This window comes from Parasphingorhabdus sp. (genome assembly GCF_036964565.1).
Taxonomy (GTDB): Bacteria; Pseudomonadota; Alphaproteobacteria; order Sphingomonadales; family Sphingomonadaceae; genus Parasphingorhabdus.
The window spans coordinates 279,620-334,466 of record NZ_JBALTN010000004.1 but is presented as its reverse complement, the minus strand read 5'-3'; the positions used below and the strand labels follow the sequence as shown (position 1 = coordinate 334,466).

The 54,847-nt window shown below is 63.0% G+C and carries 60 protein-coding genes (2 of these 60 cut by a window edge); 33 read left to right on the top strand and 27 right to left on the bottom strand.

The window, feature by feature from the left end:
- On the bottom strand, positions 1-729 hold the 5' portion of the coding sequence (locus tag V7650_RS07650; RefSeq protein ID WP_335655662.1) for a PhzF family phenazine biosynthesis protein. 66 nt of this gene lie to the left of the window's left edge; the window shows 729 of its 795 coding nt (coding positions 1-729); the start codon lies at positions 727-729; the stop codon falls past the left edge of the window.
- Entirely contained in the window at positions 726-1,301 is a 576-nt protein-coding gene (gene pdxH / locus V7650_RS07645) for a pyridoxamine 5'-phosphate oxidase (protein WP_335655661.1), read from the bottom strand. The genes V7650_RS07650 and pdxH overlap by 4 nt, the downstream gene beginning before the upstream one ends.
- Before the next feature lie 99 nt (positions 1,302-1,400).
- Between pdxH and V7650_RS07640 the strand changes: the two genes are divergently transcribed.
- The 7 genes from V7650_RS07640 (at position 1,401) to V7650_RS07610 (ending at position 9,001) form a co-directional block, all read left to right on the top strand.
- On the top strand, positions 1,401-1,862 hold the full coding sequence (locus tag V7650_RS07640; protein WP_335655660.1) for an ABA4-like family protein: 462 nt from the start codon (positions 1,401-1,403) through the stop codon (positions 1,860-1,862).
- A gap of 69 nt (positions 1,863-1,931) precedes the next feature.
- Positions 1,932-2,855, top strand: coding sequence for a J domain-containing protein (locus tag V7650_RS07635; protein WP_335655659.1), 924 nt, complete (start codon positions 1,932-1,934; stop codon positions 2,853-2,855).
- A 2-nt stretch (positions 2,856-2,857) separates the two neighbouring features.
- Entirely contained in the window at positions 2,858-3,808 is a 951-nt protein-coding gene (locus V7650_RS07630; RefSeq protein WP_335655658.1) for a YihY/virulence factor BrkB family protein, read from the top strand.
- Positions 3,809-3,874: 66 nt separating this feature from the next.
- Positions 3,875-4,678: an enoyl-ACP reductase FabI gene (gene fabI / locus V7650_RS07625; protein WP_335655657.1), complete on the top strand. Its 804-nt coding sequence runs from the start codon at positions 3,875-3,877 to the stop codon at positions 4,676-4,678.
- A gap of 70 nt (positions 4,679-4,748) precedes the next feature.
- A complete protein-coding gene (aroC, locus tag V7650_RS07620) occupies positions 4,749-5,816 on the top strand; it encodes a chorismate synthase (protein WP_335655656.1) in 1,068 nt (355 codons plus the stop codon).
- A gap of 73 nt (positions 5,817-5,889) precedes the next feature.
- Positions 5,890-7,689: an SLC13 family permease gene (locus tag V7650_RS07615; protein ID WP_335655655.1), complete on the top strand. Its 1,800-nt coding sequence runs from the start codon at positions 5,890-5,892 to the stop codon at positions 7,687-7,689.
- A 73-nt stretch (positions 7,690-7,762) separates the two neighbouring features.
- Positions 7,763-9,001, top strand: coding sequence for a dicarboxylate/amino acid:cation symporter (locus V7650_RS07610; protein WP_335655654.1), 1,239 nt, complete (start codon positions 7,763-7,765; stop codon positions 8,999-9,001).
- Between the two features lie 6 nt (positions 9,002-9,007).
- Here the strand turns inward: V7650_RS07610 and V7650_RS07605 are convergent, their stop codons facing one another.
- From V7650_RS07605 to V7650_RS07580, 6 genes are all read right to left on the bottom strand, one after another.
- A complete protein-coding gene (locus tag V7650_RS07605) occupies positions 9,008-9,592 on the bottom strand; it encodes an NADPH-dependent FMN reductase (protein WP_335655653.1) in 585 nt (194 codons plus the stop codon).
- An 18-nt stretch (positions 9,593-9,610) separates the two neighbouring features.
- Positions 9,611-10,900, bottom strand: coding sequence for an adenylosuccinate synthase (locus V7650_RS07600; RefSeq protein ID WP_335655652.1), 1,290 nt, complete (start codon positions 10,898-10,900; stop codon positions 9,611-9,613).
- Positions 10,901-10,913: 13 nt separating this feature from the next.
- Positions 10,914-12,029, bottom strand: coding sequence for an ATP phosphoribosyltransferase regulatory subunit (locus tag V7650_RS07595; protein ID WP_335655651.1), 1,116 nt, complete (start codon positions 12,027-12,029; stop codon positions 10,914-10,916).
- Positions 12,030-12,094: 65 nt separating this feature from the next.
- On the bottom strand, positions 12,095-13,678 hold the full coding sequence (gene serA / locus V7650_RS07590; RefSeq protein ID WP_335655650.1) for a phosphoglycerate dehydrogenase: 1,584 nt from the start codon (positions 13,676-13,678) through the stop codon (positions 12,095-12,097).
- Between the two features lie 102 nt (positions 13,679-13,780).
- A complete protein-coding gene (locus V7650_RS07585; protein WP_335655649.1) occupies positions 13,781-14,953 on the bottom strand; it encodes a phosphoserine transaminase in 1,173 nt (390 codons plus the stop codon).
- Between the two features lie 114 nt (positions 14,954-15,067).
- A complete protein-coding gene (locus tag V7650_RS07580; protein ID WP_335655648.1) occupies positions 15,068-15,379 on the bottom strand; it encodes a PepSY domain-containing protein in 312 nt (103 codons plus the stop codon).
- Between the two features lie 287 nt (positions 15,380-15,666).
- Between V7650_RS07580 and V7650_RS07575 the strand changes: the two genes are divergently transcribed.
- Positions 15,667-16,323: an extensin-like domain-containing protein gene (locus V7650_RS07575; RefSeq protein WP_335655647.1), complete on the top strand. Its 657-nt coding sequence runs from the start codon at positions 15,667-15,669 to the stop codon at positions 16,321-16,323.
- A gap of 50 nt (positions 16,324-16,373) precedes the next feature.
- The gene (locus V7650_RS07570; RefSeq protein ID WP_335655646.1) at positions 16,374-17,243 is read left to right on the top strand and encodes a TIGR00730 family Rossman fold protein; all 870 of its coding nucleotides are present in this window, start codon (positions 16,374-16,376) and stop codon (positions 17,241-17,243) included.
- Positions 17,244-17,257: 14 nt separating this feature from the next.
- Here V7650_RS07570 and V7650_RS07565 read toward each other — a convergent pair whose 3' ends face one another.
- On the bottom strand, positions 17,258-17,893 hold the full coding sequence (locus tag V7650_RS07565) for a c-type cytochrome (protein ID WP_335655645.1): 636 nt from the start codon (positions 17,891-17,893) through the stop codon (positions 17,258-17,260).
- A 223-nt stretch (positions 17,894-18,116) separates the two neighbouring features.
- Between V7650_RS07565 and V7650_RS07560 the strand changes: the two genes are divergently transcribed.
- On the top strand, positions 18,117-19,016 hold the full coding sequence (locus tag V7650_RS07560; protein ID WP_335655644.1) for a prephenate dehydratase: 900 nt from the start codon (positions 18,117-18,119) through the stop codon (positions 19,014-19,016).
- 192 nt (positions 19,017-19,208) lie between these two features.
- Here V7650_RS07560 and V7650_RS07555 read toward each other — a convergent pair whose 3' ends face one another.
- Together V7650_RS07555 and V7650_RS07550 are read right to left on the bottom strand one after the other, a co-directional pair.
- Positions 19,209-20,081: a hypothetical protein gene (locus V7650_RS07555; protein WP_335655643.1), complete on the bottom strand. Its 873-nt coding sequence runs from the start codon at positions 20,079-20,081 to the stop codon at positions 19,209-19,211.
- Between the two features lie 72 nt (positions 20,082-20,153).
- Positions 20,154-20,558, bottom strand: a complete 405-nt coding sequence (locus V7650_RS07550) for a winged helix-turn-helix transcriptional regulator (RefSeq protein ID WP_335655642.1) — start codon at positions 20,556-20,558, stop codon at positions 20,154-20,156.
- Positions 20,559-20,661: 103 nt separating this feature from the next.
- On the opposite strand from V7650_RS07550, the gene V7650_RS07545 reads away from it, so the two are divergent.
- The gene (locus V7650_RS07545) at positions 20,662-20,991 is read left to right on the top strand and encodes a nuclear transport factor 2 family protein (protein WP_335655641.1); all 330 of its coding nucleotides are present in this window, start codon (positions 20,662-20,664) and stop codon (positions 20,989-20,991) included.
- Positions 20,988-21,770 (top strand): SDR family oxidoreductase, encoded by a 783-nt coding sequence (locus V7650_RS07540; protein ID WP_335655640.1) that lies wholly within the window; start codon positions 20,988-20,990, stop codon positions 21,768-21,770. Before V7650_RS07545 ends, V7650_RS07540 begins: the two co-directional genes overlap by 4 nt.
- A gap of 229 nt (positions 21,771-21,999) precedes the next feature.
- Here the strand turns inward: V7650_RS07540 and V7650_RS07535 are convergent, their stop codons facing one another.
- Positions 22,000-22,320: a DUF6481 family protein gene (locus V7650_RS07535; RefSeq protein WP_335655639.1), complete on the bottom strand. Its 321-nt coding sequence runs from the start codon at positions 22,318-22,320 to the stop codon at positions 22,000-22,002.
- A 278-nt stretch (positions 22,321-22,598) separates the two neighbouring features.
- Here V7650_RS07535 and V7650_RS07530 point away from each other — a divergent pair, with 278 nt between their 5' ends.
- The 3 genes from V7650_RS07530 to V7650_RS07520 are packed head-to-tail and all read left to right on the top strand — an operon-like array spanning position 22,599 to position 26,298.
- Positions 22,599-23,108 carry a 2Fe-2S iron-sulfur cluster-binding protein gene (locus V7650_RS07530; RefSeq protein ID WP_335655638.1) on the top strand — a complete coding sequence of 170 codons (510 nt, stop codon included), beginning with the start codon at positions 22,599-22,601 and terminating at the stop codon, positions 23,106-23,108.
- Positions 23,105-24,094, top strand: coding sequence for an FAD binding domain-containing protein (locus tag V7650_RS07525; protein WP_335655637.1), 990 nt, complete (start codon positions 23,105-23,107; stop codon positions 24,092-24,094). Before V7650_RS07530 ends, V7650_RS07525 begins: the two co-directional genes overlap by 4 nt.
- Positions 24,091-26,298 (top strand): xanthine dehydrogenase family protein molybdopterin-binding subunit, encoded by a 2,208-nt coding sequence (locus tag V7650_RS07520; RefSeq protein ID WP_335655636.1) that lies wholly within the window; start codon positions 24,091-24,093, stop codon positions 26,296-26,298. The genes V7650_RS07525 and V7650_RS07520 overlap by 4 nt, the downstream gene beginning before the upstream one ends.
- A 15-nt stretch (positions 26,299-26,313) precedes the next feature.
- On the opposite strand, the gene V7650_RS07515 is transcribed toward V7650_RS07520, so the two are convergent.
- Entirely contained in the window at positions 26,314-27,060 is a 747-nt protein-coding gene (locus V7650_RS07515; RefSeq protein ID WP_335655635.1) for a LytR/AlgR family response regulator transcription factor, read from the bottom strand.
- On the bottom strand, positions 27,057-28,190 hold the full coding sequence (locus V7650_RS07510) for a sensor histidine kinase (protein WP_335655634.1): 1,134 nt from the start codon (positions 28,188-28,190) through the stop codon (positions 27,057-27,059). The genes V7650_RS07515 and V7650_RS07510 overlap by 4 nt, the downstream gene beginning before the upstream one ends.
- Positions 28,191-28,424: 234 nt before the next feature.
- Between V7650_RS07510 and V7650_RS07505 the strand changes: the two genes are divergently transcribed.
- Positions 28,425-28,976 (top strand): hypothetical protein, encoded by a 552-nt coding sequence (locus V7650_RS07505; protein WP_335655633.1) that lies wholly within the window; start codon positions 28,425-28,427, stop codon positions 28,974-28,976.
- A gap of 23 nt (positions 28,977-28,999) precedes the next feature.
- Here the strand turns inward: V7650_RS07505 and V7650_RS07500 are convergent, their stop codons facing one another.
- On the bottom strand, positions 29,000-29,899 hold the full coding sequence (locus V7650_RS07500; protein ID WP_335655632.1) for a metal-dependent hydrolase: 900 nt from the start codon (positions 29,897-29,899) through the stop codon (positions 29,000-29,002).
- Between the two features lie 67 nt (positions 29,900-29,966).
- Between V7650_RS07500 and V7650_RS07495 the strand changes: the two genes are divergently transcribed.
- Complete coding sequence (locus V7650_RS07495; RefSeq protein WP_335655631.1) at positions 29,967-30,563, top strand: TetR/AcrR family transcriptional regulator; 597 nt, start codon at positions 29,967-29,969, stop codon at positions 30,561-30,563.
- A gap of 221 nt (positions 30,564-30,784) precedes the next feature.
- On the opposite strand, the gene V7650_RS07490 is transcribed toward V7650_RS07495, so the two are convergent.
- Together V7650_RS07490 and V7650_RS07485 are read right to left on the bottom strand one after the other, a co-directional pair.
- Positions 30,785-31,225 (bottom strand): VOC family protein, encoded by a 441-nt coding sequence (locus V7650_RS07490; RefSeq protein WP_335655630.1) that lies wholly within the window; start codon positions 31,223-31,225, stop codon positions 30,785-30,787.
- Positions 31,215-31,904, bottom strand: coding sequence for a hypothetical protein (locus tag V7650_RS07485; RefSeq protein WP_335655629.1), 690 nt, complete (start codon positions 31,902-31,904; stop codon positions 31,215-31,217). The genes V7650_RS07490 and V7650_RS07485 overlap by 11 nt, the downstream gene beginning before the upstream one ends.
- A gap of 87 nt (positions 31,905-31,991) precedes the next feature.
- Between V7650_RS07485 and lnt the strand changes: the two genes are divergently transcribed.
- The 4 genes from lnt to V7650_RS07465 all read left to right on the top strand — a co-directional run bounded on the left by lnt (position 31,992) and on the right by V7650_RS07465 (position 36,670).
- Positions 31,992-33,530: an apolipoprotein N-acyltransferase gene (gene lnt / locus V7650_RS07480; RefSeq protein WP_335655698.1), complete on the top strand. Its 1,539-nt coding sequence runs from the start codon at positions 31,992-31,994 to the stop codon at positions 33,528-33,530.
- Positions 33,531-33,597: 67 nt separating this feature from the next.
- Positions 33,598-34,809, top strand: a complete 1,212-nt coding sequence (gene metK, locus V7650_RS07475) for a methionine adenosyltransferase (protein WP_335655628.1) — start codon at positions 33,598-33,600, stop codon at positions 34,807-34,809.
- A 30-nt stretch (positions 34,810-34,839) separates the two neighbouring features.
- Positions 34,840-35,535 (top strand): tRNA (guanine(46)-N(7))-methyltransferase TrmB, encoded by a 696-nt coding sequence (gene trmB / locus V7650_RS07470; protein ID WP_335655627.1) that lies wholly within the window; start codon positions 34,840-34,842, stop codon positions 35,533-35,535.
- A 157-nt stretch (positions 35,536-35,692) separates the two neighbouring features.
- Positions 35,693-36,670 carry a metal-dependent hydrolase gene (locus V7650_RS07465; protein WP_335655626.1) on the top strand — a complete coding sequence of 326 codons (978 nt, stop codon included), beginning with the start codon at positions 35,693-35,695 and terminating at the stop codon, positions 36,668-36,670.
- Here V7650_RS07465 and V7650_RS07460 read toward each other — a convergent pair whose 3' ends face one another.
- From V7650_RS07460 to rplU, 3 genes are all read right to left on the bottom strand, one after another.
- The gene (locus tag V7650_RS07460; protein ID WP_335655625.1) at positions 36,671-37,222 is read right to left on the bottom strand and encodes a GNAT family N-acetyltransferase; all 552 of its coding nucleotides are present in this window, start codon (positions 37,220-37,222) and stop codon (positions 36,671-36,673) included.
- Between the two features lie 194 nt (positions 37,223-37,416).
- On the bottom strand, positions 37,417-37,686 hold the full coding sequence (gene rpmA / locus V7650_RS07455) for a 50S ribosomal protein L27 (RefSeq protein ID WP_335655624.1): 270 nt from the start codon (positions 37,684-37,686) through the stop codon (positions 37,417-37,419).
- A gap of 3 nt (positions 37,687-37,689) precedes the next feature.
- A complete protein-coding gene (gene rplU, locus V7650_RS07450) occupies positions 37,690-38,205 on the bottom strand; it encodes a 50S ribosomal protein L21 (protein ID WP_335655623.1) in 516 nt (171 codons plus the stop codon).
- A 219-nt stretch (positions 38,206-38,424) separates the two neighbouring features.
- Here rplU and V7650_RS07445 point away from each other — a divergent pair, with 219 nt between their 5' ends.
- Both V7650_RS07445 and V7650_RS07440 read left to right on the top strand, forming a co-directional pair.
- Positions 38,425-38,937: a hypothetical protein gene (locus tag V7650_RS07445; protein WP_335655622.1), complete on the top strand. Its 513-nt coding sequence runs from the start codon at positions 38,425-38,427 to the stop codon at positions 38,935-38,937.
- Positions 38,938-39,031: 94 nt separating this feature from the next.
- Entirely contained in the window at positions 39,032-39,346 is a 315-nt protein-coding gene (locus tag V7650_RS07440; RefSeq protein ID WP_335655621.1) for a PilZ domain-containing protein, read from the top strand.
- Positions 39,347-39,356: 10 nt separating this feature from the next.
- Here V7650_RS07440 and V7650_RS07435 read toward each other — a convergent pair whose 3' ends face one another.
- The 4 genes from V7650_RS07435 to V7650_RS07420 are packed head-to-tail and all read right to left on the bottom strand — an operon-like array spanning position 39,357 to position 43,102.
- On the bottom strand, positions 39,357-39,914 hold the full coding sequence (locus V7650_RS07435; protein ID WP_335655620.1) for a gamma carbonic anhydrase family protein: 558 nt from the start codon (positions 39,912-39,914) through the stop codon (positions 39,357-39,359).
- On the bottom strand, positions 39,911-40,480 hold the full coding sequence (locus V7650_RS07430; protein ID WP_335655619.1) for a GNAT family N-acetyltransferase: 570 nt from the start codon (positions 40,478-40,480) through the stop codon (positions 39,911-39,913). Before V7650_RS07430 ends, V7650_RS07435 begins: the two co-directional genes overlap by 4 nt.
- Entirely contained in the window at positions 40,473-41,474 is a 1,002-nt protein-coding gene (gene hemB / locus V7650_RS07425; protein WP_335655618.1) for a porphobilinogen synthase, read from the bottom strand. Before hemB ends, V7650_RS07430 begins: the two co-directional genes overlap by 8 nt.
- Before the next feature lie 59 nt (positions 41,475-41,533).
- A complete protein-coding gene (locus V7650_RS07420; RefSeq protein ID WP_335655617.1) occupies positions 41,534-43,102 on the bottom strand; it encodes a M23 family metallopeptidase in 1,569 nt (522 codons plus the stop codon).
- 207 nt (positions 43,103-43,309) lie between these two features.
- Here V7650_RS07420 and V7650_RS07415 point away from each other — a divergent pair, with 207 nt between their 5' ends.
- The 7 genes from V7650_RS07415 to V7650_RS07385 all read left to right on the top strand — a co-directional run bounded on the left by V7650_RS07415 (position 43,310) and on the right by V7650_RS07385 (position 50,210).
- Entirely contained in the window at positions 43,310-46,111 is a 2,802-nt protein-coding gene (locus V7650_RS07415) for a helicase-related protein (protein ID WP_335655616.1), read from the top strand.
- A gap of 9 nt (positions 46,112-46,120) precedes the next feature.
- The gene (locus V7650_RS07410; protein ID WP_335655615.1) at positions 46,121-46,423 is read left to right on the top strand and encodes an RNA-binding S4 domain-containing protein; all 303 of its coding nucleotides are present in this window, start codon (positions 46,121-46,123) and stop codon (positions 46,421-46,423) included.
- Positions 46,424-46,525: 102 nt separating this feature from the next.
- Positions 46,526-46,864, top strand: coding sequence for a ferredoxin FdxA (fdxA, locus tag V7650_RS07405; RefSeq protein ID WP_335655614.1), 339 nt, complete (start codon positions 46,526-46,528; stop codon positions 46,862-46,864).
- 251 nt (positions 46,865-47,115) lie between these two features.
- Positions 47,116-47,646, top strand: a complete 531-nt coding sequence (locus V7650_RS07400) for a CarD family transcriptional regulator (protein WP_335655613.1) — start codon at positions 47,116-47,118, stop codon at positions 47,644-47,646.
- A 155-nt stretch (positions 47,647-47,801) separates the two neighbouring features.
- Positions 47,802-48,545, top strand: coding sequence for a head GIN domain-containing protein (locus V7650_RS07395; protein ID WP_335655612.1), 744 nt, complete (start codon positions 47,802-47,804; stop codon positions 48,543-48,545).
- Between the two features lie 319 nt (positions 48,546-48,864).
- Positions 48,865-49,488 carry a class I SAM-dependent methyltransferase gene (locus V7650_RS07390; protein ID WP_335655611.1) on the top strand — a complete coding sequence of 208 codons (624 nt, stop codon included), beginning with the start codon at positions 48,865-48,867 and terminating at the stop codon, positions 49,486-49,488.
- The gene (locus V7650_RS07385) at positions 49,485-50,210 is read left to right on the top strand and encodes a GIN domain-containing protein (protein WP_335655610.1); all 726 of its coding nucleotides are present in this window, start codon (positions 49,485-49,487) and stop codon (positions 50,208-50,210) included. The genes V7650_RS07390 and V7650_RS07385 overlap by 4 nt, the downstream gene beginning before the upstream one ends.
- Before the next feature lie 13 nt (positions 50,211-50,223).
- Here V7650_RS07385 and V7650_RS07380 read toward each other — a convergent pair whose 3' ends face one another.
- Positions 50,224-50,433: a hypothetical protein gene (locus tag V7650_RS07380; RefSeq protein WP_335655609.1), complete on the bottom strand. Its 210-nt coding sequence runs from the start codon at positions 50,431-50,433 to the stop codon at positions 50,224-50,226.
- A gap of 163 nt (positions 50,434-50,596) precedes the next feature.
- On the opposite strand from V7650_RS07380, the gene V7650_RS07375 reads away from it, so the two are divergent.
- Positions 50,597-50,800, top strand: a complete 204-nt coding sequence (locus tag V7650_RS07375; protein ID WP_335655608.1) for a hypothetical protein — start codon at positions 50,597-50,599, stop codon at positions 50,798-50,800.
- 51 nt (positions 50,801-50,851) lie between these two features.
- Positions 50,852-52,204 (top strand): PQQ-dependent sugar dehydrogenase, encoded by a 1,353-nt coding sequence (locus V7650_RS07370; RefSeq protein WP_335655607.1) that lies wholly within the window; start codon positions 50,852-50,854, stop codon positions 52,202-52,204.
- Position 52,205: 1 nt separating this feature from the next.
- Here the strand turns inward: V7650_RS07370 and V7650_RS07365 are convergent, their stop codons facing one another.
- Positions 52,206-53,036, bottom strand: coding sequence for an ATP-binding protein (locus V7650_RS07365; protein ID WP_335655606.1), 831 nt, complete (start codon positions 53,034-53,036; stop codon positions 52,206-52,208).
- Between the two features lie 2 nt (positions 53,037-53,038).
- The gene (locus V7650_RS07360; protein WP_335655605.1) at positions 53,039-54,790 is read right to left on the bottom strand and encodes an acyl-CoA dehydrogenase; all 1,752 of its coding nucleotides are present in this window, start codon (positions 54,788-54,790) and stop codon (positions 53,039-53,041) included.
- A 52-nt stretch (positions 54,791-54,842) separates the two neighbouring features.
- Between V7650_RS07360 and V7650_RS07355 the strand changes: the two genes are divergently transcribed.
- Positions 54,843-54,847 carry the 5' portion of an L-threonylcarbamoyladenylate synthase gene (locus V7650_RS07355; RefSeq protein WP_335655604.1) on the top strand. The gene runs 955 nt beyond the window's last position, so the window shows 5 of its 960 coding nt (coding positions 1-5); its start codon is at positions 54,843-54,845; its stop codon lies beyond the right edge, outside the window.

Below are 54,847 nucleotides of genomic sequence, written 5' to 3'. Positions count from 1 at the left end.
CAGCCGGCAATTGACATAGCCTCCGCGCTGGCTCGCCTGGTAGGCGGTGAAACTGTCGCGGCCCAGCTGACCGGCCCAATAGGGGGTCAGTACGGCATGGGCCGAGCCGGTGACGCTGTCCTCGTCGACCCCGCCCCCGGGTACGAACACCCGGCTCATCACATCGCTGTCCTTGCCCGGCGCGGTACAGATAAATTGTGCATTGCCAAGCGCAGCCAGCGCTTTCAGGTCGGGCTTGAGCGCAGCTACATCATCGGCATGATTATAACTCAGGACATGATAATCGCCGTTGTACGACAGGGTTTCCGCAGGACTGCCACCGACCAGCGCGACAATGTCGGGCATCGCCCGCGGTGCCGGCGGATAAGCGGGCAGGCCCAAGGCATATCCATCGCCGTCACGTATCACAGTCAAAATACTTGCTTTGCGCGTATGAAAGGTGACCTGCTGCCGTTCGGGCTGTTGCGACAAGACTATATGCCCACTGGCGAGCGTGGCATGACCGCAAAGCGCGACCTCTTCGGTCGGCGTGAACCAGCGCAATTCGTAGTCCGCATCGGCACCGGCATCGGGAAGATAGAAGGCGGTCTCGGCAAAATTATTTTCTTCGGCGATGGCCTGCAGAACATCGTCGTCCAGCCAGGATTCGAGCGGCATGACCGCTGCCTGATTGCCGGTGAACGGGCGATCGGCGAAAGCATCCACATGATAATAAGGCAGATTTGTCATGGGTAGAGCAGTCCTTCCGTCCAGTCATTGCCGTTGCGGACAAAGGCGCGCCGTTCGTGCAGCCGGTGTTCCCGATCCTGCCAGAATTCAAACCGGGCGGGCACCAGGCGATAGCCCGACCAGTGCGGCGGGCGCGGCACATCGCCGCCGGCGAACCGCTTCGTCATTTCCTCGAACCGGGCCTCGAACGTCTCCCGGCTGTCGAGCGGCCGGGACTGGTCGGAGGCCCAGGCGCCCAGCTGCGAATCCCGGCTGCGCGTCGCAAAATAGGCATCCGCCATGCTGTCCGGAACCGGCGAAAGGCTGCCCTCGATCCGGATCTGGCGGCGCAGGCTTTTCCAGTGAAACAATATCGCGGCCTGCGGATTTTCGGCGATGTCGCCAGCCTTGCGGCTTTCCTGGTTGGTGTAGAAAACAAATCCGTCGGGACCATGACCCTTGAGCAGAACCATGCGGGCCGCCGGCTGCCCGCTGGCGTCGGCGGTGGCGATGGTCATGGCGTTGCTGTCATTGATCTCGCTCGCGCGGGCCTCGGCATACCATTCGTCGAACAGGGCAAAAGGATCGGTCATCATCCGTCCTTAACATCGCGATCAGACGGGGCAAACAAACAAAATTTTGTTCCGCGACAAGCCGCAGAATTCTGCTAAAGGCGGTCAACGGAAAGGCGCATGATGAACTGGGACCTGATTTTTGCGATCACCAACAATTACGCCTTGCTGATGTGGCTGATCCTTGCCTTTGCGCCGCGGCGGACCGCCATTCTCACGGGTGTCTTCTACGGCGGCGTCGGCCTGCTGGCCGCTGCCTATGCTTTGATTATCATACCGCTGATGACCGGCTTGGTGGATGGAGGCAGCGGCGGCGTCCCGGACTTCACCACCCTGGCAGGGGTCCAGCAGCTGCTGTCCAGCCCGGGCGGCGCAACGGTTGGATGGATCCATTATCTGGTGTTCGATCTGTTCGTGGGTCTTTGGGTCGCGCGCAAAGCGGACAAATACGGGTTCGCGCGCTGGCTGCAGATACCCATTCTTTTATTTATACTAATGCTTGGCCCTCTCGGGCTGCTTCTCTATCTGCTGCTGCGGTTCACGCGGCACAACAAGGTTGCAGATGCCGTTCTACCTGAATAAGACAGTGGAGTTGACAATCAGCGGAAAATTCCAATCTCTGCATGGTAAGGATTTGAAAAAGGCTAAGGAATGATCGATCCCTATCAAGCATTGGGCGTTGCCAAGGGCGCAGACGAAAAGGAAATCAAAAGCGCCTATCGCAAGCTCGCGAAGGAGCTGCATCCCGACAAGAACAAGGACAATCCGAAGGCGACCGAGCGATTCTCGGACGTTACCAAGGCCTATGACCTGCTTCTTGACAAGAACAAGCGGGCGCAATTTGATCGGGGCGAGATTGACGCGGAAGGCAATCCCACCGCACCCTTCGGTTTTGGCGGGGGCGGGGGCGGCGGCTACCAGCGCGGCCCTGGCGGACAGCAGTTCGATTTCGGCAATGCCGGGGCGGACTTTGGTGATATATTTGAAGGGCTTTTTGGCGGAGGCGGAAGGGGCAGTGCCCCGTTCGGTGGTCGCGAGCGCAGTGCGCCCCCGCCCAAGGGGGCCAATGTCGCCTATCGTTTGAAGGTCGAATTCGTCGCTGCGGCCACCCTGCAGAAACAGCGCATCACGCTGGAAGATGGCAAGACCATCGACCTCAGCCTGCCTAAGGGCGTCGAAGAAGGCACGCAAATGCGGCTCAGCGGCAAGGGTCGGCAGGGACCGGGCGGCAATGGCGATGCCATCGTCACCATCCATATCAATCCGCATCCCTTCTACAAGCGGGATGGCGACAATATCGTGCTGGAACTGCCGATCACGCTGAAAGAGGCCGTGGAAGGCGCCAGGATAAAGGTACCGACCGTCGACGGCCCCGTAATGCTGTCGATCCCCGCCGGTTCGAATTCCGGCAAGACGCTGCGGCTGAAAAACAAGGGCTTCCACGCCAAGTCCGGGGTGCGCGGCAATCAGCTGGTCACGCTGATGATCGAGCTGCCAACAGACGATCACAAGCTCGCGGAATTCGTCAAAGACTGGGACCCGCAGGACAAACCGCGCGCCAGCATGGGTGTATAGGCTTGGCGCGGAGCAACCTGTCCGAACTTTCGCCCGAGGCCCGGCACCATGACAAGGGCGAGACAGGGCCAGCGGCCAACAGGGCGGCCGAGGATCTGGCGGGTGAAAGCCCGGTCCGCCGTGCGCTGATCATCGCAGAGCGCACCGCGGTTGGCGTCTATCACGACGGTTTCACCTTCGCGGGCAATTTTGCCTATATGTCCCTGCTTGCCGTGTTTTCCTTCTTCATCATCGCCGCTGCCATCATCGGCAGCTTCGGGCAGACCGATGTCGGAACAGAATTTGTCGAGGCGTTTCTGGTCACGGTACCGCCCTCTGTCGCAAGCGCGCTGCACGACCCGATAAGAGACGCGATGACCGCGCGCACCGGCCCCCTGCTCTGGCTCAGCGCGATCGTCGGCCTGTGGACAACGACCAGCCTGATCGAGACCATCCGCGAGATTCTGCATCGTGCCTATGGCGTCGAGGCGCAGCGACCTTTCTGGGAATATCGCCTCACCTCGATCCTGCTCATTCTGGTCTCGGTTTTTGTGGCCATGTTTGCGCTGAGTGCCCAATTTGTGCTGGCGGGCATCAGCGGCTTTCTCGGCGACTATTATCAGGCGATCCAAACCAGTGCGCTGTGGATATCCCTGTCCAACGTCGTGCCGTTTCTCGTGCTGTTCGCGACCCTCTATTTCCTGTTCCGGCTGCTCACCCCGCGCCAGTACCGGCCTCGCCAATATCCGAAATGGCCTGGTGCCGTGTTCATCAGCGGCTGGTGGCTGCTGATCACCGGCCTGCTGCCGGTATTTCTCAAATATGCGGCCAATTACCAGCTCACCTATGGCAGCCTGGCGGGGGTCATCATCACGCTCGTTTTCTTCTATCTGGTTGGCCTGGGCATGGTGATCGGCGCAGAGATCAACGCAGCGCTCGCCGAACGGCCCTGGAGAAACGGGATTTCCGAATGATACGCTGGAAAATCATCCGGATAGCGTTTATCAACGACGATTATATGATTTCAGGAGACCGGGGCGATGACTGAGTTAATGAAGGGCAAGCGCGGCTTGATCATGGGGCTTGCCAACAACAAGTCGCTTGCCTGGGGCATCGCCCAGAAGCTCGCCGGCGCTGGTGCAGAACTGGCCTTTTCCTATCAGGGAGAGGCGCTGGCAAAGCGCGTCAAACCGCTGGCGGCCGAACTGGGCAGCGATTTCCTGATCAATTGCGATGTGTCCGACATGGCGGCGCTGGATACGGCGTTTGACCAGCTCAAGGCCCGCTGGGATACGCTGGATTTCGTCGTTCATGCGATCGGTTTTTCGGACAAGAACGAGCTGCGCGGCAAATATGTCGACACCAGCCTCGAAAATTTTCTGATGACGATGAACATTTCCGCCTATTCGCTCGTCGCCGTGACCCAGCGCGCGGCAGCGATGATGCCGAACGGCGGCAGCATTGTCACCTTGAGCTATTATGGTGCGGAAAAGGTCATCCCCCACTATAATGTCATGGGCGTGGCCAAGGCGGCGCTGGAGACCAGCGTCAAATATCTCGCCAACGACCTCGGCCCTGACAATATCCGCGTGAACGCGATTTCCGCCGGCCCGATCAAGACGCTGGCAGCCAGCGGCATTGGCGACTTCCGCTATATCCTGAAATGGAATGAATATAACTCGCCGCTGCGCCGCAATGTGACGATCGAGGATGTCGGTGGCGCGGGTCTTTATTTTTGCAGCGACCTGTCGTCCGGTGTCACCGGCGAAACCCATCATGTCGACGGCGGCTATCATGTCGTCGGCATGAAGCAGGAAGACGCGCCCGACATTGCGCTGGATTGATCATTTCCGCCTGTTCGTGGATGATCCCCATTGAAAACAGAAACAAGTTTATGAACGCGGAGAGCGAGCTTTGAGTTTCAACACCTTTGGTCACGCCTTTCGCTTTTCCACTTGGGGAGAAAGCCACGGACCCGCGCTCGGTGCGGTGGTCGATGGCTGCCCGCCGGGGCTGTCGCTAAGCGAAGCGGATATCCAGCCGTTTCTCGACGCACGGCGCCCTGGTCAGTCCAAATATACGACCCAGCGACAGGAACCGGACCAGGTCCGGATTCTCTCGGGCGTGTTTGAAGGCAGGACGACGGGTACACCGATTTCGCTGATGATCGAGAATGTCGATCAGCGGTCGAAGGATTACGGCGATGTCGCCAAGGCCTATCGTCCCGGTCATGCCGACTATGCCTATGACCAGAAATACGGCTTTCGCGATTATCGCGGCGGTGGCCGGTCCAGCGCCCGCGAAACCGCTGCCCGTGTTGCTGCCGGCGCGGTAGCGCGGCTGGTGATTCCGGAAGTGACGGTTCGGGCATGGGTTGCCGAGATTGGCGGCGACGCGATTGATCCGGCCCGTTTCGACGCCAATGAAATCGGCAACAACCCGTTTTTTTGCCCCGATGCGGAGGCCGCCAGGCGATGGGAGTCACTGGTCGATGGCGCGCGCAAGGACGGTAGCAGCCTGGGCGCGATCGTCGCCTGTGAAGCGGTCGGGGTCCCGGCCGGATGGGGCGCGCCGGTCTATGCCAAGCTGGACAGCGAGCTGGCCGCCGCGATGATGACCATCAACGCGACCAAGGGCATCGAGATCGGGGATGGCTTTGCCGCCGCCCGCTTGCGCGGCGAGGAGAATGCCGATGCGATGCGGCCGGGCGAAAATGGTCCGGAATTTCTCGCCAATCATAGCGGAGGGACCGCCGGAGGCATATCCACTGGTCAGCCGGTTTTCTGTCGCGTCGCTTTCAAGCCGACCAGCTCGATCCTGACTCCGGTCGAAACAATCACCCGCGAGGGTGAGGCAACGGAAATCGTCACCAAGGGGCGCCACGATCCCTGCGTCGGCATCAGGGGCGTTCCGGTGGTCGAGGCGATGATGGCCTTGGTGCTCGCCGACCAGAAATTGCTCCATCGGGCGCAATGCGGATGATCCGGCATCGCGCTGCCTGTATTGCGCGGGGCTGCCCGAACCTTTTGGCACTGCCTGTCATTGTGAGAGATCTATGATCGACCTGATCCTTCACGTTATCGATGAATATATCCAGGCCCACAAGGCGGTGATCGGCCTGGTGATTCTGGCGTTCCTGTTCGCCGGTTTCATCATGGAGCGTTTCCCTGCGGCGGTTGTCGCAGTGCTCGGCGCCTGCATGTTCCTGTTTCTCGGGATCATCGACTCCGACGGCCTGTTTTCGGTGTTCTCCAATACCGCGCCGATCACCATCGCCGCGATGTTCATCCTGTCGGGTGCGTTGCTGCGGACGGGAACGATCGATGCAATCGCCGGCTTCATCATCAAGCGAGCCAAGCGCCGCCCGAAGCTGGCGGTGGCCGAGATGTTTCTAGGCGCGTTCTTGGCTTCTGCCTTCATGAACAACACCCCGGTCGTGATCGTGCTGATCCCGATCATCCTGCGCTTGTCGCGAGCGACCGGCTTTTCCTCCAAGAAGCTGCTGATTCCCCTGAGCTTCATCTGCATTTTGGGTGGCACGACCACCCTGATCGGCACATCCACCAACCTGATTGTGGATGCGGTTGCGCGGGATCAGGGGCTGGGGGGGTTCGGCATTTTCGAGATCACTCCCTATGGTCTGATCGCCGCCACCGCCGGCACGGTGATGATGGTCCTCTTCAGCAGCTGGCTGCTTCCCGGCGGGGATGTCAAAGGCCATTTCGACAGCAACGACGAAAGCGACTTTCTCACCGAACTGACCGTGCGCCGCGGTGCATCGGTGATTGACCGGAAGCTCTCCGCGGTACCGGAACTGCGGCGGGCCGGGCTCGAGGTAACGGCGGTGAAGCGGCTGAACCGCTATATCCGTCATGATCTGGACTATCATGAACTGCGCGCCGGCGACCGGATCGTCGTCCAGCTGGACCTGGCGGAGCTGATCTCGCTGCGCAAGTCGGAGGATTTCAAGGTCGGTATCGTTCACCAGGGCGATGTCGGTCCGCTTGGCGAAGAGCTGGTCGAGGCCACCGTGGCACCGAGCCATCCCAGCATCGGCAACCGGCTGTTCGACATTCCCTTTCTGTCCCAGCTCAATGTCCGCATATTGGGCATGACCCGCTATCGCAACCTGCCGCGCTCCGACCTGACCAACGCGCGCATCCACGCGGCCGACCGGCTGCTGGTCACGGGCTCGACCGAAGATATCACCCGCATGTACCAGAACCCCAATCTCTTCGGAGTGGGCCAGACAAAGATTCGGGCGTTTCGCCGGGACCGCGCGCCGATTGCAATAGGGGCCCTGATGGCCGTGGTATTGCTGGCGGCCCTCAATATTGTCCCTCTGGCAGTTGCTGCAATCCTCGCGGTTGGCGCAATCCTTCTGGCCCGCTGCATTGACGCGGAAGAAGCATGGGGTTCGATCGACGGCAACGTGCTGGTTCTGATCTTTGGCATGCTGGCCGTTGGGCTCGGTCTCGAGCAGGCCGGCAGCGTCGATCTGATCGTGGCCGAACTGACGCCGTTTCTCCGCGAGGTGCCGCCCTGGGGCCTGGTGTTTGCAATCTACATCCTGTCGGTGATCATGACCGAGATTGTCACCAACAATGCGGTTGCGATCATCATCACGCCGATTGCCATCGCTCTCGGTACGGATCTAGGGGTCGACCCCCGACCCCTGGTGATAGCGGTCATGTTTGCTGCATCCGCCAGTTTTGCCACACCGATCGGCTATCAGACCAATACATTGGTCTATGCGGCCGGCAATTACCGGTTCACCGATTTCTTCAAGGCGGGCATTCCGCTGACCTTCGGCGTCGGCCTGTCCACCTGTCTGGCAATCAGCTTCTGGATGTAGCGCTGCCGTAAAGGCTTGCCGCGCCCCGGCACTGTCGATAGGCAAGGGCAGGATAAGTAACGGGGGATACGACATGCTGGCATTCTGGTTCAAGATTCCGCTGTGGCAGCGCGTGATTGCAGCCTTGATCCTCGGCGTGATCACCGGCCTGGTCTGGGGACCGGAATCGGAAGCCATAAAGTGGATCGGCGATTTCTTCATCAAATCGATCAAGATGCTGGTCGTTCCGCTGATCTTCTTCTCTCTGGTCTCGGGCGTGGCAGCGATCGGCGATCTGCGCAAGCTGGGCGCGGTCGGGGGCCGGGCAATGCTGCTCTTCATCGTCACCGGACAGATAGCGGTTTGGCTGGGCCTCGCGCTCGGCACGCTGATCAAGCCGGGCATCGGTGTCGATACCAGCGGCATCACGATGGGCGTGACCCCGACGCCTAGCGCCACAAGCTGGACGGACATGATCCTCTCGATCGTGCCGGAAAGCCCGGTTCAGGTGATGGCGGACGTGCAGGTCCTGCCATTGATCGTATTTGCGCTGCTGATCGGCATCGGCATATTGATGGCGAAGGAAGACGGCGAACCGGCCGCGAAGATATTCGATTCCGGCGCAATCGTGATGCAGAAGGTGACGATGATCGTCATGGAACTGACGCCGTTTGGCGTCTTTGCGCTGATGGCCTGGGTCGCCGGCAGCTTCGGCATCGACGCACTGCTCAGCCTCGCCAAGCTGGTCGGCCTGAACTACCTCGGCTGCCTGCTGATCATCCTGATCGTCTATTCGGCGATGATCCGCTTTCTTGCCAAGCTGCCACCGATCGGTTTTTTCCGCGGCATTGTCGATGCGATGGCGGTAAGCTATTCGACCGCTTCGTCCAATGCGACGCTCCCGGTGACCCTGCGCTGTGCGGAGCGAAATCTCGGTGTTTCGCCCAGTGTCTCGAGCTTTGTGATCTCCCTCGGCGCCACCATCAACATGAACGGTACCGCCATGTATCTGGGGCTGGCGACGCTGTTCGGCGCGCAGATATTCGGCGTCGACCTGTCTTGGGGCGACTATTTCATGATCTCGATAACCGCCACGCTCGGTGCGATCGGCGCGGCCGGGATCCCGGGTGCCGGCCTGATCATGATGGCCTTGGTCTTCGGCAGCGTCGGCGTGCCGCTGGAAACCATCGCCTTTGTCGCCGGGGTCGACCGGATCATGGACATGATGCGGACGACCACCAATGTCTCGGGCGATGCGGCGGTTGCGGTGACGGTGGCGGCGATGACCGGCGAGCTGGACCGGGAGGAACTCATCTCCGCCGATGATATATAGCGGCGGCTAGTAGGGCGGAGCCTGTCTCGAACGCTGGGCCTTGGCGGCCTCGGCCCACCAGCGCAGATCATCGGCAAATTTCGGGAAATTGCGTTCGAGCCGCTCCCCGTCACTGCCGACGGGAGCGCCTGTTTTGTTAAAGGCCTTGTGCACGCCCCCCAGCGCCAGCGGGCTCGATGTGACGACCATGCCCATTTCCCCGAGAATGGCCCGCCAGTGCATCATCGCCCGCATGCCGGCGAACGGCCCCGCGGAATAGCTGGCGATCGCAGCCGGTCGCCAGAACCATTCCTCGAGGAAATGATCGGTCAGGTTTTTCAGGCCCGGCTGGACGCCCCAGTTATATTCTCCCGCGACGAAAACAAAGCCGTCGGCGTTGCGGATGATGGTCGCCACCTGCTCCATTGCCGGGGGCGCCTTGCCCTTCTCATATTCCTTGTACATGCGGTCGAGCATCGGCAGGTCGACCTGTTTGGCGTCGACCAGATCGACATCGTCGCCCCCTTGCCGGAACGCCCCTGCCAGATATTCGGCATAGGCGATGCCATTGCGATCTTGTCGATAGGAACCGTAGAAAATCGCAATGTGCATGTCGCTATCCTTTCAGTGCTAGTCCGCAAACGGGTCGGTCACCAGAATCGTGTCGTCGCGTTCCGGTGACGTGGACACCAGTGCGACCGGGCACTGGATCAGTTCCTCGACGCGGCGGATATATTTGATCGCCTGGGCTGGCAGATCGGCCCAGCTGCGGGCGCCGGCGGTGGACTCGCTCCACCCTTCCATGGTTTCGTAAATCGGTTTGACCGCCGACTGGTCCTGGTGATGGGGCGGCAAATAGTCGTAGGTGACGCCGTTCAGGTCATAGCCGACGCAGATTTTCAGTTCGGCAAATCCGTCCAGAACGTCGAGCTTGGTGAGCGCAATGCCCGCAACTCCGGAGACCGCCAGGGCCTGACGCACCAGCACCGCGTCGAACCAGCCGCAGCGCCGCTGGCGACCGGTGACCGTGCCGAATTCGTGACCGCGTTCGCCGAGCCGCTGGCCGACCTCGTCATCCAGTTCGGTCGGGAACGGGCCGGAGCCGACGCGGGTCGTGTAGGCCTTGGTGATACCGAGAACATAACCGGTGCCGGACGGGCCTATGCCGGAGCCGCCCGCCGCCGTGCCCGATATGGTGTTGGAGCTGGTGACAAAGGGATAGGTGCCGTGATCGACATCCAGCAGCACGCCCTGGGCGCCTTCGAACAGGATCCGCTTGCCCTCGCGGCGGGCCTCGTTGAGCCGTTTCCAGACCGGCTGGGCATATTGCAGTACGCTGTCGGCAATTTCCTTGAGGTCCGCCAGCAGCCGCTCGCGGTCGACAGGTGGTTCGCCGAAGCCGGCGCGGAGCGCGTCATGATGCGCGCACAGCCGGTCGAGCTGGGGTCCGAGATCATCGAGATGGGCGAGATCGCAGACCCGGATCGCCCGGCGTCCGACCTTGTCCTCATAGGCGGGTCCGATGCCGCGCCGGGTGGTGCCGATCTTGCCCTTGCCGCTGGCGTCCTCGCGCATCGCATCGAGGTCGCGGTGGATCGGCAGGATCAGCGGGCAGGTTTCGGCGATGGCAAAATTGTCGGTATTGATGGTGACGCCCTGGCTTTCCAGCTTCTTGATCTCGTCGCGCAGGTGCCACGGATCAAGCACAACGCCGTTGCCGATGATCGACAAGGCGCCGCGGACGATGCCCGAGGGCAGCAGCGACAGCTTGTAGACAGCGCCGTCGACCACCAGCGTGTGGCCGGCATTGTGGCCGCCCTGGAAACGGACCACGACATCGGCGCGTTCGGACAGCCAGTCGACAATCTTGCCCTTGCCCTCATCGCCCCATTGCGCGCCGATTACCGTTACATTGGCCATATTAGAGTCTTTCCTACAAGGGTTGCGGCTGGTCGCCGTTCAATATGTGTGAGCAACCAAGTGCCTGGGCCTGGTCCTTTTTCGACAGGGCCGCAACGGTCCGCCAACCCGCTGCCCGGAGCCTGGCTGCGACCTCATGGTCATGGCCCAGCGGCAGGAATACCTGGTCGGTGGACTGGGCACCGAAACCCGCATTGATCAACGGATTGGGATATAGCGAGAAGCCGACCGCCGCTTCGGATCCGCCGTCGACCTGCGCAATTTCATAGCTGCCGCCCCGTCCCAGTGCGCCGATGAAACTGTCGGCATAGAGCGTGAACCCGAACCAGTTCTGATATTCGAAACCATGGCGTTCGGTCGGATCGAGGGTCAGATTCACCTTGCCCTTGATGCTCTTCGCTATCCGAGCAACCCCGTCCAGTCGCGAACCGAGCAGGCCATCGCGATCAAAAGCGCGCAGCTTCGCCATCGCCTCCTCAAACGGACCCGTTGCCTCGATCAGCGGCAGATAGCCGGATGCGCCCATGGCAGCGAGGCCGCCGGCATCTTTCATGTCCAGTTCGCCGCGCACTTCATCTATCTGGGCCTGGCTCAGCGGCAACGGCCCTGCGGCGAGAATGTCGATCAGGTCGGGCATGGTGAAGTCGACGGTGATGCCGGCGACGCCTGCACGCTGCAGCGATTCGATCGCGACCGAGACGATCTCGCTCGCGGCAACGACGCTGTCCGTGCCGATCAGTTCTGCGCCTATCTGCAACCTGCTGCGTTCCGGCTGCAATTGCCCGGAACGCAATTTCATGACTTGCCCCGAATAGCTGAGCCGGAGCGGACGGGCACGGTCCGCCATGCTGGTTGCGGCAATCCGCCCGACCTGCATCGTCATGTCGGGCCGCAGCGCCAGCGTGCGCTGGGAGATGGGATCGACGAAGCGCATCAGGTCGCTGCGCGCCGCGCCCTGCATCCGTTCGGTCAGGCCGTCCTCATATTCGGCCAGTGGCGGCGTCACCCTGGCATAGCCGTGGCTGGCGAGGGTATCGAGGACATCGCGTTCCAGTCGCGACGCCGCCTCGGCATAAGGCGGCAGCGCGTCATGAAACCCTTCGGGCAAGAGATTGGATCGCTTTCGCATGGCCCTGCTCCATAGCCCAAGCAGATGCTCAGGCCATCCTTTTTCTTGGCTCGGCGGCTATCGAATCAAAACTTCAGCGCCTTGACCGTCTTGACGCCTTCCAGCTGGCAGACGGCCCACAGCACGGTCTCTTCCACCGGCGAATCGATCGACAGCAGCAGCACAGCTTCGCCGCCCGGAGCATCGCTGCGGCGGCCCAGATGGAAGGTTCCGATATTGACACCCGCGGCGCCGAGTGTCGAACCGACGCTGCCGATGAAACCGGGCTGATCCTGGTTGACGACATAGAGCATATCGCCCTCGAGGTCGGCCTCGACCTTGATCCCGAACATTTCGACCAGCCGTGGGCCGGAGGATCCGAACAGGGTGCCGGCCACCGATTTCTCGCCTTCGTCGGTGGTGACCGAAACGCGGACCAAAGTATGATAGTCGCCCTCGCGTTCGTGGCGGATTTCACGGACATCGAGGCCGCGTTCCTTGGCCAGATAGGGCGCGTTGACCATGTTCACGGTATCGCTGTAGGCGCGCATCAGTCCGGCCAGTACCGCTGCCGTTATCGGCTTCTGATCCAGCTCGGCGGCCGCACCTTCCACTTCCACGGCGACGCCCTTGATCTGGTCGGCTGCCAGTTGCCCGACAAGCGATCCCAGCTGGGTTGCCAGTGCCATATAGGGCTTGAGCTTGGGTGCCTGTTCGGCCGACAGGCTTGGCATGTTGAGCGCGTTTTCGACGCCGCCATTGACCAGATAATCGGCCATTTGCTCCGCCACCTGGATGGCGACATTGACCTGGGCCTCGCTGGTCGAAGCGCCGAGATGCGGCGTGCAGATCAGGTTGGGTGTCCCGAACAGCGCGTTCTCCTTGGCCGGTTCCTGCGCAAAAACGTCGAGCGCGGCGCCCGCGACATGACCGGATTCCAGCGCATCCTTCAGGGCGGTCTCATCGATCAGGCCGCCGCGCGCGCAGTTGATGATCCGGACGCCGGGCTTGGTTTTCGCCAAGGCTTCCGCCGACAGGATATTGCGGGTCTGGTCGGTAAGCGGCGTGTGCATGGTGATGAAGTCGGCGCGCGCCAACAGATCATCAAGCGACACCTTCTCCACGCCGATTTCCACGGCCCGTTCCTCGGTCAGGAAGGGGTCATAGGCGACAACCTTCATCCGCAGGCCGATCGCGCGCTCCGCCACGATCGAACCGATATTGCCGGCACCGATCAGGCCGAGCGTCTTGCTCGTCAGCTCGACCCCCATGAATTTGGATTTTTCCCATTTGCCGGCCTGGGTCGAGGCGTCGGCCTGCGGCAACTGGCGCGCAAGCGCGAACATCAGGGCGATGGCATGTTCCGCGGTCGTGATGCTGTTGCCGAAGGGCGTGTTCATGACGACGACCCCTTTGGCGGAAGCCGCCGGGATATCGACATTGTCGACACCGATACCGGCGCGACCGACCACTTTCAGATTGGTCGCCGCTGCCAGGATTTCCGGGGTGACGGTGGTCGAGGAACGAATCGCGAGGCCGTCATATTCGCCTATGATCTTGATCAGTTCTTCCGGGGTCTGTCCGGTAATTTCATCGACTTCGCATCCGCGCTCGCGGAAGATCTGGGCGGCTTTCGGGTCCATCTTGTCGGATATAAGTACTTTTGGCATATTCTGGATTCCTTCTCGGGAATGGTCAGGCCCGCGCGCGGCGGCCTGCATTATCAATCGTGCTGGGCTTTTGGCCCCGGCCGTGGCCGGGGCGACACAAAGCTAGGAAAGCTCGGATTTCACCTGGGCATAGGCCCATTCGATCCACTGCAGCAGACGGCGAACATCCTCTTCCTCGACGGTCGAGCCGCACCAGATGCGCAGCGACGGCGGCGCATCGCGGTAGCCGTTGAAGTCGTAGGCAATGTCCATTTTCTCGAGCATGCCGGCAATCTTCTTGGGCACTGATGCCTTGGCATCATCATCCAGGCCTTCATACCACTCGCCCTCGAACACCATGCAGACGCCGGTGTTGGTCCATTTCGCCGGATCGCTCACCATGTTGCGCATCCACGGCGTGGCGGCAATCCAGTCATGGACGATCTGGGCGTTGCGGTCGGCGCGGGCGTGCAGTTCGGGCAGTCCGCCGATCGACTTGGCCCATTCCAGCGAGGCGATATAGTCCTCGGTGGCCAGCAGCGACGGCGTATTGATCGTCGCGCCTTCGAAAATCGCGGTGTTGAGCTTGTCGCCCTTCTTCACCCGGAAGATTTTCGGCAGCGGCCAGGACGGCGAATAGCTCTCGATCCGTTCGACCGCGCGGGGGCTGAGGATGAGCATGCCGTGGCCGGCTTCCGATCCCATGACCTTCTGCCAGCTGTAGGTGGTGGCGTCGAGCTTGGACCAGTCCATCGGTTGGGCAAAGACGGCGCTGGTCGCGTCGTTGATGGTTACGCCTTCGCGGTCGTCGGCGATCCAGTCGGTATCGGGAATTTTCGCGCCCGAGGTCGTGCCGTTCCAGGTGAAGACAATGTCGTCGCCCTTGTCGATCTTGGACAGGTCGGGAATCTCGCCATAATCGGCATCAAGGACGGTGAGGTTCGGCAGCTTCAGCTGCTTGACCGCGTCCTGGATCCAGACATTGCCGAAGCTTTCCCATGCGGCAACCGTCACCGGTCGTGCGCCGAGCATGTTCCACATCGCCAGTTCGACAGCTCCGGTGTCGGAGGCCGGGACAATGCCGATCAGATAGTCGTCGGGTATGCCCAGCAGCTCGCGGCTCAGGTCAATGGCATATTTCAGCCGAGCCTTGCCGGTGGCGCTGCGATGCGAGCGGCCCATGGCGATGGTGTTGATCTTGTCGAGGGACCAGCCGGGAAATTTGGCGGTCGGACCCGAAGAGAAATTCGGGCAGTCAGGACGCAGCTCGGGCGTCGGTACAGTCGTATTAGTCATTTAACGCTTCTCCTTACAGAGAGCTCGCGCGGCGTTGGGACCGCGTGGCCCGGCGCCGCTTTGTCTGTTGCAACGCAGCATGTCAAGCGCGTTTCTGGTTGCGGATGAAACCGGCTATTTTTTCTGGAACAGGATTTTGCCGCGCTGCGACACCAGCAGCTTTTCAAGCGAAACCGGGTGGAAATAGGCTTCTACCCGGTCGCCTTCGGGGGTCGTGCCGTAGACTTCGTAGCAGCCGCCATCGACCTTGGATTTTTTCACGGTCCAGCCCTGCTTGACAAGGCTGGCCTTCAGTTCTGCCTGCGTTTTCCAGCCCGACTGTGGCCCGGCTTCACAGGTCATCTTGCCCGTCGCAAGCGCGGGGGCGGAGACGCCGGTGGTGGCAAGAGCGGCGGCGGTTGCGGCGATGATGAGGGAATTTTTCATGTTCGTTTCCTAACAATGCGGATCGGTTTGGCATCTTCTTACATATGCGACCGGCACCCGCAACCGTTGTCATGAACGGGCGGGTTCGACCGGTCGGCAGCTATGGATATTGGGTGCAAGGCCTGCAGAAACCAGGGGTCGGTCTGCGTCCCGGCACGGGTTTGTCACGGTCTGCCGCGCGAATCGACCGGATCCGTTGCAAGCATTTATTAACCACACCATTAGGCAATTGTTAGGCATCTTCTGTCACAAATCGGCCCATGCAAACAGCGAGCGAAAAGACGAGAATGATGCGTCCTGCAATTGTCCTGGGGATGATGTCCCTGTTGCTCAGCGCGTGCGGTGCGATTCCGGACGGGCGGGGAGGACAGGCCCAGCGGCCTTCGCCGTCGGCCGGCATCGGCGCCTTCGATCCCAGTCCTTCGGCGCGCCAGTGCTTCAGCGACCTCGGCAAGGCCAATGTGCGATTCTCGCCACTGCCCAATCGGCATTTTGGTGGCGGTTGCAGCCAGATCGACAGCATCAAGCTGCTCGACGTCGGTGCCGACGTCACCAATCTCGGCCCGGTCAAGTGCGAGCTCGCCGGCAAGTTTGCTGCCTGGACCGAATATGCTGTGAAGCGGGCGGCACGGCAGTATCTCGGCAGCGACCTCAAGCGGATCGAAACCATGGGCAGCTACAGCTGCCGCAATATCTCCGGATCCGGCAAATTGTCGGAGCACGCCCACGCCAATGCAATCGACGTGTCGGCATTCGTCCTCGCCGATGGCCGCCGGATCACCGTCGAGAACAACTGGAAGAGCGGCCACCGCGAGATGCAGTTCCTTGCCGCGATCCACGACAGCGCCTGCAAGCGCTTTGGCACGGTGCTCAGCCCCAATTACAACGCTGCCCACCGCGACCATTTTCATCTCGACATGAGCGGCAACGGTTATTGCCGCTAGCCGGCCCAAGATATCTGGCCAGCCGCAGGTCTTTCCTCTAGGGCGATTTGATGACCAACAAAGATCTCCACGACCGCCGGTTCTACCGGGCCAAGCAGGAAGCCGAATTTGCCGAGAAGGCCGATGTCGGCACGCCCCAGACCCGTGACCCGGCCTATCGCCTGGCCTTCCAGGACACCGACTTCCTGCTCCGCGAGGAGCTGCGCCCGGTCCGGTTCCAGCTGGAACTGCTGAAGCCGGAGATGCTGCTCGACGAGGCCGGCATCGGCTCGACGCTGGTCATGTACGGCTCGGCCCGGATACCCGAGCCGGACAAGGCCGACGCCCTGATCGCAGCGGCGACCGACGATGCGGCCCGCAAGGTTGCCGAGCGGCTCAAGGAGAAGGCCAAATATTACGACGAGGCCCGCGCCCTGGCGCGGCTGGCCAGCGCCTGCGGCCTATCGGCCGACGGCAAGCGCGATTTCGTGGTCTGCTCCGGCGGCGGTCCGTCGATCATGGAAGCGGCCAACCGCGGGGCCGCGGATGTCGGCGAGGAGTCGATCGGGCTCAATATCGTGCTGCCGCACGAGCAGGCGCCGAATGAATATGTGACGCCGTCGCTGAGTTTCCAGTTCCACTATTTCGCGCTGCGCAAGATGCATTTCCTGCTGCGGGCGCGGGCGGTTGCGGTATTCCCGGGCGGCTTCGGCACGCTCGACGAGTTTCTCGAGCTGGTGACGCTGGTCCAGACCGGCAAGATGGAGCCGCTGCCGATCCTGCTGTTCGGCGAGGCCTTCTGGAACCGGGTGGTCAACTTCGAGGCGCTGGCCGAGGAGGGCACGATCAGCCGCGACGACCTGAAGCTGTTCCAGTTCGTCGAAACCGCCGACGAGGCCTGGGACATCATCCGGCGCTTCTACGACATCAGCTGCGACTAGCAGCCACCGGCAGTCTATTCGGCGGGCGCGCCTTCTGCGGCAACGGTCGGTGCCACATCTTCAGCGACATCGTCTTCCGCGGCGGCCGGGACGTCACTTTCCTCTGCCGGCACTTCCTCTGCTGCAGGCGCGGCCGGCAGCGGCAGGTTGGAGCCCTGCGCGTTCAGATAGACCATGAGATTGGCGCGGTCCTCGGCCTTGCCGAGACCGGCAAAGGTCATCTTGGTCCCGTCGGCATATTTGCGCGGCGAGGTCAGCCATGCATCCATGCTGGTCCAGTCCCAGTTGCCGGGCACGCTCTTCAGCGCATCGCTATAGGCGAATCCGGCGACATGGCCGTGCGGCTTGCCCATCGTTGCCCACAGGTTCGGGCCGATGCCGTTGGCACCGCCCTGGTTGATCGTGTGGCAAGCGGCGCATTTGCCGAAAACCTTCTCGCCGGCGGCGATGTCGGCGGTCTGCAGCAGGGTCTCGATAGCCGGGCCGCTGTCGGCGCCGCCCGAGGTTTCGACGCCCTCGATGACATAGCCCATCACTTCGGGGCGTTCGTGCTTGCCGGCGTGGAAATATTTGCTGCTGACAATCGAAAAGCCGAGGGCGGCGATGCCGCCAGCCAGTACCCAGCCTGCAATGGTGTTATTGTTGCTCATATATTGTCTCAAACCCCTGAGTGAGCGGCGGCCAAGGGCCTGCCAAATTTATGCTGTCTGTAAAGAGGGCGACGGAGCAACGCAAGGCCTCAATTGCCGGAAATTGCATGGAGCCGGCCAGCAATTGCGCGGCCCCCGGAAGGGCAGGCGGAAGGGCAGGCCAGTTCGCTCTTGCCCCGCCGCGTCCGGTTCGACTATCGGAGCAGCGCAGAAGAGGGACGAGATGGACAGTTTTCCGAAAAACGCATTGGGTATGGTCAGGAAGATGACCGAAAAAGCCGCCGAAGTGCCGGAACAGGCGATTGCCTTCCAGGGCGCGCCAGGCGCCAATTCGCATCTGGCCGCGCTTGACTATGCGCCCGACGGGCTGCCTGTGCCCTGCTTCTCGTTCGAGGACGCGATCGACGCGGTCAAGCATGGCAAGGCAGGATGCGCGATCATCCCGATCGAGAACTCGCTGCACGGCCGGGTCGCCGACATCCATTTCCTGCTGCCCGAATCGGGCCTGCACATCGTCGACGAATATTTCATGCCGATCCGCCATTGCCTGATGGCGCAATCGGCCGACGCCGAAATCCACACCGCGATGAGCCATCCGCAGGCGCTCGGTCAGTGCCGCCACTATCTGCGCAAGCGCGGCATCATTCCGGTCGCCTATGCCGATACCGCGGCTGCAGCCGCCTTTGTCGCCCAGCATGACGACCCGCACGCCGCCGCCATTGCCCCCCGGCTGGCCGCGCAGATTTACGGGCTGCAGCCGATCGAGGAAGCGATCGAGGACGCGCCGGACAATATCACCCGCTTCGTCGTGCTGGCGCCCAAGGCGACCGTGCCCGAGGCCAACGGACCGCTGATGACGACCTTCGTTTTCGAGGTCAAGAATATCCCCGCCGCGCTGTACAAGGCGCTGGGCAGCTTTGCCACCAACGGCGTCAACATGACTAAGCTGGAAAGCTACCAGCAGGGCAGCAGCTTTGCCGCCACGGAATTTTATGCCGATATCGAGGGCGCCCCGGGCGACCCGGCGATCGACCGCGCACTGACCGAGCTCGGCTTCCACTGCAACATGGTGCGAATTCTCGGCACCTACCGGCAGGCACGGCCGCGGACGGTGATCGACTAGGCGGTCGCTTGGGGCCAAGCGACGCTCTCGATCGAATGGGTGTGGTGATCTGGTTGCCGTTCGTCCTGAGCTTGTCGAAGGACGACTCTCGGTGGAGACGCGCGTTTCGACAGGCTCACCCCTAACGGAAAGAGGCTCATCTCTAACCGGATGACCTTGTCCCCTAGCCAGGGTCACACGGGTCACACCCCCTTAGCCAAAAGACCGGACCTCGGGTTGCGGCCCCGCCGGAACACTGCAGCGACCGCCCTGATCGCCGCAGGCATCGTCCCCGGCGCCCTCCCCGGAATCCTCCTCGTCATCCTCCTCATCGTCATAATCATCGTCATAATCCTCGTCCTCCAGCGGCACCTTGTCCCAGAAGTCGGGTTCGCTCATCATGCCGCTATATTCGGCGCGCGCCCATTGCAGGTCGTCCCAGTCATTGGCTTCGGCCGGATCGAGATCGGAGATATCGATATCCTGCGGATTCATCGCGGCGATCCGCGCGCGTTCCTCATTCATGACCAGCCGATCCATCAGTTCCCGTTCACTCAGTCCCGCCATCCCGACTGGCTGGCTGCAGGAGCGGCGGGCCCGGGCGGCCTGGTCCTGCTCGTCGAGCATGGCGGTGCAATCCTGGCCTTCGCCGATCGCCTCGACCATGGCGTCAAAGTCGGCGGCGGCCTCGCGGGCAACATCCCCGGCGATATCCATGCCATCGGCCCTGGCGTCGAGCCGGGCCAGCGCGGCCAGCAGCAACCCGGGGGAAAAGCGCGTCCGCTCGCCGACCTCCTCGCCATGATACCAGACGGTCTCGGTCCAGCCGTGGAGGCCGGTATCGAGCAAAGTCTCGGCAAACAGGTCGCGCGCATGGATCAGGGCGGCGTCCCAGGCGCGGTCAAAGGCGCGGCCCTCCTGCCGGCGGCGCAGCCGATAGGCGCCCTCGCGGCTCATGCCGACATAGGCCGCGGCGGCCTTGACCGACCCGCAGCGGGCCAGCGCCTCGAGAAAGCTGCGCTGCTTTTCCGGCGTCCAGCTCGGTTGCGGGTAGGAAAAATCGTTGGTTTCGGGTTCGCAGATCATGATGTCATTCCTTTTCTGGATAAAGGGAATGATAATTATAACCTATCTGGTTATGTGTAGGAAAGCACTATCCTATACTCGCAGCGGTGTGGCGCCCGGACTGTCATCAAGCGCCGACACCGGATTTGCCAACGGCCGCCCTTTCTGGTCGGCCCATTTCAGCAGCGCATCCAGGGCGGGACACAAGGCCTGACCCCAATCCGTCAGACGATATTCGACCCGGGGCGGTACCTCCGGATGGATGGTGCGGCTGACCATGCCATCGGCTTCCATCTGTCGCAGCTGCTGGATGAGCATCTTCTGCGAAACCGCGGGGATCGCGCGCTCCAGTTCCGAAAAGCGCAATATCTGGCCGCCAAACAGGTGAAACATGATCACCAGCTTCCAGCGCCCCTCGATCATCCCGATTATATTTTCGACACTTTCGGCCGCAGAGGCAGGAGTGAGCTCTGACTTACCCGAAGGTAGGGGACTCACTTTTTCGTCGGTTCTTGTCATCGCGAAAACATAATCATATTTCCCGATTCCAGCAAGCGAGGAAGATCAGCAGCCTTCAAGTTGATCCATTTGAAAGGACCAGATGATGATTATTGAAATGCCGGAAGTCATACAAAATTATTACGATGCGGATAAGAAAAAGGCGGGTTCCATATCTGTCCATTTTACTCCCGATGCTGTCGTAATCGACGAAGGAAATACTTACAAGGGCAGCGACGAGATCGACGAATGGCAGCAGCAGGCGAGCACCGAATATAGCTACACGGTCGAACCATTCGCGCTGGACGCGGTCGACGACAAGACCGTGGTGACGGCGCATCTGCGCGGCAATTTCCCGGGCAGCCCGGTTGACCTGCGCTATATTTTTGGTCTGTCCGGTGGCCAGATCGAATCGCTGGAAATCAAGCCATGAGCTTTGATCTTGGCATCAACGGACGGCGTGCGCTGGTCACCGGCGGGACCAAGGGGATTGGCGCTGCAGTTGTCGAAGCCCTTCGTTCGGCAGGCGTGACTATCGTGGCGACCGCCCGCTCCACGGACGGTCTGGCGCAGTCCGGCGTGCACTATGTTGCCGCCGACATAGCGACCGCCGAGGGATGCGAAACCGTCGCGCAGACGGTGCTCGAAAGGCTGGGCGGCATCGACATAGTGGTGCATGTGGTTGGCGGTTCCGATGCGCCGGCAGGCGGTTTCGCGGCGCTCGACGATGACCAGTGGCTGAGCAGCCTAAACCTCAACCTGATGACCGCTGTTCGGCTGGACCGTGCGCTCCTGCCATCGATGATCGCGCAGGGAGCGGGGGTGATCCTCCATGTCGGATCGATCCAGCAGCGGATGCCGCTTCCGGAATCGACCACGGCTTATGCGGCAGCCAAGGCGGCGCTGGCCACCTACAGCAAGAGCCTGTCGAAAGAAGTGGCCCCGAAAGGCGTCCGCGTGGTTCGGATCGCGCCCGGCTGGGTCGAGACAGACGCCTCCGTCGCGCTCGCCGAACGCATCGCCGAAGAGAGCGGTACGGATTATGAAGGCGGCAAGCGGATCATCATGGAGTCGCTGGGGGGTATCCCGCTCGGCCGGCCAGCCACCCCGGTCGAGGTAGCAGACCTCATTGCCTTTCTCGTCTCCGCACGGGCGGGATCGATCAGCGGCAGCGAAGTGACCATCGATGGCGGCACGGTGCCGACGGTCTAGGCGGGTTCCATAGTCCGAGGCCGATGCATTTGGTCTGATCAGGACCGGGAACAGGGATCGCTCTTGTCCAGTTCCGATCCCGCCGGACAGGGCGCTGCGCCGCTTCCGCCGCGCAGCGGGTGGGGACGATGCACAGCTATGTGAAGCCGCTGGTCGTACCGCCGCCGGGCTAGCCGGTCGGCGACAGGAGCGGCGGCGACAGGATTGTCCCCGCCTGCTCGCCGGTCGGCTAGCGCTTGCGCTTCTTGCGGGCTGCGTAGCGTTCGTCGCGGGCGGCTTTCTTCTCGGTCTCGGTCAGGCCCAGCGCGAGCTTCGGCTTGGCCTGCTCCTTCGCGGCCTTGCGTTCGGCCTTCGCCTGCTCGAAGGCGGCGCGCTTCTCTTCGCTGGCCTTGGCCTGCTTCTCTTCGCGGGCCTGCTCGGCGGCCTTGCGCTCGGCCAGCACTTCCGGGCTGAGCGGCTTTTTCGCCTTCAGTTTCTTGAGGGCAGCCTGCTTGGCCTTGGCGGCCATGCGGGTGCGTTCCTGGAAGCCGGGTTCTGAAAATGGCGGCATATGCGTCTATATTTCCTTGCTGGTGATGCGGAGTGCCGGGCCGACATGACCCGAAAGCAAGCGCCGCCCCTACAGAGACTTGCGCGAACGGGCAATGTTTTAGCGATTCCGTGATCCGCCGCCACCGATACCGCGCGGCAGGGGAACCATCGGCGGCGCGGCACGTAAGGATAGCAAGCGCTGGCGGCCGGGGCCGTCCGCAAGGCCCTGTCGACACCGTCGCGGGCCGGGCCGCAGACACCGATCGCTGCAAGCTGCAAGGGAAGGACGCCGTCACCATGGAAACCACCGAACTCACCGTCAATGGCAAGAGCCACCGCCTGGAGGCCGACAGCCGGGTGACCCTGCTTGATGCCTTGCGCAACCATCTTGGCCTCACCGGGACCAAGAAGGGCTGCGACCATGGCCAGTGCGGCGCCTGCACGGTGATCGTCGAGGGACGGCGGATCAACAGCTGCCTGACGCTGGCCTGCATGCACGACGGCGATGCGATCACCACGATCGAGGGGCTGGGCGAACCCGGAAACCTGTCCGATCTGCAGACGGCCTTTGTCGCGCATGACGGGTTCCAGTGCGGCTATTGCACGCCGGGCCAGATCTGCTCGGCGACGGCGATGATCGAGGAGGCCAGGGCGGGCTGGCCGAGCTTTGTCTCGGACGATCTCTCCGGTCCCGCCGCGCCGAGCGACGAGGAAATTTCCGAGCGGATGAGCGGCAACCTGTGCCGCTGCGCGGCCTATCCCAATATCGTCAACGCGATTCGCCAGGTTGCGGGAGGCCAGTCATGAAGCCCTTTGCCTATGCCAGAGCCAGTGACCCCGCCGATGCCACCGCGCAGGCGGCGGCCGATGCCACCTTCATCGCCGGCGGCACCAACCTGCTCGACCTGATGAAGTTGGAGGTGATGGCGCCCGACCGGCTGATCGACATCAGCCGGCTCGATCTCGCCAAGATGCAGGAGACGGACGACGGCGGGATGCGGATCGGCGCGCTGGTCACCAACAGCGACTGCGCCGCCGACGTGCGCGTACGGCAGCGCTATCCGCTGCTGTCGCGGGCGATCCTGGCAGGGGCGAGCGGCCAGCTGCGCAACAAGGCGACGACCGGCGGCAATCTGTGCCAGCGGACGCGCTGCTATTATTTCTACGACACGGCGATGCCGTGCAACAAGCGCGAGCCGGGGTCCGGCTGCCAGGCGCTGCAGGGCTTCAACCGGATCCACGCGATCCTCGGCGCGAGCGACTCGTGCATCGCCACCTATCCCGGCGACATGGCGGTGGCGATGACGGCGCTGGCTGCCGAAGTCGAGATCGAGAGCGCCGACGGCGAGACCAGGCTCGTTCCTGTCCAGGAATTTCACGTCCTGCCCGGCGACAGTCCGGAGAAAGACAATATCCTGACCGCAGGAGATCTGATCACCGCGGTGATCCTGCCGCCACCGGTCGCGGGCAAACAGATTTACCGCAAGGTGCGTGACCGCGCTTCCTATGCCTTTGCGCTGTGCTCGGTTGCAGCGGTCGTCGAGATGGATCGCGGGACCATTGCTTCGGCGGCGCTGGCCTTTGGCGGACTGGCGCACAAGCCATGGCGCGACGAGGACGTCGAGGCCCTGCTGGTCGGCAAGAAGCCGTCTGCGGAACTGTTCGGCAAGGCCGCCGATCAATTGCTGGCCGGGGCCAAGGGCCATGGCAGCAATGATTTCAAGATACCGCTGACCAGACGCGTGCTGATGTCGGTCCTTCAGGAAGCCACGGATACAGGAGCAGCCGCATGACCGCGCATCAGAAAATGGACAAGGCGGATGACCGCAACCGGCTCGATGACATGGTCCAGGGGCTGGTCGGCACGCCGATGGACCGGCCGGACGGGCCGCTCAAGGTTTCCGGCCAGGCCACCTACGCCCATGAATGGGATGTGCCCGGCATGCTCTACGGCGTGCTGGTGCGCGCGACGATTTCCAAGGGCCGGGTGACCGATGTCGCGAGCGACGCCATAGTCGGCCAGAACGGGGTGCGCGCGGTGATCACCGACGACCGGCTGCTGCGCCGGCCGGCACAGGGCGGTGCCGACGAAGCGCCGCCGCAGGGATCGAAGCAGGTCGACTATTTCGGCCAGCCGATCGCGCTGGTGGTGGCGGAGACCTTCGAACAGGCGCGGCACGGGGCCCATGTCCTTGCCGTCAGCTACGAGTCCGAGGGCAATGCCGCGTTCGATCCGGAGGCGGAGGATACCGACACCGATCTGCCGGAGGATGACCAGTTCGAGCAGGGCGATCTCGACCGGGCGATGCACGACGCCGCCTTCACCGTCGACCAGGTCTACCGCACGCCGGGCCACAATAGCGCGGCGATGGAGCCGCATTGCGCGATGGCCAGCTGGGACGGCGACAAGCTGACGCTGCGCGGCAGCTACCAGATGCTCAATTATAATATCAACGAACTGGCCGACGCGCTGCACATCGTGCCGGACAATATCCGGATGCTGTCGCCCTATGTCGGCGGCGGCTTTGGCTCGAAGCTCGGGATTTCGCCGGAGGCGGTCTCGGCGGCGATCGCGGCGAAGGAAGTCGGCCAGCCGGTGTGCGTGGCGCTGTCGCGGCCGCAGGTGTTCGAAACCACCATGCGCCGGTCGGAGACGCGGCAGCACGTGCGGCTGGCCTGCGATGCCGACGGCGTGCTGACCGGCATCGGCCACGAATGCCTGGTGTCCAACCTGCCGGGCGAAAGCTTCTACGAGCCGGTGACGCAGGCGACGCATTTTCTCTATGGCGGCAAGCATCGCAAGCTCGGCATCGAGGTGGCGCGGATCAACCGGACCTGCGGCGGCTCGGTCCGCGCACCGGGCGAGGCGGTCGGCATGCAGGTGCTGGAAAATGCGCTGGACGAACTGGCGGAAGCCGCCGGCATCGATCCGGTGGACCTGCGCAAGCGCAATGTCCCCGACCGTCACCCGGAACAGGATATCCCCTATTCCTCCCGCCGGTTCACCGAGGCGCTCGACGAGGGCGCCAAGATATTCGAATGGGACAAGCGCAACCGCAAGCCCGGATCGCTGCGCGAGGGCGAGTGGCTGATCGGCCACGGCATGGCCGGCGCGGCCCGGGTCAATATCCTGTCGGAAGCCAGGGCGCGGGTGACGCTGCACGCCGATGGCCGCGCGCTGGTCGAGACCGACATGACCGATATCGGCACCGGCACCTATGCGATCCTGACGCAGATCGCGTGCGACATGCTCGGTCTGCCGGCGGACCGGGTCGAGACCAGGCTGGGCGACAGCGATTTGCCGTCCGGTCCGGGATCGGGCGGGTCCTGGGGTGCATCTTCCAGCGGTTCGGCGGTGTTCCTGGCCTGCGAGGAGATCCGGAGGGCGATCGCCGGCAAGCTGGAGATCGACGAAGCGGAGCTGCGACTGGGCAACGGCAAGGCCGGGTCGGGCCAGGAAGCCCGTTCGATCCGGGAGATTCTGGACGGCGAGACGCTGTCCGCAGAAGGGCATATCGAACCCGGCCAGACGCTCGAGGAAATGCAGCAGGCGACCTACGGCTCCTATTTTGCCGAGGTCGCGGTCAACGCGGTGACCGGCGAAACCCGGGTGCGGCGGATGCTCGGCGTGTTTGGCGCGGGCCGGATCCTGAACGAGAAGACCGCAACCTCGCAATGCTATGGCGGGATGATCTGGGGGATTGGCAGCGCCCTGACCGAGGAGCTGGTGTTCGACAATCGCGATGGCCATCTCGTCAACCACGACCTCGCGGAATATCACGTGCCGGTCAACCTGGACGTGCCGCAGATCGAGGTGGTGCTGCTCGAGGAGCGCGACCAATGGGCCAGCCCGATCCAGGCCAAGGGCATCGGCGAACTCGGCATTTGCGGCGCGGCCGCCGCGGTGACCAACGCGATCTACAACGCCACCGGGATCCGGGTGCGGGACTATCCGGCGACGCTGGACAAGCTGCTGGCGGAGCTGCCGGAGGCCTAGCGCCGACGGCTCCGGCTATTTGCCGGCGAGCTTTTTCGCTTCCGCCAGATGGGTACGGCCGATGCGGATCTCGGTGCCGCACTTGAGGCAGGCGATCCACACGCCGCCGCCATCGTGGCGCAGGCCGGCGATCCAGTCGCGGCGGACGAGATGCGAGCGGTGCAGGCGGATGAATTGGTCGGGATCGAGCCGTTCCTCCAGCCCGGTGATCGTCTGGTGCAGCAGATAGCTGACGGTGCCGACATGCAGCCGCATATAGTCGCGCTCCGCCTCGACCCGGTCGATCTCGGCGGCGACGATGCGGCGCAGCTCGGACTTGTATGGCACCCAGAATTCTTCCGCCCAGGGCGAGTCGTCGCCGCTGGCGCGCGGCTCTGCCGTGCGTTCGCGAACCCGCGAAATGGCCAGCGTCAGCCGCGCATTCTCCACCGGCTTCAGGACATAGTCGATCGCCGCCACGTCAAAGGCCTCGACCGCGAACCGGTCGAAGGCGGTGACAAAGATGATCGCGGGGGCATCGGGCTTGCCGGACAGCGCCCGGGCAACATCCAGACCGTCCTTGCCGGGCATGGCGATATCGAGCAGCAGCAGGTCGGGTTTCAGCTGTTCGGTCAGTCGCAGCGCCGCCTCGCCATCGCTGGCGGTGCCGATCAGGTTGATTTCCGGCTGCCGGGCGCACAGCAGCTGCAGCCGCTCGATCGCCAGCGGCTCGTCGTCGACGATCAGCGTGGTCAGGGGCCGGGGAGCGTTTTCTTCGGTCATGGATTGTCCAGCATCAACGGGAGGGTGAGCTGCGCAATATAGCCGCCTTCGGCCGGACGTACAGTCTGCAGGCTGGCCTGACGGCCAAAGCGGGTTTCCAGCCGGTCGCGGACATTGGCAAGCCCGATGCCGTTGCTCTTGCCGTCGTCCTGCAGGTCGACCGGCCGCGGATCGCCGTCGTCGGCGACGGTGAGGATCAGGTTGTCGCCGTCCGACCGGGCGCTGATCGTGATCGTGACCGGGCGCTTGCTGTGGGCGACGCTGTGCTTGATCGCATTCTCGACCAGCGGCTGCAGGATCAGACCGGGGACCAGCACGCCGAGCAGATCGTCTGGAATGTTGACGCTGGTCCGGAGCCGATCGGGAAAGCGGACGGCCTCGATATCGAGATAGAGATTCTGCAGGTGCACCTCGTCCGACAGCGGTACGTCCTCAAGCGGATCGCCGGACAGGCTGGTGCGGTAGAATTTCGACAGGTTGAGGATCATCTCCTCGGCCTCTTCCGGCTGGCTGCGCATCACCAGCGTGCTGAGGCTGTTGAGCGTGTTGAACAGGAAATGCGGGTTGACCTGATAGCGCAACGACCGCAGCTCGGCATCCTGCGCGGCCTGGGCGAAGCGGGCCGCCTTGCGCTCGACCTGGCGGACCTCGCCGGCATAGCTGAGTGTCATGTAGAGCGAGGCCCAGCTGACAATGAAGAAAAAGCGCGAGGTGGCGTCCTCGGAAATCGCCTTGAGGGCGTAGTTGTCCTGTTCCATATATTTGCGCATTTCCTCGACATGCGCCTCGTCCCACAGATTCTCCGGATAATAGACGTTGAACACGACATAGTTGAAACAGGCGATGATGATCGCGCAGGGGATGGCCGCCGCGAAGGCTGTGATGATCCGGGTCGACAGCGGCTTGCTTTCGAACAGCCGCAGCATCAGGTAGAGAAGATAGGTGATGCCTACGCCGACAATGGTGACGAAGATGCGGCGCATCGCCATTTCGCCCTGTGCCGGCCAGTCACCGATCGACGCGCGCAGCGTCAGGATAATCACATAGAACAGCCAGAATCCGAGTATCGACAGGATCGCGACCTGATGGCCGACCGACGGCTTGTGATTTCCCAGTTCAAATTTTCTCATATTTGTTCAATTCACCATTTCGAGCCAGCTTAGGACAATATGGTAGCCATTGTCTCTAGGCGAATCGTGCCCGGTCGAAACAGGCTTGCTGTTGGTCGAAACTTTCGAAGAACGGCGCGCAATTTTACAATTTCTGCCAGGGCGCGGGCGAATAATCCGCCTTGGTTAACCCGTTGCTAACCATCTTTGGGTCTAATGTCCCTGTGCAATAGATCCATGAGGAGTTGCGACGACATGACCAAGGAAATCCGCCCGGTGCCAGGCGCCATGACGCTGGCCGAAATGAAGGAGTTCGCGAGCTTCAGCTCGGCGACCCAGCGCTATATCCGGCGATCGCTGGATGTCGGTCTCGAGCGGTCCGACGCGATCGAGACCTGGTCGCGCGATGCGGTCGAGGAAGCGGGTATCCAGGTCCAGATGAAGCTGTACCGCAAGCTCGCCGAAATCCGCAAGGCGATCCCCCAGGATTGCGCCATCGACAGCATCGAAACCTTTCTGCCCCAGCTGATCTCGCTCGCCGCCTATGATCTCGGACAGGGCCGTATCCAGAGCTTTCCTGCCTTCCGCTTCCTCTACGAACGCCTGCTGGGTCCGGAGTCGCGTCCGTGGTTGCCCGGCGCCTTTTGCGCGGCCTCGGCGCTGCCCCATCTCCACCCGAAAACCCGCAAGGGCCTGCTGCAGTCGATCAGCGAAGCGGCAGCAACCGCGCCCGGCTGGTCCAACCGGGAACCAAGCTTCTTTCCCGAATGGGTCGACAAGGTCGATGTCAGCAAGGCGGCGCACTGACCGCTGCCGTCCTGACCCCGTTGCTATGCGGAGGCAGGGCGTCCGGTGACGGCCGCTTCATAGTCGCTCTCGGCGCGCCGGATCAGGTGCCGGTCGTCCTCGTTCCACGGATGAAAGCCGGGCAGGAAGAACTTGCACCACGGGACGATGATCGCCCGCGCAATGCCGGGCTTCACCAGCAGGAATTTCAGCAGCCGCAGCTTTACCCGCCATCCGGTCATGCCGTCCTGCGCAAGCAGGTCGAGCGTGTCGTTCCAGCGGTTGCCCCAGAAATTGCGGGTGATGACCAGCATCATCAGCGCCTTCACCTTCCAGCGCTGCCAGCGGCTCCAGCCGGAGGTGGCATGAAGCCATGTGTCATAGGCGACGCCCTTGTGCTCGATCTCCTCGAGCGCGTGCCAGCGCCAAAGATCGGCGGTTTCGGGGTCTGAATCCTGCCAGTGGCGGGGGTTGGCAAGAAACTGCTGGGCCATGATCGCGGTGAAATGTTCGAGGATCATCGTGGCGGCGAGATTGGTGATCTTCGGCCGGCCCTTGGTCATCTCCAGTGATTCGGTGACGCGCTGCTCGATCCGGCTGGTGTCGTAGCCCTGTTCCTCGACCCGCCGGTTCAACGCCAGATGCTCGCGGCTGTGGATCACCTCCTGCTGGATGAAGGCGCGGATTTCCTTTTGCAGCTTGGCCGGTGTGCGGTCGCGGAATTGCTTGACGCTTTCGATGAAGAAGGCCTCGCCGCGCGGGAAGGTGAGCGACAGGCAATTGTAGAAGGCGGTCGCGACCGGGTCGCCGTTCTGCCAATATTTGTCCGGACCCAGTCCGGTTTCCCGTCCGAACCGGCGGTCGCGCGGGGTGATTTCATGGCCGACGGGGGTCGGCGTATCGATCGGGGCGGGTTCGCCGCTGACGGCGCTGTGCATATTCATCCGATACTTCCATTTTGTGAAATGCAGACTATAGCTAACAGCACTGAAAATAAGGCTACTTACACAAATGTCAATAGCGAAACGACGTCTCTCCCCGGAAGAAAGCCGCAGCATGGCGCTGGGCGCCGCGCGCGACCTGCTGATCGAAACCGGTCCGCAGTCGGTGACGCTCAAGGCCGTGGCCGGACGGATCGGCCGGACCCATGCCAATCTGCTGCACCATTTCGGTTCCGCTTCCGGCCTGCAGAAGGCGCTGGCCGCCTATCTGTCGAACGAAGTTTGCGGGACCATCGGCCAGGCGATCCTCAAGTCGCGGACCGGCGAGGGGTCGGTGCGCGACATCGTCGACCTGACCTTTGACGCGTTTGACAAGCAGGGGGCGGCCGCGCTCTGGTCGTGGATGATGCTGACCGGCAACGAGGACGCGCTCGACCCGATCGTCGATGCGATCCACGCGCTGGTCGACGATATCGGCGAGGGCGGGCACGAGGACCGCGAGATGCACGAGGACACGCTGACGCTGGTGCTGATGGCGCTGGGCGACGCGCTGATCGGCGACCGCCTGTCCGGTTCGCTGGGCCTCGCCCGCGATTCCGCCCGCGACATGGCGGAGCGGCAGCTGGTCGGCGCGCTCGATCGCTGGAAAAGCGAACACGAAGGCTAGGGCGGCGAGCGCGGCAGACGGAGCGGGATAGCTGATCCCTTCTCCCTCGCGGGAGAAGGGAGAATTAAGGCGTCCTGCGAGCGGCTGAGGATGAACGACCAGGGCAAGCGCATCAGCAAACCATCCCGCTCTCGTGATCCTGAACTGGTTTCAGGATCCCGATAGATTGTGCAGGGCCGATGGAGATCCTGAAACCAGTTCAGGATGACGAATGTGGCCAATCAGCCCTTGGCGAACAGCTTGTCGTCGCTGGCGAAGGCCTTGAATTCCAGCGCGTTGCCGCTCGGGTCCTGAAAGAACATCGTCGCCTGCTCACCGACCTGGCCGCGAAAGCGGACGGTGGGCGGGATGACGAAGGCGACGCCGGCAGCGGCCAGCCGGTCGGCCAGCGCCTGCCAGTCGGCCATGGTCAGGACGACGCCGAAATGCGGCACCGGCACCTGTTCGCCATCGACCGGGTTGACCAGCGGCCGGGCCGCGAAATCCGGGTCGAGATGGGTGACAATCTGGTGCCCGTACAGGCTGAAGTCGATCCAGTGGCTGTCGCTTCGGCCTTCAGGACAGCCCATCAGGTCGCCGTAAAAGGCGCGCGCGGCATCGAGATCATCGACCGGAAAGGCGAGGTGAAAGGGGCGGAGCGTCGGGCCGGAATCAGTGTTCATTGCGCGGCTGCTTTTCCTCTGGTGCGGCGAGAACGAAACAATGGTCGATATCCAGATCGGCCCCGAGGCCCTGCGCCTCGCGCTGCCTCGCATCGGCCAGCATCGCCTCCCGGCCCTGCGTTAGCATGATGTCGCTCTCCTGGCCGCTGAGTCCTTCGGCGCGCATCCGGTCGCGGGCGCGGCTGTCCAGCACCGCGGCCAGCGTCTTGAGATCCTGCGCGGTCTTGGACAGGCCCTCGCGGCTGTAGACTTGCTCATAGGCGAGCTGCAGCATGCCGGCGCACTGGGTCAGGTCGGGTTTCGGCTTGGGCGGCACGGCGGCGTCGAGCCGCGGCAGGCAGGCGGCCATTTCGCTGCGCAGCAACTCGTCCGGATCGGCGGCGCTGGCCGCCATCGCCTGCTGGGCGGCCACCGCGGCCAGTATCGCTTCGCGCACCTGCTCGCGGCTGCGGCCCGTGTCGGCCATGATCCGCTCTCCGACCAGCCCGGCATAGGTCGCGCCGCGCTCGGTCAGCAGCGGATAGGCCAGCGCGCTTTCGACGCCGCGCTCCTGTTCCGAGGCGATGATCGCGAGGATCGCCACGCAGGACAGGTCGCGCTTCTGGCCCGCGTCCAGCGGCACGGGCGGGGCGGCGGCCGGCTGCAGCAGGGCCAGCATCAGGATGGGCAGAGGGTTCATCGCACGATAGTAGCAAGCAAATCGCGCTTTCGGCAATTAGCAATTGAATGGCTGCACCGAAAGCGGCAAAAGCCGCCGGTGTCCAAATTGCAGCAAATCATCACCCGCCATCCCCATATCATCTCGCTGCTGGCGGGCGGGGTGAGCGCAACCGGCTTTGCGCCGCTCAATCTGTGGCCGCTGACGGTGCTGGCGCTGGCACTGTGGCTCGCGGTGCTGATGCAGGGGGCAAGCCGCAAGGCAGCGTTGTTCAGCGGCTGGCTGTTTGGGCTGGGCCATTTTGTCGTCGGCCTCAACTGGATCGCCAAGGCCTTCACCTTCCAGGCGGCGATGCCGGAATGGCTGGGCTTTGTCGCGGTTGTGCTGCTGTCGCTCTATCTGGCGGTCTATCCGGCGCTGGCCGCGCTCGGCGGCTGGTGGATCGGCAAGGGCCGGCCGCTGGTGCTGGTGATCGCGCTGGCGGGCATGTGGATCGTCACCGAATGGCTGCGCAGCTGGGTGTTCAGCGGCTTCATCTGGAGCCCGCTCGGCACGATCGTGCTGCCGCTTGGCCGGATGCCGGATTTCAGCATGTTGATCGGCTCCTACGGCCTCTCGGTGCTGCTGTTTGCCGGGGCCGGCGGGCTGTGGCTGCTGGCGCGCAGACAGTGGCGGGCCGGATTGCCGCTGGTGCTGGGCTTTGCGATCCTGTCGCTGATCCCGCCCCGGGCGGTCGGCGCGATTGCCGCCGACCAGCCGCTGATCACCGTGGTGCAGCCCAATATCGGCCAGCAGGACAAGTGGAAGGCGGGCTATGAGGACCGCAATCTGACCAAGCTGGCGCAGCTGACGCTGCGCGAGGACGACCGGCCGCGGATCATCTTCTGGCCGGAGGCGGCGATCCCCGACTATCTCGAGACCGGCTATCCGGCGCGCTATTATTACGGCCGGCCGCCGACGCTGATTCGCCAGCAGCTGGCGTCGCTGATGCGACCGGGCGACGTGCTGCTGCTCGGCGCGCTGAAGCTGGAATTTGACGCGGCCGGCGGGCGCGCGGTCGGTGCGCGCAACAGCGTCTTCGCGATGGACGCCGACCGCGAATTGCTCGGCCGCTACGACAAGTCGCACCTCGTCCCCTATGGCGAATATCTGCCGATGCGGCCGCTGCTGTCGGCGATCGGCCTGTCGCGGCTGGCGCCCGGCGATTTCGATTTCTGGCCGGGGCCCGGTGCCCGCTCGCTCGACCTCGGCGCGTTCGGCAAGGCCGGGCTGCAGGTCTGCTATGAAATCATCTTTTCCGGACAGGTGGTCGATCGCGGCAACCGGCCGGACTTCATCTTCAACCCTTCCAACGACGCCTGGTTCGGTAGCTGGGGCCCGCCGCAGCATCTGGCCCAGGCGCGGCTGCGGGCGATCGAGGAAGGACTGCCCGTGATCCGCTCCACCCCGACCGGCATCTCGGCGGTGATCGACGCCACGGGCGCGGTCCGCGCCAGCGTGCCGATGGCACAGGCCGGCCGGATCGACAGCAGCCTGCCGGCAGCGCAGGCGCCGACGCTTTTCGCGCGCTATGGCAATATCCTGCCGCTGCTTTTGGCGCTGGTTTTGCTGCTATCCGCCATTGCCATTCGGGCGCGCGGCCGCTAAAGCGCATATAAACTTTTCCTTATGTCACCTCGGCCAGCCTCTTTCTGGTCAAAAACAGGAATTTATCATGCGTTCAGAATTTATCTTCACCTCCGAATCGGTCTCCGAAGGTCACCCCGACAAGGTTTCCGACCAGATTTCCGATGCCATCGTCGATCTGTTCCTGTCCAAGGATCCGGAAGCGCGGGTGGCCTGCGAAACGCTGACCACCACCGACCGCGTGGTGCTCGCCGGCGAAGTGCGCGGCAAGGGCATGATCGATACCGACGGCACCTGGTCCGAGGGCGCGCAGGCCGAAATCGAGGCGGTGGTCCGCGAAACGGTCCGGAAAATCGGCTACGAGCAGGACGGCTTCCACTGGGAGAACCTGGTCTTCGAAAATTATCTCCACCCGCAATCGGCGCATATCGCCCAGGGCGTGGACGAAAGCGGCAACAAGGACGAGGGCGCCGGCGACCAGGGCATCATGTTCGGCTATGCCAGCGACGAGACGCCCGACCTGATGCCGGCCACGCTGCACTATTCGCACCGCATCCTGAAGCAGATGGCGGACGACCGGCACAGCGGCAAGGCGCCGTTTCTGGAACCCGACAGCAAGAGCCAGGTGACCCTGCGCTATGTCGACGAAATGCCGGTCGAGGCGATCGCGCTGGTGGTCTCCACCCAGCACGCACCGGGCTATTACAAGGACAGCGACAATCCGGCGCTGTACCAGGAATTGCGCGACTATGTGATGGGCGTGTTCCACCAGGTGCTGCCCGAGGGCTTCATCACCGACAAGACGGTGATCCACGTCAACCCGACCGGCCGTTTCGAAATCGGCGGCCCCGACGGCGACGCCGGCCTGACCGGTCGCAAGATCATCGTCGACACCTATGGCGGCGCCAGCCCGCATGGCGGCGGCGCCTTTTCCGGCAAGGATCCGACCAAGGTCGACCGCTCGGCCGCCTATATCACCCGCTATCTGGCGAAGAATGTTGTCGCCGCCGGCCTCGCCAAGCGCTGCGCGATCCAGCTGTCCTACGCCATCGGCGTGGCCGAGCCGCTGTCGATCAACGTCGACCTGCACGGCACCGGCAAGGTCAGCGAAGAGAAGCTGGAAGAGATCTTGCCGAAGCTGGTGCGCCTGACGCCCAAGGGCATCCGCACCCATCTCGGTCTGAACAAGCCGATCTACGGCCCGACCGCGGCCTATGGCCATTTCGGCCGCAAGGCGGACGGCGACCTGTTCAGCTGGGAAAAGACCGATCTGGTGGACGCGCTCAAGGCCGCGATCTGACGGCAATATGCCAGCGATCGGGGTGCCCCTATGACCGCCTACAAGGACGGCGATCCGACCACAATTCGCCAGCTCTACGGCCGGCGTCAGGGCCATGCCCTGCGCGACCAGCAGGTCGACCTGGTCGAAAAGCTGCTGCCGCAGATCGCCGTGCCGACCGAGGGGCCGGTGACGGCCGCATCGCTGTTCGGCGCTGACCAACCGCTGCATTTCGAAATCGGCTTTGGCGCCGGCGAGCATCTGGCCAGCCGCGCCGACATGCTGCCCGATCACGGCTTCATCGGCTGCGAGCCCTATCTCAACGGCGTGGTCGGCGCCTTGCAGCACGTCCGCAACCAGCATCTCGGCAATGTCCGGCTGCACATGGGCAATGCGCTCGACGTGCTCGAGCGCATTCCCGACGGGACGCTGAGCTTTGTCTATCTGCTGCATCCCGATCCATGGCCGAAGGCGCGTCATGCGAAACGGCGGTTCATGAATCACGGGCCGCTCGACCTGATCGCGGCCAAGCTCAGGCCGGGCGGGGAATTCCGCTTTGGCACCGATCATCCGGTCTATCTGGAATGGGCCTGCATGATCATGGGCCAGCGCAGCGAATTTGACTGGCTGTGCGCCAGTCCCGACGACTGGAAAAACCGTCCGGGCGGCTGGCCGGAAACGCGCTACGAGGCCAAGGCGCGGCGGCAGGGCCACGATGTCTGGTATTTTCGCTACCAGCGCAAATAAACCGAAATTTGCACAATATTGTTAATGGTCCGATTGCCCGGTTTCCGGCTGTTTCCGGTCAAATTTACCTCTTGTTCACCATCCCTGTAAAGCATCCCGGGTGGCCGAAATTTAACCTTCCTTGTCTATCCCTGACCGATCAAATTTGGTCGCACAAATGGATTCAGTACTGGGAGGTACACCGGCAGATATGGACATTGCTCCGACTACCGCTGATGCAGCGGCCGACAATCAAGGGTGCAGAAAAAGCGCCACCCCCGATGACCTCAATATCCGTCCCCGCAACCGCAATTTTTCCAGCGCGGTGATCGATCGCCGCCGCTGGATCGGCGGCGATCCTTTCGCTTCCGCCTTTTTCAACGCCCTGTCCGTCACCTTTCCGGCCGGCGAGCTGTTCTTCATCGAGTCGGTCAAGAAATTCCGCAAGCGGGTGCCGCCGAAACTGCAGCAGGAGATTCGCGCGTTCATCCAGCAGGAAGCCATTCACAGCCGCGAGCATCACTGCTTCAACGAACATCTGAAGGATTGCGATTTCGATATCAGCCGGCTCGAGCGGACGATTGACGATGTCGTCAACGGCATCCGCGCCCAACCGGAAATGGCGCATCTCGTGGCCACCATGTGCATCGAGCATATTACCGCGATCCTGGCGGCTGAGGTGATTTCGAACCCGTCGCATTTTGAGGAGGCCGATAGCGAGCAGCGCAAATTGTGGCTGTGGCATGCGTCCGAGGAAGTCGAGCACAAGGGCGTGGCCTTCGATATCTGGCTGCATGTGACGAGGGACTGGCATCCGCTGAAATGCTGGCTGGTGCGGTCTGCCTTCATGGCAAAGATCACGCTGGGCTTTACCAAGAACCGCGCCAAGGGCGTTCTCGACCTGTTGCGGCAGGACGGCATTTCCGGGCCGCGGGCCTGGTTCGGGCTGGCCCATTATGCGCTGGTCGCCAAGGCGCCATTCCGGCGGACGCTGGGCCCGCTGCTGCAGTTCTTCAAGCCCGGCTTCCATCCCTGGGATATCGACGACCGCCCCCTTATCCGGCTGGCGGAAAGCGAATATGAGGCGGCGATCATGGTCGTGGCGGATGCCGGCGGTCAGGCGCTGCCTGCCGAGCCGCTGCGGAAAGTCGCCTGATCAGGCGGCCAGCGGTCGCATGAGATCGCTGTCCTGCTCATCCTCCAGCAGGCACGCATAGCCGTTCGCCGGCACGCTGGTGCCACGGCCGCGGCTGAACCGTTCCACGGTTTCGCCGGTCGGCCGGAATCCCAGCTTGCGCAGCACCGAGGCAGAGGCGGGATTGTCGGCAAAATGGCTGGCGACCAGGCGCCTGTGGCCCAATGTCCGGGCATTCTCCAGCACCGCCATGCCGGCTTCGGTGGCGAAGCCGCGACCCCAAAAGGACCGGTCGATCCAGTAGCCCAGTTCGGCATCGCCATTGTCCAGCGTATCGAGGCCGATACATCCGACGAGGGTCGGAGGGCCACCGATCCGGCTGAAGATCAGCCAGCGGGGGCTGGCGATGTCCGTGGGCAGTGACAGGAACGCGCGGGCATCCTCCAGCCGGTAGGGCCAGGGCGCGCGCGCCAGATTGCGGACAATTGCTTCATCGTTGATCGTGGCGAACAGCGCTTCCGCATCTTCGGGCCAGCCGGGTCTCAGCAACAATCTCGGGGTAACGGCAAACATCGGGACTCTCCATTGTCAATTTGCGACGCCCCCGTCTTCACTGGTTAGCCCGCTAGGGGTTTACCGTTACAAGACCGTGACGTTCCGACAGGGAGATAAAAAAAAGGGAGAGGATGACCCTCTCCCTGAAATTGACGGTTCTGTCGAACCTGCCGGGTCATCCACTGGTGGATAACCCTTTATCGATTATCCGGTTATTCTGCGGCTTCCGCCATGGCGTCGACCGACACATATTTGCGGCCGAGCTTGCCCTTGTGGAATTCCACCTTGCCGTCGATGAGCGCGAAAAGGGTGTGATCCTTGCCCATGCCGACATTGCGACCCGCATGGGTGCGGGTTCCGCGCTGGCGGATGATGATATTGCCTGCGACAACAGCTTCGCTGCCGAATTTCTTGACGCCCAGGCGACGACCTTCCGAGTCGCGCCCGTTGCGGGATGAACCACCTGCTTTTTTATGTGCCATGGTTTAGTCCTCTTTCTTCGCAGCCGGCTTCTTGGCGGCTGGCTTCTTCGCTGGTGCCTTCTTGGCAGCGGCGGGTTTCGATTCGGTTTTCGCAGCGGCCTTTTTCGCCGGTGCCTTTTCGGCCGGAGCCTTGTCAGCGGGAGCTGCCTTGGCTTTTGCGGCCGGCTTTTCTTCAGCCGGAGCGGCTTCCTTCTTCGGAGCAGCCTTCTTCGGCGCCTTTTCGGAACCGATCGCGCTGATCTTCAGCACGGTGTGCTGCTGGCGATGGCCGTTCTTGCGGCGATAATTATGCCGGCGGCGCTTCTTGAAGATGATAACCTTCTCGCCTTTTTCCTGTCCGAGTATTTCAGCCGAGACGGTCAGGCCCTTGACGTCCTTGATGTCGTCGCCGTCGCCGGCCAGCAGAACGTCGTCCAGGGTAATCGAATCACCAGCTTCACCGGCTAGTTTTTCGACTGCGATAATATCTCCTGCGGCAACCCGATATTGTTTGCCGCCGGTGCGCACAATTGCGAACATGGCTATGTTTCCGTTTCAAATTTATGGTTCCAGCGCACAAGACCGTTAACGCGAGTCCTTCGGCTCACGCTGGAAAGAGTGGGCAGCTAACCGATGAGGCTGGCGCTGTCAACCAGCTTAAGGCAATTTCTGGCCAGGCAGGCCGGTCAGGCAATGCTCCGCCTAGCCGGTGGAGATTCGCCGTTGCAGAGCGGATAAGCCTCTCGTAAGGACAGGACAATGAAAAAACTCTCCGCTTCGGTGATGATCATCACGGCCATGCTGTCCGGTTGCGCGATGCAGGAGGGGGACTTTCCGTCGCTGCAGAAGCGTCCCTATGAGACGGACCAGCCGATCGAAGAGCCGGCCGTGGCCGCACCGGTGCTCGCACCGCTGCCGACTGCGACCCAGCTCAAGCTCGACGCGGCGGTCGCACAAAGCCGCGCGGCGCATGACCTGTTTCTCGAACGGTTGCCGGGCGTCCGCAGCCGGGTCGATGCCGCACGGGGGTCCGCCGAGTCGAGCGAATCATGGGTTGTCGCGCAGATGGAGCTGGCCGCGCTCGAGATTGAGCGCAGCCCGTCGGTCGAGGCCCTCGCCGATATTGACCGCCTTTACCTGCAGCAGCTCGAGTCCGAATTGGACGCTCCGAGCGAGGGCAGCGCGGCGATCATGGCGCAGCAGCGCCAGGTCGAGCAGCAAGTGGCCGACCAGCAGGCCGCGATTGACGGTCTCAAGGGCAGGCTCCGCTAACGCCCGCTGCGCGGGAAAGTTAACCTATGTTTATATCCGCAGGCGCCGCTTTCGTTAGAGGCACGGCCCAATCTAACTATCGCGGGTCAAATTTGTGCAGAGAAACAGTGGAATTGGCGGTTGGGAACGCCGCCGTTCGGGAGATCGGTCGGTTGTGCATTGCCCCGTCAAGATCAAGCCGCGCGACCGAAGCTTCTTCGAAAGCGCGATGCGGGATCTTTCGACCACCGGCTTCCAGGTGAAATGTCCGGCCGAGCTGGATGTCGGCACCGCCATTTTCGTGATGATTCCCGGACTCGAAATGCTGCCGGCCCATGTCCAGTGGAAATCCGGCTTTACCTACGGCTGCAAGTTCGACCGCTCCCTATATCCCGCCGTTCTGGAGCATATCGTCAAGCAGGCCCGGTAAACGGCGCCGGCTACTGGCCCGCCGCCTCGAGCGCCGCCTTGTGCGCCTTGGCATTCTCGACATAATGGGCAACGCCCAGCCGCATGCCGGCGATCGCCTGTTCCGGCAGGTCGCGCATGAACTTGGCGGGGGAACCCGCCCACAGCTGGCCGGTCGGGATGCGCTTGTTCGGCGTCAGGATGGCACCGGCTGCAAGCATCGCATCGCCCTCAATCACGCATCCGTCCATCACCGTCGTGCTCAGGCCGACAAAGGCCCGGTCCTCGAGCGTCGCGCCGTGCAGCATCACCATATGGCCGACCAGCACGTCATCGCCGATGATCGTGGGATTGCCGTTGGGCGTGGCGGGCGTGGCGCTGTCGCAATGGATGGTGGTGCCGTCCTGGATATTGCTGCGCGCGCCGATGCGGATGAAATTCACGTCGGCCCGGATCACGCAATTGTACCAGACGCTCGATTCGGGGCCGATCTCGACATCGCCGATGATCTTGCAACCCGGCGCGATGAAGGCGCTGGGGTGGATTTTCGGGCTTTTGCCGTTGAACGGCAGGATAAGGGGGTCGGTCATGGTCTTGCATTCCAGTCTTCAGCAGTGATTTTGTAGACAATGGTCGGGTTCAGGTCTTCGCCATAATTGGCATCGTGAAAGTCGAGTTCCGGACAATGGACCATACCCAGCCGCTTCATCAAGCCCCAGCTGGGTTCGTTGCCGGCAACGGTCAATGCGACCACGAAGGGCGCGTTCCAGCGGGCAAAGGCGGCCTCCATGCAGGCGCTGGCGGCTTCCCGGGCATAGCCCTTGCCCCAGGCATCCTCGCGCAGGCGCCAGCCGATCTCGTGCGCGCCGGTCAGCTTGGGCTGCGGCGCATTGAGCCGCTTCAGCCCGCAGAATCCCAGTATTTCGCCGTCGGACTTGCGCTCGACGATCCAGAAGGTGTGGCCGAAATCGCGGTCATATCCCTCGAGTCGCAGAATCGCGGCGTCGAATTTTTCCTGGTTCTGGACGCCGCCCAGCCAGCGCATCACGTTGCGGGTGTTGAGATGCTCCATGAACGGCTCGACATCGCTTTTGCGCCACTTGCGCAGCAGCAGCCGGTCGGTTTCCAGCACGATATCCGGGGAATTCTCAGCCATGCATCAGGCGCGCCGCATCGGCGGCAAAATAGGTCAGGATACCGCTGCAGCCGGCGCGCTTGAACGCGATCAGCTTCTCCATCATCAGCGCGTCATGGTCGCCGATGCCGGCGGCGGCCCCGACCTTGACCAGCGCATATTCGCCGGACACCTGATAGGCGAAGACCGGTACGCTGAACTGCGACTTGGCGCGGTAGATGATGTCGAGATAGGCGAGGCCCGGCTTGACCATGATGCTGTCCGCGCCCTCGGCGATGTCGAGGGCGATCTCGCGGAGCGCCTCGTCGCCGTTGGCGGGATCCATCTGGTAGGTCTTCTTGTCGCCCTTCAGCAGGCCGCCCGACCCGACCGCGTCGCGGAACGGGCCGTAGAAGGCACTGGCATATTTGGCTGCATAGGCCATGATCTGGACATTATGGTGGTTGGCGAGTTCCAGCACGTCGCGGATCGCGCCGACCCGGCCGTCCATCATGTCGGACGGGGCGATGATGTCGGCGCCGGCATTGGCCTGGTTCAGCGCCTGCTTGACCAGCATGTCGAGCGTCCGGTCATTCTCGACATAGCCGCGGTCGTCGATCAGCCCGTCCTGGCCGTGGCTGGTGTAGGGATCGAGCGCGACATCGGTCAGGATGCCGATATCGTCGCCCAGCGCGTCCTTGACCGCCCGGGTCGCGCGGCACATCAGATTGTCGGGGTTGAGCGCTTCCTTGCCGTCATCGCTGCGCTTGTCGGCCTGCGTGTTGGGAAACAGGGCAATGCACGGGATGCCGAGATCGCGGGCTTCCCGCGCCCGCTCGACGATGCCGTCGACCGACCAGCGCGACACGCCGGGCAGCGACGGAACCGGATCCTCGACGCCTTCACCCTCGGTGATGAACAGGGGCCAGATCAGGTCCGCCGGGGACAGGCGGTGTTCCCGGACCATCTCGCGGCTCCAGCCATGGGTGCGCGTGCGGCGCAATCTTGTGTGCGGATAGGCGGCTTGCTGTGTCATGGGCAGGGCTTAGCCGACCGGACGGCGGCGCTCAACTCTTCTGTGAGCCCGTCGCGTGCCTAGCTTTTCAGCGGCTTGTTCAGGCGGTTGATCTCGCGCTCCGGTTCGACCTCGGCCGAGGCGCTTTTCAGCGCGGTGAGAGCGGCGCCCGGTTCGACGCGCTGCAACTTCTGCAGCTCGCCCTTGAAGCGACGCAATTCCTGTCCGCCGAGCTGGGCGCGTTCGACAAATTTGACCGACTGCGGATTGATCGTGCGGCCGCCGCGATAGAGTTCATAGTGGAGATGCGGCCCGGTCGACAGGCCGGTCGAGCCGATATAGCCGATGATCTGGCCGCGGCGGACGCGGGTGCCGTTGCTGACCGCGATCCGGCTCATGTGGCCATAGCCGGAGGCGAGGCCGCCGCCATGCTGCAGCTTGACGTAATTGCCGAAGCCGCCCTTGCGCCCCGCGTGGATCACCGTGCCGTCGGTCACCGCGTAGATCGGGGCGCCATAGCCGCCGCCGAAATCGAGCCCGCTGTGCATCCGCTTGTAGCGCAGGATCGGATGGCGCCGCATGCCGAAGGTGGAGGTGATCCGGCCGTTGGTCGGCCGCGCCAGCTCGCCGTTCGACTGGCCGACGCCCGAGGCCTCGAACCAGTTGGTGCGGCCGCCGCTCTGCCATTTCAGCATCTGCGCGGCGGGCTTGCCGTCACGTTCGAGACCGGCGTAGATCAGTTCGCCGACCTCCACCTCGCCGGTTTCGGCGCGGCGATAGGACAGAATGATGTCAAATTCGTCGGTGCTGCGGATGTCGCGCGACACCGACATTTTCGAGCCGATGACCTGCAGATATTTCTGCACCGCGTCCGACGGCGCGCCGGCGGAGCGGGCAGAGCGGTACAGGCTCGATCCGACCAAGCCCTTGATCCGCAGCGGCGTGTCGTCGACCAGGATCGGCTTGCGATTGAGCTTCAGCCGGCCGCCGTCGCGCACGATTTCGAGATTGAGGTCGAAGCGCGCCCGGAACGCCAGCTGGTCGAGCGGCCGCGCCTGGTTCTTCGCCGGACGGCGACCCAGGACGACGTCGATCTTGGTGCCCGGGCGGATATCGCCGAGCGAGACGGCGCCGCCGACCAGATCATTGACCTCGACGGCTTCATTGCTGGCAACCCCGGCGCGCTGCAGCACCCGGCGCAGGCTGTCGCCGCGGCCGAGCGTGGCGACCAGTTCGATGGACGGGCGTTCGGGGCTTTCCGCCAGCGGCCGCACCGCGTCGGTGGCGGCCATGCGAATGCCGGTGTCGGAGCCATAGGCCAAAGGTGCAATCATTTGCGAACGGGCCTGATCGGCGCGAAATCCGCTCAGCGGTTCGGCCCGGTGTCCGGCGATCGGGCCAAAATCGGGCAGGCAGCTGATGGCAAAGCCGCACAGCGCCAGCAGGGTGATCAGCCCGCGGAACCAGGCCAGGCTGCCGATGTTGACGCCGAGATCCGGCACCCAGTCGACCTCGGCCAGAAATTCGCGCCAATCGGCCATTTTCTCTTCGAAAAGCGGGGTATCGGGCAGAGCCGACGCGCGGGGATTCGCTGCGATCGCTGCAGCCCCCGAACCGTGCACGTCGATATCATCGATAGTCTTGAACAAACGAACCCCTTGGTGATGCAAGTTTTCAGCTTTGCACCCTTTGTCTATGCAACCTCTGTGCAGGAAGTTGGTTAAAGTCAAATTAAGGCGGCCTGCGGTCTGTCGACATGCGGCAAGCCGTGTAAAATCACGGCTGTGCGGTCGGCCCGGCCGGTTTTTCCGGCAAGGGGGTTGCAACCGGGCGCGCGATCGGCTGTTGTAGCGACAATGTCCCGGCACCTCCCGTCGTCCCTCGTCGCCGTTCTCGGCCCCACCAACACCGGCAAAACCCACCTTGCCATCGAGCGGATGTGTGCCCATTCGAGCGGCATGATCGGCTTTCCGCTGCGCCTGCTGGCGCGCGAGGTCTACGACCGGGTGGTGGCGCTGAAAGGGGCCAACCGGGTGGCGCTGGTCACCGGCGAGGAAAAGATCATCCCGAAGGATGCGCAGTGGTTCCTGTGCACCGCCGAAGCGATGCCGATGGACCGCGAATTTGCCTTTGTCGCGATCGACGAGGCGCAGATCGGCATCGATCCGGAGCGCGGCCATATTTTCACCGACCGGATGCTGCACGCCCGGGGCCGCGACGAAACCATGATCCTCGGCTCGGAAAGCCTGCGGCCGCTGATCGAGGCGCTGCTGCCGGATGCCGACATCATCACCCGGCCGCGCTTTTCGACGCTCAGCTATGCCGGCCCGCGCAAGCTTTCGCGGCTGCCCCGGCGCTCGGCGATCGTCGCCTTTTCGGTCGAGGATGTCTACGCGATCGCCGAAATGCTCCGGCGCCAGCACGGCGGCGCCGCGATCGTCATGGGTTCGCTGTCACCGCAGACCCGCAACGCCCAGGTCAAGATGTACCAGGACGGCGAGGTCGACTATCTGGTCGCCACCGACGCGATCGGCATGGGCCTCAATCTGGACGTGACGCATATCGCCTTCGCGGCGCTGGACAAGTTTGACGGGCGCCGGCGGCGACGGCTGACGCTGTCCGAAATCGGCCAGATCGCCGGCCGCGCCGGGCGGCACCACAAGGATGGCAGTTTTGGCGTGCTGTCCGGGCTGGCCGGTTCCGACGCCCTGCAGCCGGAAGAGATCGAAAATCTGGAATCGCACCGCTTCCCCCGGCTGGAGTGGCTCTACTGGCGCAACGCCGAGCCCGACCATGGATCGGTCGACCGGCTGATCGCGTCTCTGGAGGAAAAACCGCGGGAGCGGCATCTGCAGGCGGCGCCGGAAGCCGTCGACCTCGCGGTGCTGAAGCGGCTGGCGCAGGACCCCGCGCTGGTGCGGCTGGCCGGCTCGCCGGACCAGGTGCGGCTGCTGTGGGAGGCCGTGTGCATTCCCGATTTCCGCAAGGTCGGGGCGGACCATCAGGCGCGGTTCGTGGCGTCGCTCTGGCCCCATCTGGCGAGCGGAAACGGTCGCATCCCCCATGCCCGGATGGCCCAGGAAATCGCCCGGCTGGAAAATGTCCAGGGCGACATCGCCACGCTCGGCGCGCGAATCGCCGCGGCGCGCAGCTGGAGCTATATCGCGCAGAAGACACGCTGGATGGAGCAGCCCGAGGCGATGATCGATCGCACGCGCGCGCTGGAGTCGCGGCTCAGTGATGCGATGCACAGCCTGCTGACGCAGCGCTTTGTCGACAAGCGGACACGGGTGTTGATGCGGGGTCTGCTGAAGGATACACTGGCGCAGGATGTCGTTGTCGGCGATGACGGTCAGGTCATGGTCGAGGGAGAGGAAATTGGAACACTCAGGGGCTTCCAATTTCTCGTCCCATCCGATAGCCGCAGAGAGGATCGCAAGATGCTGCTTGCGGCAGCAGAAAGATATTTGGGACGGATTATGACAGAAAATGCAGATGCGCTCGCCAAGGCACCGGATTCGGTGCTGACGCTGGCCCCCGACGCGGCCGGACAGCCGACCATCTTGTGGGGTGACAGCCGGCTGGCGGTTCTGGCCAGGGGCAAGACGCTGCTGCAGCCGGACATCCGGTTCGAACGGGCGATCAAGGACATGCCGGCCGACGACAGCCAGAAGGTGATCGACCGGGTCAAGGCCTGGGTCGAGGCGATGAAGGCCAAGCATCTGCAGGGTCTGGTGAAGATCGACGCGCTGGCCAACGAGGCCGAAACACCGGCCGCGGTACGCGCGCTGTTCGCGCAGATCGTCGACGCGGGCGGGATTTTGTCGCGGCGCGAGATCGATCAGGCGGTCCGCGCGCTCGACAACGACATGCGCGGCCATGCGCGCCGGGCGGGGCTGGTGTTCGGGGCGCTGGACATTTTCCATCACGCCTTGATGAAGCCGGGCGCGGTGCTGTGGCGGACGGCGCTGTTCGCCGCCCATGACGCGCAGCCGATGATCGCGCAGACGCCGGACAATGCGGTGCACCTCAAGCAGGATCTGTTTGCCGCGCCCGAGCATGCCGCCCGGCTCGGCTTCCGCAAGATCGGCAACGAATATGTCCGGGTCGACATGGTCGAGCGGCTGATCAAGCAGGCGCACGAGGCCCGGCAGCAAGGCGCGGTCTTTGCGGTGGACCCGGCGCTGGCGACCTCGCTGGGCCTGTCGAAAGACTGCCACGAAGCGCTGCTTGACCTGGCGGGCTTCATCAAGACCGACGACAAGCCGGAAGCGGCCCAACCGCCGGCAGCGGGTGATGGCGTCTCGCCGCCGGACGAGACGGACGCAGGCGATGCGGCTGCTGGCGAAAGCGCGGAGCCGGTCGTGCCCGCGCCCGCAGCGCCGCCGGCGCCGGTTGTCGCGGCGGATCCGCCTGTCGCTCCGCTGGACGCGGCAGTCGACGCGGGCGGTGCACCGGAAACTCCTGCTGCAGAACCGCAATATTGGCGCTGGAAGGGAATGGCGCGCAAAAACAGCCGGCCCCCGTTCAAGGCCCGCGACAAGCACCAGAAGGTGAAAAAGGGCGCGCCGACCAAGCGCAAGCCGGAACCGGTGCTGGCAACCGCAGGCGGCGCCTTTGCCGAACTGGCGGCGCTCAGGGACAGCATGAAAAAATAGGATGTCGGCTTGACCAGCAGACCAGCGGATTCGATTCCCGCGGCGCATCCCGCGCTGCGGATCGACAAGTTGCTCTGGTTCCTGCGGTTTGCCCGAAACCGGGTGATGGCCCGCAAGCTCGCCGAACAGGGTCATGTGCGGATGAACGGGCGGCGGATTGAACGGGGCCATGTCAGGGTGCGCGCGGGCGACATTCTGACCATCCCGCAAGGCCAACAGGTGCATGTGGTGCGGATCATCGCGCTGCCGGAGCGGCGCAGCAGCGCCATGCAGGCTCAATCCTGTTACGAGATACTGCAGACTGGCAATTGAATTAGCGCCCAAACCAACTGTTGACGTGCCAGAATTTGCGCAATAGCTAGGATGGCATTTCTGACCTCGATTGGCGGACCGGATTAGGGAGTTCACGACCACATGACTTATGTTGTTACCGAAGCCTGCATCAAATGCAAATATATGGACTGTGTAGAAGTCTGCCCGGTCGACTGCTTCTATGAAGGCGACAACATGCTGGTGATCAACCCCAGCGAATGCATCGACTGCGGCGTCTGCGAACCGGAATGCCCGGCGGAAGCGATCCTGCCCGACACCGAGGACGGCCTGGAAAAATGGCTCGAGGTAAACACCAAATTTTCCGAAGAATGGCCGAACATCACGGTCAGCCGCGAACCGCCGGCAGATGCCGACGAATATAAGGGCATGGAAGGCAAGTTCGAAGCCTTCTTCTCGGAAAAGCCCGGCGAAGGCGACTAGAACCGGACCAGAATGCACGCATCATTGCCGGGGGCGACCGTTCGTTTCCGGGGCTAAATATTTGTGCAACGCAACGATAAATTGCTTTTTTGTGACGAATCTGTTAAGAATGGCGCAGTTGGCGGCTGGACACCGATGGGATCGGGAGGTGTTCGGTCGTTAAACATATGTACGAAAGGGTTTTTTTCGTCACTGACCACGAAAATTGAACGTGAGCAACGTTCTTTCCAATGTACCAAGAAAGGCTTTTTATGGCTGCGAATGTGCTGTCCTTTGATGTGGGCGATTATGTTGTTTATCCGAAACATGGCGTTGGCCGGGTTGTCGAGCTGCAAAATGAAGAAATTGCCGGCATGCAACTCGAACTTTATGTTTTGCGCTTCGAGAAAGAGCGGATGACCTTGCGTGTTCCGACCAACAAGGCAGAAGGCGTCGGCATGCGCAAATTGTCATCGGACAAGACCCTCAAGGAAGCCATGGAAACGCTGAAAGCCAAGCCCAAGGTCAAGCGGTCTATGTGGTCCCGCCGCGCCCAGGAATATGAAGCGAAGATCAATTCCGGCGATCTCGTATCGATCGCCGAAGTGACCCGCGACCTGTTCCGCGCCGACGACCAGCCGGAACAGAGCTATTCCGAACGGCAGATTTTCGAAGCGGCGTCGAGCCGTCTTGCCCGCGAACTCGCGGCGATGGAAGAAACCGACGAACCGACGGCGCTGGCCAAGATTCTCGAGATCCTCAATATTGCAGCACCGCAATATTATGAAAACAAGGATGATTGATCGATAGCCGATCGCACTTGATCGAAATTGACAGGGGGCTGCCGCAGCGATGTGGCAGCCCCTTTTTCATGGCGGGAAGGGGACAGGCGATATTTTCGGTTGATCTCGGCTCCCGACAGGCGTATTAGTTGATTAATACAGCTATGGAGGAATGGATGAAGAGATTAGCGTTTTTGGCACCCCTGTTAATGCTGGCGGCTTGCGAGGGCTCCATAGCCGAAGCGGTCAGCGATGCAGCTTCCAGCAGCGGGAGCAGCTTTTCGGATGGCACGCCGATCGGCACCAGCGCCAGCAATCCCGGCGCATTTGAAGAAGTAACCCTGGCCGGGCCCGACAATATCATCTTCACCACCGGTGCATTCTCGATCCGCGCCGAAGGGGATGCCGATGCGATCACGCAGCTGCGCTACAAGATTTCCGGCGACGCGATCAAGATCGGGCGGGAAAGCAGCAATTTCATTGGCGGCGACAGCGATCGCGCGGCCATCTATGTCAGCGCCCCCTCGCTGAAATCTGCCAAGCTGGCCGGATCGGGCAATCTCGACATTGACGCGATGACGGGCGAGTCCGCCAAACTGAGCATCGCCGGTGCCGGCGACATCCGGGTGGCGCGGGTCAAGACGGCATCGCTCAGTTCGAAAATCGCCGGCTCGGGCAATATTGTCCTAGCGGGCGCAGCGGACTCGATCGATATCTCGATCGCCGGTTCGGGCGATGTCAGCGGCAAGGAGCTGAAGGCGGCGAGCGCCGATATCTCGATCGCCGGCAGCGGCGATGTCGAACTGTCATCCGACGGCTCGGTCAGCGCCAAGGTCATGGGATCGGGTGATGTCCGCATTCACGGCGATGCCAAGTGCAAGTCGCGGGCCATGGGATCGGGCGACATCACCTGCGGCTGAATGCACAAATCCCGTTTCGGAGGGTCTGGCTGAAGAAAATGGTCCTCCCCGCTAGCGGGAAGGATTGTGAGCTGTTGCGATTAGCGTGCCGTTGGCCCTGGATGTGTTGACGACGGACCTACTTCGTCCTTCTCCTGCACGGGAGAAGGGGCAGGGTCTCGTGAGACAATTTCGGATCCTCCTCTTGGGAAGAGGCAATTGGATGCGCTGGCTTCGTTCGCGTCGACGAACAAGGTCGGCGCGGTCGACCGCATCAACGACTTGGCAACATGCTGAAATCGCTTGGCGAACCGCCGCGCCTGTGGCAGATTCTCCGGCGATGCCAAATCTGTGGGAAAAATATGCGGTGCCAAGGCTGATCCGCTTCGCCTGTTCGCAGCCGGCGGTGATGAAGGACCGCAGCGAAATCGTGCCCCGCGCCGAAGGCGAAGTGCTGGAACTGGGCTGCGGCGGCGGCATCAACCTGCAATTCTACGATCGCAGCCGGGTCACCCGCCTGACCGGCCTCGACCCGTCGCCGGAACTGCTCGACTATACCCGCCGGGAAGCGCGCGAACGCGGCTTCGCCATGGAGATTCTTGACGGCATTGGCGAAGCGATGCCCTTTGCCGATGCCAGTTTCGACACGGTGCTGACGACCTTCACCCTGTGCTCGGTACAGGATGGCACGCAGGTGCTGTCGGAGATGCGGCGGGTGCTGAAGCCCGGCGGCAAGATCCTGTTTCTTGAACATGGCCGGGCACCGGATGCCGGTCCCGAAAAATGGCAACAGCGGATGGAACCGCTGTGGAAACATATCGCCGGCGGCTGCCATCTGCATCGGCCGGTCAGCAAGCTGTTCGAAGCCCAGGGTTTCGCCCTGCACGACAATCACGGCCATTATGCACCCAAGACTCCGCGCTGGCTCGGCTGGATGGAATCGGGCGAGGCGCGACCGACATGAGAATGGCCATCGTTATGAAAATATTCCCGGCCCTGCTGGCCACTGCGCTGGTGATGCTGTCGCCCCCGGCCGAAGCGGCGGAGCGCAAGTTTTCGATTTTCGGCTTCGACGATATCCGGATCGGCAACGGCGTCGACGTCGTGCTGACCTCGGGCAAGGGGCCGTCGGCCCGGGCCGAGGGCGCGACGCGCGAATTGCTCGACCGCGTCTCCCTGCAGAAGAATGGCAAGCAGCTGGTGGTATCGGTGCGGCCCAGGTCGCTCGACCGCAAGTCCTATGAAGAGGACGGGCCGGTCACGCTCTATCTCAGCAGCTATGCCATCGAGAATCTGTCGCATCTCGGCTCCGGGCGGGTGACGCTGGACAAATTGTCCGGGCGGACGCCAGCGGTGCGGCTCGGCGGCTTCGGTACGGTCGAGATCGATGCCGTCGATGCCGACCGGCTGACGGTGGCGATGACGGGCGGCGGCCAGATCGTCATGGCCGGCGAAGCGGTGGCTGCCCGGATCGAGCTGCAGGGCGCGAGCATTTTCGCAAGTCCCGCCCTGACCGCGGAAAAGCTGACGCTCGTCCAGCGCGGCCCGGCGAGCACCCATCTCGCGGTCGAGCGGGAAGCCAATATCAGCAATTTCGGGACCGGGCGCATCCAGATTGACGGACGCCCGAATTGTACCGTGCGGACCGACGGCGCCGCCGAAATCATCTGCAACCCGGAAGGCTAGACCCTCCGCGCGGTCAGTGGACCGTGCCGATGGTCTGGTCGATCGACAGCAAGATGCACAGCCGCTCGACTTGCCGCCATTTGCAATAATGGAGATGATTTCCGACCGATCTGCTCTTGTCGGCACGGTGAGCCGCTTCCAGGCCCGCCTCCTCGCCGTAGCTGGTGATCAGGGACTGCGCGGCGCTATAGTGGGTGGAGTCAATGAATACGGGAAGTTGCATCTATGGCTCCTGTTTGGGGAAGCGACCCTGCCTCCGACCTGAGCCCTGACGTCTAGCCGCGACGGGTGGAAATATCTTCAAGGCCTAGGGTTACCAGTCGGTTAAGCAAGAGTTGCGCGGGAAATACTGGTCATCGCCAGCGCACTCGTCTAGGGCGTTGGCCATGAATCCTGAAACACCCGGCCAAGCCTCCAATCCTTCCAATGAACGACGCGAAAACCGCAGCGGCGGCGGCGTGTTCATCGCCCTGGGCGCGATTGTCGGCGTGATTGGCGGCGGTTTTCTGGGACAGCCATCGGCCGGACTGCTGGTCGGGCTGGCCGTCGGCGCGCTGGCGGCGCTGCTGATCTGGTGGCGGGGCCGCTGACGCTGTCAAAGCGCGCTTGTCAGGACGGTTGACGCCACCTATTGTTGGCGCATGCTCAAACATCTAAGAAATATCGTGATTCTGCTGATCATCCTCGGGGTGGCAGCTGGATATTATTTCACCCGCGGCGATACCGCCCGCCTGCCGCTCGAAGCCACCACCGGGGTCCAGCCGGATTTGACCAATGTCCGCAAGGAAAGCTTCCCGACGATCAATATCGCCAAGGCCGAACCCTGGGGGGATGGCGAAGGACCGGTGGCCGCAGAAGGTCTGGTTGTCGAGCGCTTTGCCGAAGGGCTGGACCATCCGCGCAGCATGTTCCGGCTGCCCAACGGCGATATTCTGGTCGCTGAAACCAACAGCCCGCCGCGGACCAACTCCGGCATCGAAGGCTGGATCATGCGCAACCTGATGAGCAAGGCCGGCGCGGCGAGTGAATCGGCCAACCGGATCAGCCTGTTGCGCGACAGCGACAAGGACGGCACCGTCGACCAGAAATTCGCGTTTCTGGAAAATCTCAACTCGCCCTTCGGCATGGAATTGATCGACGACACGCTCTACGTCGCCAATACCGATGCGGTCTATGCCTATCCCTATGCCGAAGGCGATACCAAGATCACCGCCGAGGGCCGCAAGGTTGCCAACCTCAATGCCAAGGCACCGAACAACCACTGGACCCGGGACCTGCTGGCCAGCAAGGACGGAAAATATCTCTACATCTCGGTCGGCTCGAACAGCAATATCGGCGAAAACGGGATGGACATCGAGAAGCAGCGGGCCGCGATATTGCAGGTCGAACTGGCGACCAACAGGAAGATCATCTATGCCGACGGCATGCGCAATCCGGTCGGCATGGCCTATCTGCCCGGTACCGACAAATTCTACGCGGTGGTCAACGAGCGGGACATGCTCGGCAGCGACATGGTGCCGGACTATCTGACCGAAGTGCGCTGGGGCGCCCATTATGGCTGGCCATGGCATTTCTGGGGCGGCCATGTCGATCCGCGGGTTGATCCAAAAAATCTCGACCACCGCCAGTATGAGCGGCGCCCGGACTATGCGCTGGGTGCGCATGTGGCCCCCTTGGGTCTCGCCTTTTCGCATGGCCAGGCGCTCGGCAAGCCCTTTGCAACCGGCGCGGTGGTCGCCCGGCACGGCTCGTGGAACCGCAAGCCGCTGGCCGGCTATGATGTCGTCTATGTCAATTTCAACCAGCGCGGCGAGCCGGAAGGCAAGCCGATGACGATCCTGAGCGGATTTGTCGACGACGAAGGCGATGCCCGCGGCCGGCCCACGATGGTCGCCTTTGACCAGACCGGTGCGCTGCTGGTCAGCGACGATGTAGGCGGCATCATCTGGCGGGTGTCCCGCAAGGGCGCGGCAAAGCCTGCGGCGGCGAAATAGCCTAGCCGAGAGACCGCCCGGCGCGCCCGGCCAGTTCGACAATATATTGCCACGCCACGCGACCGGACCGGCTGCCGCGCTGCTTTGCCCAGAGCAGGGCATCTTCGGGTTCGAATTCGATCCCGTGGACGTCGGCATAGCGCGCGATGATCGCCAGATAGTCGTCCTGCGAGGCGGCGTGGAACCCGAGCCGCAAGCCGAATCGATCGGACAGCGCCAGCTGGTCATCGACCACGTCCCGCGGATTCACCGGGTCATCCTGCTCGCTCATCTGGCGGGCAAGGATGTGGCGCCGGTTCGAGGTGACATAGAGCCGGACATTGGCTGGTCGCTGGCTGGCGCCGCCCTCCAGCATGGAGCGCAGCACGCGCGGTTCGGTGCTGCCTTCCGCGAAGCCGATGTCGTCCATGAACAGGACGAAATTGCGCGGCACTTCGGCCAGCCGCTCGAACAGATCGGGAAGGTTCTCCAGCTGGTCGGACGGTGCCTCGACCAGGGCAAGGTCTTCGCCTTGCGCCTGCAGCGCTTTGACCACGGACTTGGCGAGCGCCGACTTGCCCATGCCGCGCGAGCCCCAGAGCAGCACATCATGCGCAGGATGGCCCCGGGCGTGGCGGCGGCTGTTGTCGAGCAGGCGGGCCTTCTGCTGATCGATGCCGGTCAACAGGTCGATGGCGACCGGATCGAACGGCGATATCGCCCGGGTGCCGCGGCCGTCCCAGACAAAGGCATCGCCCGACGCCAGATCGGCCTGATGGGCAACCGGCGGGGCAAGCCGTTCGAGCGCATCGGCGATCCGGGCCAGCACGTCCCTGTTGTCCGCATCCGGCATGATCAGCCGGCCAGCGCAGCGCTGTCCAGCTGGTACAGGATATCCGCACCGGCCATGGCGGCGGCCTTGAGGCCAAGGGCTTCCGGTACCAGATGATCAAGATAATAGCCGGTCGTGACCCGTTTCGCCTTGAGAAAGGCATCATCGCCATCGGCCAGTTCGGCGCTGGCGATCCGGTGCTGCTTGTGCATCAGCATGCCGCAGGTCGCGGTCGCCAGCATGGTCATGAACGGGTAGCTGCCGGCCAGCCGGTCGTCGATCGATGCATCGCCGCTCGCCATCCATTGCCGGACATCCTCGCAGGCTTGCGCCAGCGCCACCAGGCTGCTGCCGTCCGGCGCTTCGGCCCGGATTTCGGCGATGAATTGCTGCATCGCTTCGCCCCCATCCAGACCCAGCTTCCGTCCGACAAGATCGGCCGCCTGAATACCGTTGGTGCCTTCGTAGATCGGCGCGATCCTGGCGTCGCGAAAATGCTGGCCGGCGCCGGTTTCCTCGATAAAGCCCATGCCGCCATGCACCTGGATACCGATCGACGCCACTTCATTGCCGATGTCGGTGCCATAGCCCTTGATCAGCGGCGTCAGGATTTCCGCGCGGGCCTTTGCGCCCTCGATCCCGAGAGTGGCGCGGTCGACGCTGGACGAGGCATAATAGAGCAGGGCTCTCGCCGCCTGGGTCAGTGCCTTGGAGCGCAGCAGCATCCGCCGCACGTCGGGATGCTCGATGATCGGAACCGGTGCCTTGTCACCGCTGCCGGCGCGGGCCGACTGGACGCGTTCCATGGCGAAGCGGCTGGCCTGCTGGGTGGCGCGCTCGGCGATCTGCACGCCCTGCGAACCGACGTTGATCCTGGCGTTGTTCATCATCGTGAACATCGCCTTCATCCCGCCAAATTCGCCGCCAATCATCTCGCCGATGCAGTCGCCCTGCTCGCCATAGGCCATGACGCAGGTCGGCGAGGCGTGGATGCCGATCTTGTGCTCGATCGAGACGCAGGTCACATCATTGGGCGCGCCGGCCGTGCCGTCGGCATCCAGGTGAAACTTCGGAACGATGAACAGCGAAATGCCGCGGGTGCCCTCCGGCGCGCCCGGGGTGCGGGCCAGAACCAGATGGATGATATTGTCGGTCAGGTCATGTTCGCCGAAGGTTATGTAGATTTTCTGGCCCCTGATCCGATATTTGCCCTGATGCTCGCCCTCGGTGATCGGTTCGGCGGTCGCGCGCAGCGCGCCGACGTCGGAGCCGGCCTGCGGTTCGGTCAGGTTCATGGTGCCGGTCCAGGCCCCTGAGATCAGATTGGGCAGATATTTCGCCTTCTGCTCGTCCGAGCCATGGACGTGGATTGCCTCGATCGCGCCGAAGCTGAGCATCGGGCAGAGCGTGAAGGCGAAATTGGCGGCGCCGCAGGTTTCCAGGATCAGCGCGGACAGGGAATAGGGCAGACCCTGGCCGCCAAATGCCTCCGGCCCGTCGATCGAGGCCCAGCCATTTTCGACAAATCGCGCATAGGCCTGCTTGAAGCCTGCCGGCAGAGTGACCTTGCCATCGTTCCATTGCGCGCCTTCGGTGTCGCCAATCCGGTTGATCGGGGCAAATTCGCCCTCGGCAAACTGGCCAATGCCGTCGACAATCGCCTCGACCATGTCCTCGCTGGCGCCGGCAAACCGGTCATGGCTGGCCAGCTCGCCGATTTCGGCGATATGCTTGAGAACGAAATTCTGCTCGCGACCGGGGGCTGTAAAGCTCATTGATTTGCTATCCGTTGTTGCCTCAATTTCCGCAGCGCTATAGCGCAGGGTCATGTC

Excerpts from the sequence above, each read along its gene's own strand:
- pdxH (WP_335655661.1), bottom strand. The coding sequence starts at position 1,301 with ATGACCGATCCTTTTGCCCTGTTCGACGAATGGTATGCCGAGGCCCGC.
- V7650_RS07640 (WP_335655660.1), top strand. The coding sequence starts at position 1,401 with ATGATGAACTGGGACCTGATTTTTGCGATCACCAACAATTACGCCTTG.
- V7650_RS07635 (WP_335655659.1), top strand. The coding sequence starts at position 1,932 with ATGATCGATCCCTATCAAGCATTGGGCGTTGCCAAGGGCGCAGACGAA.
- fabI (WP_335655657.1), top strand. The coding sequence starts at position 3,875 with ATGACTGAGTTAATGAAGGGCAAGCGCGGCTTGATCATGGGGCTTGCC.
- V7650_RS07615 (WP_335655655.1), top strand. The coding sequence starts at position 5,890 with ATGATCGACCTGATCCTTCACGTTATCGATGAATATATCCAGGCCCAC.
- V7650_RS07610 (WP_335655654.1), top strand. The coding sequence starts at position 7,763 with ATGCTGGCATTCTGGTTCAAGATTCCGCTGTGGCAGCGCGTGATTGCA.
- V7650_RS07605 (WP_335655653.1), bottom strand. The coding sequence starts at position 9,592 with ATGCACATTGCGATTTTCTACGGTTCCTATCGACAAGATCGCAATGGC.
- V7650_RS07600 (WP_335655652.1), bottom strand. The coding sequence starts at position 10,900 with ATGGCCAATGTAACGGTAATCGGCGCGCAATGGGGCGATGAGGGCAAG.
- V7650_RS07595 (WP_335655651.1), bottom strand. The coding sequence starts at position 12,029 with ATGCGAAAGCGATCCAATCTCTTGCCCGAAGGGTTTCATGACGCGCTG.
- serA (WP_335655650.1), bottom strand. The coding sequence starts at position 13,678 with ATGCCAAAAGTACTTATATCCGACAAGATGGACCCGAAAGCCGCCCAG.
- V7650_RS07585 (WP_335655649.1), bottom strand. The coding sequence starts at position 14,953 with ATGACTAATACGACTGTACCGACGCCCGAGCTGCGTCCTGACTGCCCG.
- V7650_RS07580 (WP_335655648.1), bottom strand. The coding sequence starts at position 15,379 with ATGAAAAATTCCCTCATCATCGCCGCAACCGCCGCCGCTCTTGCCACC.
- V7650_RS07575 (WP_335655647.1), top strand. The coding sequence starts at position 15,667 with ATGATGCGTCCTGCAATTGTCCTGGGGATGATGTCCCTGTTGCTCAGC.
- V7650_RS07570 (WP_335655646.1), top strand. The coding sequence starts at position 16,374 with ATGACCAACAAAGATCTCCACGACCGCCGGTTCTACCGGGCCAAGCAG.
- V7650_RS07565 (WP_335655645.1), bottom strand. The coding sequence starts at position 17,893 with ATGAGCAACAATAACACCATTGCAGGCTGGGTACTGGCTGGCGGCATC.
- V7650_RS07560 (WP_335655644.1), top strand. The coding sequence starts at position 18,117 with ATGGACAGTTTTCCGAAAAACGCATTGGGTATGGTCAGGAAGATGACC.
- V7650_RS07555 (WP_335655643.1), bottom strand. The coding sequence starts at position 20,081 with ATGATCTGCGAACCCGAAACCAACGATTTTTCCTACCCGCAACCGAGC.
- V7650_RS07545 (WP_335655641.1), top strand. The coding sequence starts at position 20,662 with ATGATGATTATTGAAATGCCGGAAGTCATACAAAATTATTACGATGCG.
- V7650_RS07540 (WP_335655640.1), top strand. The coding sequence starts at position 20,988 with ATGAGCTTTGATCTTGGCATCAACGGACGGCGTGCGCTGGTCACCGGC.
- V7650_RS07535 (WP_335655639.1), bottom strand. The coding sequence starts at position 22,320 with ATGCCGCCATTTTCAGAACCCGGCTTCCAGGAACGCACCCGCATGGCC.
- V7650_RS07530 (WP_335655638.1), top strand. The coding sequence starts at position 22,599 with ATGGAAACCACCGAACTCACCGTCAATGGCAAGAGCCACCGCCTGGAG.
- V7650_RS07525 (WP_335655637.1), top strand. The coding sequence starts at position 23,105 with ATGAAGCCCTTTGCCTATGCCAGAGCCAGTGACCCCGCCGATGCCACC.
- V7650_RS07520 (WP_335655636.1), top strand. The coding sequence starts at position 24,091 with ATGACCGCGCATCAGAAAATGGACAAGGCGGATGACCGCAACCGGCTC.
- V7650_RS07515 (WP_335655635.1), bottom strand. The coding sequence starts at position 27,060 with ATGACCGAAGAAAACGCTCCCCGGCCCCTGACCACGCTGATCGTCGAC.
- V7650_RS07510 (WP_335655634.1), bottom strand. The coding sequence starts at position 28,190 with ATGAGAAAATTTGAACTGGGAAATCACAAGCCGTCGGTCGGCCATCAG.
- V7650_RS07505 (WP_335655633.1), top strand. The coding sequence starts at position 28,425 with ATGACCAAGGAAATCCGCCCGGTGCCAGGCGCCATGACGCTGGCCGAA.
- V7650_RS07500 (WP_335655632.1), bottom strand. The coding sequence starts at position 29,899 with ATGAATATGCACAGCGCCGTCAGCGGCGAACCCGCCCCGATCGATACG.
- V7650_RS07495 (WP_335655631.1), top strand. The coding sequence starts at position 29,967 with ATGTCAATAGCGAAACGACGTCTCTCCCCGGAAGAAAGCCGCAGCATG.
- V7650_RS07490 (WP_335655630.1), bottom strand. The coding sequence starts at position 31,225 with ATGAACACTGATTCCGGCCCGACGCTCCGCCCCTTTCACCTCGCCTTT.
- V7650_RS07485 (WP_335655629.1), bottom strand. The coding sequence starts at position 31,904 with ATGAACCCTCTGCCCATCCTGATGCTGGCCCTGCTGCAGCCGGCCGCC.
- metK (WP_335655628.1), top strand. The coding sequence starts at position 33,598 with ATGCGTTCAGAATTTATCTTCACCTCCGAATCGGTCTCCGAAGGTCAC.
- trmB (WP_335655627.1), top strand. The coding sequence starts at position 34,840 with ATGACCGCCTACAAGGACGGCGATCCGACCACAATTCGCCAGCTCTAC.
- V7650_RS07465 (WP_335655626.1), top strand. The coding sequence starts at position 35,693 with ATGGATTCAGTACTGGGAGGTACACCGGCAGATATGGACATTGCTCCG.
- V7650_RS07460 (WP_335655625.1), bottom strand. The coding sequence starts at position 37,222 with ATGTTTGCCGTTACCCCGAGATTGTTGCTGAGACCCGGCTGGCCCGAA.
- rpmA (WP_335655624.1), bottom strand. The coding sequence starts at position 37,686 with ATGGCACATAAAAAAGCAGGTGGTTCATCCCGCAACGGGCGCGACTCG.
- rplU (WP_335655623.1), bottom strand. The coding sequence starts at position 38,205 with ATGTTCGCAATTGTGCGCACCGGCGGCAAACAATATCGGGTTGCCGCA.
- V7650_RS07445 (WP_335655622.1), top strand. The coding sequence starts at position 38,425 with ATGAAAAAACTCTCCGCTTCGGTGATGATCATCACGGCCATGCTGTCC.
- V7650_RS07435 (WP_335655620.1), bottom strand. The coding sequence starts at position 39,914 with ATGACCGACCCCCTTATCCTGCCGTTCAACGGCAAAAGCCCGAAAATC.
- V7650_RS07430 (WP_335655619.1), bottom strand. The coding sequence starts at position 40,480 with ATGGCTGAGAATTCCCCGGATATCGTGCTGGAAACCGACCGGCTGCTG.
- hemB (WP_335655618.1), bottom strand. The coding sequence starts at position 41,474 with ATGACACAGCAAGCCGCCTATCCGCACACAAGATTGCGCCGCACGCGC.
- V7650_RS07415 (WP_335655616.1), top strand. The coding sequence starts at position 43,310 with ATGTCCCGGCACCTCCCGTCGTCCCTCGTCGCCGTTCTCGGCCCCACC.
- fdxA (WP_335655614.1), top strand. The coding sequence starts at position 46,526 with ATGACTTATGTTGTTACCGAAGCCTGCATCAAATGCAAATATATGGAC.
- V7650_RS07400 (WP_335655613.1), top strand. The coding sequence starts at position 47,116 with ATGGCTGCGAATGTGCTGTCCTTTGATGTGGGCGATTATGTTGTTTAT.
- V7650_RS07395 (WP_335655612.1), top strand. The coding sequence starts at position 47,802 with ATGAAGAGATTAGCGTTTTTGGCACCCCTGTTAATGCTGGCGGCTTGC.
- V7650_RS07390 (WP_335655611.1), top strand. The coding sequence starts at position 48,865 with ATGCCAAATCTGTGGGAAAAATATGCGGTGCCAAGGCTGATCCGCTTC.
- V7650_RS07385 (WP_335655610.1), top strand. The coding sequence starts at position 49,485 with ATGAGAATGGCCATCGTTATGAAAATATTCCCGGCCCTGCTGGCCACT.
- V7650_RS07380 (WP_335655609.1), bottom strand. The coding sequence starts at position 50,433 with ATGCAACTTCCCGTATTCATTGACTCCACCCACTATAGCGCCGCGCAG.
- V7650_RS07375 (WP_335655608.1), top strand. The coding sequence starts at position 50,597 with ATGAATCCTGAAACACCCGGCCAAGCCTCCAATCCTTCCAATGAACGA.
- V7650_RS07370 (WP_335655607.1), top strand. The coding sequence starts at position 50,852 with ATGCTCAAACATCTAAGAAATATCGTGATTCTGCTGATCATCCTCGGG.
- V7650_RS07365 (WP_335655606.1), bottom strand. The coding sequence starts at position 53,036 with ATGCCGGATGCGGACAACAGGGACGTGCTGGCCCGGATCGCCGATGCG.
- V7650_RS07360 (WP_335655605.1), bottom strand. The coding sequence starts at position 54,790 with ATGAGCTTTACAGCCCCCGGTCGCGAGCAGAATTTCGTTCTCAAGCAT.